Source organism: Methylobacterium sp. A49B, from assembly GCF_053346215.1.
In genome coordinates this window covers 1-44,203 of the sequence record NZ_JBKFBO010000116.1, presented here as the reverse complement: position 1 = coordinate 44,203, position 44,203 = coordinate 1, and the positions used below count along the sequence as shown (strand labels likewise).

The window sequence follows — 44,203 nt, the reverse complement described above, 5'->3', positions numbered from 1 at the left end:
AGCGAGACCAGATCCTTGAGGCGGCCCGTCTGGGTCTTGCGGCGCAGGTTGAGCCGGTGGGTCTCGACGGTGCGCACGCTCAGCGCCAGCCGCCGGGCGACCTCCTTGTTGCTGAAGCCGGAGCTGAGGAAGCGCAGCACCTCGGCCTCGCGGGGCGTGAGGCCCAGGCTGTCGGCCGCCTCGCTCGCCGCCGCATCGGGCTGCTCCGGCGGTGTCAGGCAGTCCGAGCCCTCCGCGAGCGCCAGCAGCGCGGCGCCGAGTTCCCGGGGCGACTTCGAGCGCGCCACGAACGCGTCGACGCCCGCAGCCAGCAGCGCGCGCAGGTCATCCGCCGCGAGCGCGCCGAAGGCCACCAGCGTGCGCAGGTTGGGCTGACGCTCCTTCAGGCCGACGATGCGGGCGATCCCGTCGGCAAGCCGGATCTCGTCGAGGAAGATCAGCGCGACGGTCGTGTCGGTGTTCGCCCGATCCAGATCCGCCTCGCCGATCGTGTGGAGCTCGGGCATGTGCTCCAGTGTCGCGCGAACAGTCGCGCTCAGGTCCTGCGGTTCATCAAGGATCAGGACGCCAACGGCCGTACTCATGACCTCGCACCTCTCTCTCCCGGCTTGATACAAATGGCCGGGCTCGGGTACGTAGTTTCAATTCTTATTCCAGATTTTTCGCGCCGATATTGATCAAAAATGTACCTTTCAGCGCAAGGTAAATACCTGTGGCGCACAAGATTGTCTCAATCTGGAACGCCCAGTTTCGAGGGGCGCGCTGAATCAACTTTCCCAGCGAATGACTGTCTGCCCAAGCTGCCACGTACCCAGGTGAAACGCATCGTCAGGTGCGCGGTCGCGACAGCGGCGCTCCGAAGTCGCCCTTCTCGCGTCCTCCCGACCGCGCTTGATGCGGCGATCCGATCGGCGATGCGGAGGCGGGCCGCCAGTTCGCGCGCAGGGCGCAGGCTCCGCGCCCTCTCGATCCCGAACCCGGCGAGCAGGCCGCGGATCATGGTCACCAGCTGCGTGCGTTGCTTGGCCAGCCGGTCGCGCGTCCGGGACGCGTACCGTATGACATCATGGCACCGTCTTTAACGCAAAGCTCATTCTGGAAGATGGACGGCAATCTCTGTTGTCGTGCTGACGGAGCTCTGCGCTTTCTTTGGACGCCGATGTGATCCTGAGCCCGCGCAGCAGGGATCCGCGCATTTGCCCCCCATCCGGCAACAGCACCTGAGAGAAAATCTCTCGGCAGCATTGCACCTTGCAAATCAAGGCACAGCAATATCGGAGACTCTGTCAGAGATCGGCCGGGGCTGCCAGATATGGCTCAGCTCTGACGACTGGCATTGAGGTCGCCAGCGGGCCGTCTGCCTGAGCCGGGTTTGCACCGGTCCGCCTCTGCGCTGAAACGCACGGAAGCGGACCTCGCTGTGTCGGTCAGATGTTTACAGTCATAAAAGATGATATCGAACACGATAGAGTCTGGTGGAGTGCAAATTTCCAGATATGCGCCCGTTTTATCTTCACAGGATATTTACTGTGAAGGCAATGACGTCTATATTAAAATATCAAATTTGATATCGAACTTTGGACTATTCATGTATTTGATTCGGCAGCTCATTTGATTTGACAGCCAATTTTTGTACATTTGCGATGCACATGTGGATAGCGGAAAGCAAGCCGACCCCGAAGAGGCTTGCTGTAGAATCATCCGTTTCGATCGTTTCGACAGCAGCGCGGAGTTTTTCCGCTAATACCATCAAGTCTTGGGCTCCCGCGTGAATGTGTGGCAGCCGCGATCCAAGATCGATTCCACCGTCATGCGCTTGGCTCAGGCCCAACGCGAGGCGGCACATATGTGCTCCGTCGCGGCGCGCCGTAGGGAAGATGCTCACGTTCGACATCAGTCTTTGCCCCTCGATCAAGCGGCCATGCTGTGGGAGGCATCCCGTACTTGTTGGGATGCACTCGCGATCTCTCGTGTGGCGATCGCGATGACGCTCACACCTTGGCTGATCTCTGTCACGGCGGCCGTCATCGCGTGCATGCTGGCCGACATCTCCTGCGCGACCGCGGCTTGCTGCTCGACCGAGGCCGAGATCGCGCTCGAGATCGCATTGACCTCGCCGATCGTCTCGCCAATGCCCGAGATCGCAGCGGCGGCCTCGGTCGCGGCGGCCTGGGTCTGTCGGATCTGAGCGCTGATGTTGTCGGTCGCTTTCGCGGTCTGGGCTGCCAACTCCTTGACCTCGGCAGCCACGACCGCAAACCCTTTGCCGGCTTCCCCAGCCCGCGCCGCCTCGATGGTCGCGTTCAAGGCGAGCAGGTTCGTTTGGCTGGCGATGCCGTTGATCATATCCACCACCTCGCCGATGCGCTGGGCCGCGGCCGCGAGGCCGCCGACGACGATCGAGGTCGCTTCCGACTGATCGACGGCGCGCCGCGTTACGGCGAGGGCGCGCCCCACCTGCTGGCTGATTTCACGAACCGACGCCGCCAGTTCCTCGGCACCGGCCGCGACATTCTGCGCGTTGCCGGCCGCCTGCTCGGAAGCGCTGGCCGCGCCAACCGCCTGCTCTGACGCCTTTGAGACAGATGCGGCGATCCCGTCGAGGTCGGTGTCGACCGCCTTCTGAAGGCGATCCCGCTCAAGGCGCTTGTGGGCTGCCGCTGTGATGTCGGTGGCAAACTTCACGACCTTAACCAGCTTGCCTGACGCATCAGCGACAGGGTTGTAAGTCGCTTGGATGTAGACGACGCGTCCGCCCCTCCCGACTCGTTTGTACTCGGCCTGTTGGAACTCTCCTTGACGCAGGCTGCTCCAGAACCGATCGTATTCCGGGCCAAGCTCAGCCGGATCTACGAACACACGATGCTGTCTTCCTCTGATTTCGTCGAGAGTGTAGCCGACCAGAGCTAGAAAATTTGGGTTGGCGGTGATGACGGTGCCGTCGAGATTGAACTCGATGATGCCCTGCGATCGGTCAAGCGCACGCAATTTGCCTTCACAATCGGCATTCCACAGCTTCTGCTTGGTGATATCGTGCGCGAATTTGATGACGCCGTAAGGTTTGCCGTTGCGGCCGATCAGCGGTGAGTAGCTCGCTTGGATCCACACTTGGCGGCCGTCCTTGCCGATCCGCTTGTACTCCGCTGTCTGAAACTCTCCCCGCCGCAGTGTGGCCCAGAACTGTTCATAGGCTGATCCCTGTTCTGCGGGATCTACGAATGTTCGATGGTGTTTACCTTTAATCTCATCGAGCTTGTAACCCAGCGCATTCAAGAAATTGTCATTTGCCCATCTCACCGTGCCATCGAGCGCAAATTCAATCACAGCCTGCGAAGCGTAGGCTGCATTCAACTTCGCATCGTTTTTGCGATAGGCGAACATCAGATTTTCCTCGATCCTATAAGTGCTCAAAAGGCCGGTTTTAGTTGTACTCGATCGTATTTTGCTAGATTCTTGATTGCGCGACCGGTGCGCATTCACGGCGCCGAGAATTTGTGACGGGATTTGTATCAAACCGCACACATGGAGGTCCGGCTTGAGAGATGTGGAAGAAAACCTGCCATGCCGTGAGGCATGTGCCGCCGCCTATGCCGGCCCACCGATCAGGCCGGAGCTTTGCCAAGACCGACGTGGTGAGCGCATCAGGAGCTTCAGCCCGTGGGATTTCCGCCGGCATGCCGACTGATGCACGACGACACCGGGTCGAGGGTTCGCCGGATGGCCGGACAGTAACTGCTTTTGGAACACGCCGATGGCTGTCCTGCGGACGACCCGGTTCGGTTGCGGCAAGCTGCTCAGGCTGGAAACTGGTCGATCCGCCCTCATGCGGCGATACAAGAGCGTGGACGCCGCCATCTCGTCCGATCGAAATTTGTCGCAGTCCGTCGGAGAGTGGTCCTGCGGGAAGTCTGATGGCTTGGAACAACGGCGCTGATCTATCCTACAAGTCGCGCTGAATGATCAGTCCGTACCACCTTGGCCAAGCTACGTCTCATACCTTGAGGATCGATGATAAGCTTGAACCAAACCGGAGTTCGTGGACGTACCACGCCACTCTGACGCCCGGCTGGATCCATTGCTACCACCTCGGTGAGAACACTTTCTCGATCGGAGGCCGCTCGCACGCGCAGCTGTGCATCCACGCGCCGAACCCTGGTGCGGGCTGGACTTGCACCGCAAAAGTGAAGCGCTCTCTTCCTGGAGGAGGGTCCCGATGGCAGACCGGAGGCGGATATGGCCGCTGAGCTCGAGCGCCTGCGACGCGAGCACGCGGTGCTGCGCCAGGAGCGGGAGATCCTGAAGCGGGCGACGGCCTTTTTCGGCCCGAGGAGGGACGTCGATGAGGTTCCGCCTCGTCGAGGCGGACAAGAACGACTTCCCGGTCGCGCGCCTGTGCAAGGTTCTCGACGTCAATCCGAGCGGCGCCTTCGCCTCGAAGAAGCGTCCGGCCTCGATGCGGCAGCGCGAGGATCTCGTCCTGCTCGCCCATGTCCGGCGCGCTGGCCGGTTACATCGATGGCTTTCACAATCCCCGACGCCGTCACGCGGCGCTCGGCTTCACCAGCCCCACCCAGTTCGAAAGGGGCATCGCTCCCCAAACTGCTCTCACTCAACCGAAGCTAGTCCAAGCTGAAGCTAGTCCAAGCACGACCTGCTCCTCGTCTTCGGTCTGGGCTGATCCTCTCAAACAGCCTGGCCCAAAGCTAGCCGGCCAAGCGCCAGCTATTCGCCGCACGATCAGGAACCGGGCGGCGTGCCGCGGAGGCTGATCGTCGCGGCTTGCGGGCGATCGGCCTTCCGCCCGCCATCCGGTGCACGACGCTGGGCGTGCAGCCCCGGCTTCTCGTTGTCATGCGCTGTCCGACGTCATGCATTGTTCGACGCCGGACCGGCATCGGCTTCCGCGGAGAGCGTTCTCGCCTAGCCCGTCTGGTCCCGCCGGGTCAGCTGTTTGACCAAGGCGGCCAGCTTCTCCTCGGCCGCCTTCAGCGCGACCCGCGAACTGTGTCCGGGCGGCGTACCGTCAGCGGCCGCGCGCAGTCTCGCGATGATGCCCTGGGTTTCCTCGACCTCGGCATCGAGCGCCGCGCGCTCACCAGATCGGTCTCCAGCCATGTCGGTCCTCCTGGACTTGCACGCCCTCGCGCAAGCCAGGGCAGCGGCCCACTGAGTTAGGCCATCCGCCCCGCGAGACGAGCCTCACGCGGCGTATCCCCGGCCGCTTCAATCGCGCCGCGCTTCGGCACTGGCGCGTGCGAGCACGGCCCGGAGCGCCGCGCGGCCCTCCACCGCGAACCAGGCGCGCAGCATGCCGCTGGTCTCGGGTCGGTCGCTCGGCCGCTCGCGGAACAGGTCCGCGTAGCGGGCCAACTCGCGCTCGACGAACATGTCGAGGTAAGCGGAGCCCTTCGCCTTCGCGAGGTCGACGAGGGCGTCCTCAAGGACACGCTCCATCATCTCCCCGACCATGGCCGAGACGTAGACCGCTTCCGCGCTGCCCTGCTCCAGATCCTGCAATCGACCCTCGATGACCGCGACGGCTGCCCCTCGGCTGCGTCACCGTCCTATGCGCCACCGCAGGTCCGACGCAAGGCGCGCCGCAACGCCCGCGGACGCCGCAGCAGCCGGCAGGGTGCCGCCGGACGCGCAGGCGGGACAGGAAGACCCGCCCGGTCCACGTCAAGGAGGTCCACGTCCAGGACGGCCGTTCGCCGCTGCGGGGCGCCGTGATGCCTCAGGAGGCCCGGTTCAGGCGGGCTGGCGTCTGCGCCTGCGCCGCAGAACGACGACCGTGAAGCCCGCCAGGAGCAGGCCGAGGCCGGCATTCAGCTCAGGCGTCGGCGCGCCACCGGACCCGCTCCCCCAACTTGGCTCCGCCGCGCTCATGGATCCGAAGCCGAGAAGGGTGTCGCCGGACCGACCGCCCGAGCCGGCGAAGGCCGAGCTCTTGCCCTGGCCGCCGCCGCCGGCCGCGGAAGCTTCAGATGTGCGGACCCCACTCGTCGAGACGGCGGCGAGGCTCACGTGCAGATCGCCCACGGACGGACGGCCGGCCTGATCGTTCGTGACAGCATTGCCGCTTCCACCCGCGACCGGGCCGCATAAACAGCGACCGATCTCAGTAAAAAAGCATATTCCTACGTAGTTCATGGCCGATGCTCAAATTATTGGTCATGTATCGACTCATTACAGAAAACGTTCCCATCGCAACATCGGGTTGCGGTGGACGACCGTGAATCACAGTAAAAACTGCGTTTAAGCTTAGCGCGATCGCGCATCCCGCGATTGCGACCGTGTCCGGCGCGGGATTCCGATGACGTCTGGGCACGGCTCCAGGCCTCTGTAGACGCGCGCCCTTGCGCCGAACCGGCGTCCACGTCGATGGAGAGTGCTCTAATGCGCCGGTCCACGCGCGGACGGGCGCCAGCTCATCCCGTAATCCGGGCGGGCGTCGGCCTGCGAGATGGCCGAGCCGTCCGCATCGAGCCGCGTGAGTCCGCCGATTAGCGCCAGCATCCCGAGCCCGATCGCCACCGAGGCCAGGAGCACCGTGGCTTGGTCCGCGCGCCGGCCAGTCCGGGCGATCGCGAAGGCGCCCAGCGTGAACACGAGTGCGGTGGCAGAAGCCAGCTTGAGAGCGTCGAGCATCGGCGCGCCTCCCGGGGAAGCCATGCGCGGATGACGGGTCCTGCGCAAGGCAGCTCTCACGCCTGACTGGTCGACCCGGTCAAGCGCGCCGTGCTCGGGGGCCGCATGCTCCACGGCCATGGCTGCGGCAGAGCCTTCGGTCGAATGTCCCGGTAAGCCGTCCTCCCGCCCGCGGCCGGTTCTCGGCGCGATGACGGGTTCCGATCCAGCGCGTCAGGACATCCGGACACCGACCATGAGACAGCTCCTCGCGTTCACGTCGGCCATGATCGTGTGTGCCGGTGCCGCTCTGGCTCAGACCGATCCGCCGGACCGGGATTGCAGCCACGATCCCGAGACGACGGGCTCGCTCTCCCTCGACCCGCGCAGCCTGCACCTCCCGGCCGCGAGGCCCGGAAGGGTCGAGGTGACCCCTCCCGAGGACAGCTGGCAGGAGGAGGCCCGTGAGAATGCCGAGCAGCGCAGGCGCGATCTTCTCGCCTGCGGTGTGGATTGAGGGAGGCTCGCCGCTGCACTCGCCGCTGCGGCCTGCCGGCCGGCCGCGGGGTTGGACCTCGATCCCGCGCGGCTCAGCCGATCGCCCAGAGCAGCGGCAAGGCTCCGATCAGGAACAGGGCGGACGAGAGGAGGACGGCGGCACTCTCGCGGTGCCGGAGGAGAAGAGCGTGGGGGAACGCGAGCATGACGCAAGCCGGATCGACGGTGGGCGCCGGAAGGAACGCTCCCGAATCGTGACCGAACGGGGGCGTCCGGCGGCCTCCGCGGGCGATCCGCGGAGGCTGTCGCTTCCCGGTGACAGGTGGCGTCCCGGGCCGGGAGACGGATCGCGGCGGGAGGGCCGGCCCCGCGGGCCGGCCCTGCGACCGGTCCGCGACCTCAGGCGAACATGTCGGGCTGGGTCTCGGCGATGTGGCTGTACAGCGTCTGGAAGTGCAGCCAGCCGATATAGTCGCTGCCCACGTGCTCGCGGCTGTAGCGGGCGGTCTTCTCCGAGAGGAGCTGCGGCTTGATGCCGGTCGACTCGACCAGGAGTTGCTGCTGGCAGGCCCGCTCCAGGGCGATGAACCAGAAGGCCGCGTCGTCGATGCTGTGCTGCGAGCAGGTCAGCAGGCCGTGGTTCTGGTGCAGCACGCCGCGGTTGCGGCCGATCTGCTGGGCGACCGAGAGGCCGCTCTCCTTCTCCACCGCCACGGCGCCCGCCGAGGCGCCGATCACCGCGTGGCTGTTGTAGAAGGCCGCCGCGTCCTGGCTGATCATCTCGAGCGGCCGGCCGGTGGCGCACCACGCGGTGCCGTAGGTGGTGTGGGCGTGGCACATGGCCATCACCTCCGGGTACTCCTCGTGCACGGCGGCGTGCAGCACGAAGCCCGCGCGGTTGATGGCGTGGCGCCCCTCGACCACCCGGCCCTTGTGGTCGGCCAGGATCAGGTTCGACATCCGCACCTGCGAGAAGTGCACGCACATCGGGTTGGTCCAGTACAGCTCCGGACGCTCCGGGTCGCGGATCGTCAGGTGCCCGGCGAAGCCGTAGTCGAAGCCGTGCATCGCGAAGGCGCGGCAGGCGGCCACGAGGTGCTTCTTGCGGTAGTCGCGCTCCTCGGCGTGGTTGGCGAATTCGGGGATCTCCGGGAAGATCAGGCCGGCCTGCTCGGGCTGGTAGATCGAGGTCCGCTTGCGGCCGGCATCGTCGTTCGGCAGGTCGAGGGCGGCGGTCTCGTCGTGGGAATGATCGTCGAGCATGGCGTGTCCTTTCGTCGGGTGAGAGGGGATGGGTGAGGGGGCGTCAGCGGTTGACGAGGCGCTTGGGCACCGTCAGCGCCAAGAGGCTGCCCAGGGCGAGGCACGCGGCGAGGGTGTAGACGCCGAGGCTCGTGGACTTGGTGGTGTCGATGATCCAGCCGATCAGGTAGGGGCTCACGAAGCCCGCGAGGTTGCCGACCGAGTTGATCACCGCGATGCCGGTGGCGGCGGCCGCCCCCGCCAGGATGGCGGTCGGCAGGCACCAGAACTGAGCGAGCGTCACCAGCACGCCGATGGTCGCCACGGTGAGCGCCGCCTCGGCGACGATCAGGTCCGTGCTGAACCGGATGCTGACCAGCCAGCCCACCACCCCGACGAGGCCCGGCACCGTGATGTGCCAGCGCCGCTCCCGGGCCGCGTCGGACAGGCGCCCGACCGTGACCATCGCCACCGCGGCGGCGCCGTAGGGCAGCATCGTCAGGAGGCCGATCTGCAGCGGGTCGGAGACGCCCGCGCCCTTGATCAGGGTCGGCAGCCAGAAGCCGACGCCGTAGAGACCCATGATGAAGAAGAAGTAGATCCCGCAGAGCAGCCAGACCCAGCCGCTGGTGAAGCCGTCGCGGAAGCGGTGGGCGGTGACGGTGGCGCCGTCGGCCGCGATGTTGCGGGCGAGCAGCGCCTTCTCGTCGGCGCTCAGCCACTTGGCCTTCTGGATGCCGTCGTCGAGGTAGGCCAGCACGCAGAAGCCCAGCACGAAGGACGGCAGCGCCTCGATCAGGAACAGCCACTGCCAGCCGGCGAGCCCGCCCATGCCGGCGAAGGCGTTCATGATCCAGCCGGAGACCGGGCCGCCGACGAGGCCGGCGACCGGGATGCCGGTCATGAACAGCGCGATGATGCCGCCCCTGCGCTCGGACGGATACCAGTAGGTCAGGTACAGGATGACGCCCGGGAACAGCCCGGCCTCGGCGAGGCCCAGCAGGAAGCGCAGGACGTAGAACCACGTCGGCGAGGTCACGAACATCATGGCCGCCGAGATCACGGCCCAGCTGACCATCACCCGGGCGATCCAGATCCGGGCGCCGACCTTGTGGAGGATCATGTTGCTCGGCACCTCGAACAGGAAGTAGCCGATGAAGAAGATCCCGGCGCCCAGCCCGTAGATCGTCTCGCTGAACTTGAGATCGCTCAGCATCTGCAGCTTGGCGAAGCCGACATTGACGCGGTCGAGATAGGCCGCGACGTAGCAGGCGAACAGGAACGGCACGAGGCGCCATGTGACCTTGCGGTAGACCCGCGTCGTCTCGTCGATACTGGGCTCGACGAGGGTCATGACCCCCTGTGCCATCCGGATGTCTCCCTAGACTTATCGTTCCGCAACCGTCTGCGCGGCGCGGGCGGCACTATCGTGCGCCGTCGATTCGTTGACAAACGACGATTTTTCACGCTTTTCGTGAATTCAATTCATGGATTGTCGCATGCGGCGGATCCCGAGCTTCCCCGCCCTGCGGGCCTTCGAATCCGCGGCCCGGCTCGGCAGCTTCGCCCGGGCAAGCGCGGAGCTGCACCTCACGCCCTCGGCGGTGAGCCACCAGATCCGGGCGCTGGAGCGCTGGTTCGAACGGCCCCTGTTCCGGCGGGCGAACCGGCAGGCGACGCTCACCGCGGACGGTGCGCGTTTGCTCGCGGGACTGACGGGCGCCTTCGACGCGATCGAGGCGCTCTGCGCGGAGCTCAGCCCGCCGCCGCCCGCGGCCCTGGCCTCCGCGCTCGCCGTCCATTGCACGCCGAGCTTCGCGGCAAAGTGGCTCGGTCCGCGGCTGCCCGCCTTCGTGGAGGCCCATCCCGGCATCGCCATCCGCCTGTCCACCAGCGCCGACCCGGTGGATCTCGGGCGACACGGGGAGATCGACATCCTGATCGCCTACGGCCGGCCGCCCCGCGGTCCCGGCCTGACCGTCGAGTCCCTCGGGCCGGAGGAGATCGCGGCCCTGTGCACGCCGGAGGTCGCCCGGGCGGCGGGGCCGGTCGGGCCGGGGCTCGCCGAGCGCTTCACCCGGCTCGACTCGTCCTTCAGCCCGGTGCGCTGGCCGGACTGGTTCGCCCAGAACGGCCTGACCGTCCCGGCCGGGACCGCGGGCGCTGCCTTCGACCGGGGCTCGCTGGTGATCTCGGCGGCCGTCCAGGGGCTCGGGGTCGCCCTGGAGACGCTGCGGTTCGCGCGCGACGAGCTCGGCGCCGGACAGCTGGTGCGCCTCGGCGGCGACCGGGCCGCGAGCCTCACTCGCGACCTCCACTTCATCTGCTACCGCGAGCGCGACGAGACGCTGGCGAAGATCCGAGCCTTCCGCCGCTGGCTGCTCGACGTGGAGGCGGAGAGCCGGGCGGGGCAGGGGACATCCGCCTGACGCGCGCACCGTCGCGGGGCGAGATCGCTTCGGCGACAGGCCCCGGGTCTCACGCCGTCGTTCCGGGGCGCCGCAGGCGAGCCCGGACCCGAAGGGGCACGCCGGAGGCGGGCAACCCCGATCCGCTGTCGGCGCAGGGTTTTGGCACGTCGGCGGGTCTGGATCCCGGGCTCCGCCGCGCGGCCCCGGGACGACGAAGGGGCCATCGCGCCACGCTTTGGTCTCCGCCGTCGCGGTCCTTTGCGTGGGCGTCTGCGCCTTCCAGTGCTAGGTCCGTCTTCAAGCACAAGGCCAACGCGGCGGAGCCCGGCCCCGACCGTGCGCCGATCAGGGAGAACGCCCCATGTCCCTCTTCGCAAAGCTGCAGCGGCGCGCCGGCGAGGGCCGGCCCGTCCGGGTCGGCCTGATCGGGGCCGGCAAGTTCGGCTCCATGTACCTGTCCCAGGCGCCCCGCACCCCCGGCATCCACCTGACCGCGCTGGCCGACCTGTCGCCGGAGCGGGCGCGCGCGTCGCTGCGCCGGGTGGGCTGGGACGACGCCCGCTTCGCCGCGCGCGGGCTGGAGGAGGCCGCGCGGGACGGCACCACCTTCGTCACCGCGGATGCCGACGCGATGATCGCGAGCCCCTTCGTGGACATCGTCATCGACGCCACCGGCAGCCCCGCCGCCGGCATCCGCCACGCGCTCAAGGCCTTCGCGCACGGAAAGCACGTCGTGATGGTCAACGTCGAGGCCGACGTGCTCGCCGGGCCGCTGCTGGCGCGCAGGGCCGCCGAGGCCGGGGTGATCTACTCCATGGCCTCGGGCGACCAGCCGGCGCTGATCGCCGAATTGGTCGACTGGGCGCGCACCATCGGGCTGGAGGTGGTCTGCGCCGGCAAGGGCACCAAGTACCTGCCGGCCTACCACGCCTCCACGCCCGACACGGTCTGGGACCATTACGGGTTCAGCGAGAGCCAGGTCGCGGGCGGCGACTTCAACCCGCAGATGTTCAACTCCTTCCTGGACGGCACCAAGTCGGCGCTGGAGATGGCCGCGGTGGCCAATGCCTGCGGGCTGACGCCCCCGCGCGACGGCCTCGCCTTCCCGCCCTGCGGCGTCGACGACCTGCCGAGCGTCCTGCGGCCCGCGGCGGATGGCGGAATCCTGGCGGAGCGCGGCACGGTCGAGGTGGTCTCGTCCCTGGAGCGGGACGGACGGCCAGTGTTCCGGGACCTGCGCTGGGGCGTCTACGCGGTGTTCGCGGCACCGAGTCCTTACGTGCGCGACTGCTTCGCCCAGTACGGCCTGAAGACCGACGACAGCGGGCTCTACGCCGCCACCTACAAGCCCTACCACCTGATCGGCCTGGAACTCGGGATCTCGGTGGCCTCCATCGCGGTCCGCGGCGAGGCCACGGGGGCGACGGGCGACTGGCGCGGCGACGTGGCGGCCACCGCCAAGCGGGCCCTGCGGGCGGGGGAGACGCTCGACGGGGAGGGCGGCTTCACCGTCTACGGCAAGCTGATCCCGGCGGCCGACGCCCTGGCGCAGGACGCCCTGCCGATCGGTCTCGCCCACAACATGGTCCTGAAGACCGACGTTCCCGCGGGGCGGATCGTGCGCTGGAGCGACGTGGCGTTCGACGCGGGGCAGGAGGCGATCCGCGTCCGGCGCGACATGGAGGACCTGTTCCGGACGGAGTGGGGTGGCGCGGCCGGTTGATCCGGGTCCGGATGACATCAGAAACATCGCCGCTTCTCTCCCTCCCCCTTCTGCGGGGGAGGGCGGGAGAGGGGAGCGACGGTGCAGACCGAAGCGCCGGCCTTCACGACGGCTCTATTGAATCCTGAAGCCGGGCTCCCCTCTTGCGGGACTACATCCCGGCCCGACCGCCTTCGGGGGCCACCCTCCCCCGCACAGGGGTGGAGGGAAATCCGCGGAGCCGTTCAGCCCCTCTCCGATGGAGACGTGTGAACATGCAAGTCCGCAGACTATCCGCACTGCGCCGCGCCTTCCTCCTCGCGGCCCTCGCCTGCGCGGGGCCGGCGCGGGCCGGCTGGACGGGGCCGGAGGGCCAGCCGCTCTTCGTCAACGAGGCGAACCCGAAGGGCTACAACTACGCCCCGAGCCTGATCACCGAGAACGGGACCACCGACATCTGGTGGTGCGGGCAGGGCAAGACCGACGTCATCTATCACCGCGCGTACGACCCGCAGACCGGCTTCTCGCCGGCCCGGATCGTGTTCCAGCCGACGCCCGGGTCCTGGAACCGCCAGTACGTCTGCGATCCGAGCGTGATCAAGGGCAGCTTCACCAACCCGGTCGACGGCCAGCGCTACGCCTACGCGATGTACTATTCCGGTGCCGACAACCTGCCGGGGCACAACAACCAGACGGGGCTCGCCTTCTCCAACGACAAGGTCACCTGGGTGGATTATCCGAACCCGGTGATCGCGCCCCTCAACCCGGCCGTCGCCCAGGGCAATTACGGCGCGGGGCAGCCGGCGACCGTCAGCCTCGACGGCCGGTCGAGCCTCATGGTCTTCACCACCGACCTGACGGGGCCGCAGGGCGTGGCCGGCTTCGGCGACCTCTACGTGCGGCGCACGGCCGACGGGGTGCATTTCGATCCGCCGGTGCGGGTCCCGAACGGGACCGCCGACGGCACGACGATCAACCCGAACTCCGATTTCGGCTACGACCCGGCCTCCGGCGAGATCTACGTGATCACCGGCCTCGCGGGCCGCAACTGCCAGCAGGTCGCCTGCAAGGATCCGGCTCGCAACCCCGATCGCGAGACCTACCAGATGGGTCTCTACCGGATGCCGCTCAAAACCCTGCTCAGCGGCACGCCCGCGCGCTGGACGCCGGCCGGCACCCTGAACTCCGACGTCACGGGCTTCTATCTCAATCACAGCCCCGGCTTTCAGCGCGATGCCCGCGGAACCCTCACGCCGTTCCTGCCTGCCGTCACGGTGTTCTTCTCGGGCGGCGATCCCTATCCCGGCACGTGGCGCATCGCGACCGCGACGCTCGACCCGGCCTCCGACCGCGTGCCCCTGAAGCGGGCGGTCGGGCCGGCCGGGCACTGGGTCACCACGGGCTACACGGCGCCGGACTACACGATCGAATCCACCCTCGGATCCGTGTTCACGCTGCCCCGGCCCGGCACCGCGAAGCTGATGAGCTGCGTGGCCGGCGCCGACCACTTCCTCAGCCGCGACCCGAACTGCGAGGGGCACACGCCGCTGGGGCAGACCGGCTACGTCTACGAGGCCCCGCACCGGGGCAGCCACCCGCTCTACCGCTGCAACGCCGGCGGCCACGACCACTTCGTGTCGCTGGACAAGGGCTGCGAGGGGCAGACCGCCGAGGGCCTTCTGGGCTACGCGCTGGACTGAGCCGCCGTCGTTGCGAGCGTAAGCGAAGCCATCCAGGGCAGCGCCACGTTTTCCGAACCTCGCGCGACCCTGGGTCGCTCCGCTTCGCTCGCGATGACGGTGGGAAACACCCTCACCCCGCCGCCAGCGCCTCCGCCTTCGCGCGCCCGCCGAGATAGGCCGACCGGATCTCGTCATTCGCCCAGAGCGATTCCGGATCGCCCGAGAGGACCAGCCGCCCGGTCTCCAGCACGTAGCCGCGGTCGGCCACCGAGAGGCCCATTCGGGCGTTCTGCTCGACCAGCAGCACCGTGGTGCCGCGGCGGCGCACCTCGGCGATGATCGCGAACACCGCCTGGACGATCACCGGGGCGAGGCCGAGCGAGGGCTCGTCGAGGAGCAGGATGCGGGGCTTGGCCATCAGGCCGCGGGCGAGCGCCACCATCTGGAGCTGGCCGCCCGACAGCGTCCAGCCCAGCGCGTCGCCGAACCGGCGGATATCCGGGAACAGGTCGAACATCGCCTCGACCTCGTCGCGCAGCGCCCGCTTGGACAGGCCCGACCGGTTCGAGGCGCCCAGCATGATGTTCTCGCGCACCGTCAGCCCCGGGAAGACCCGGCGGCCCTCCGGCACGTGGGCGACGCCGAGGCGCACGATCGCCTCGGGCTTCAGGCCCTCCAGGGGCTTGCCCTCCAGCAGGATCGTGCCGGCGGCGGGCCGCACCAGTCCCGAGATCGCCTTCAGGGTGGTGGACTTGCCGGCGCCGTTGGAGCCCAAGAGCGTCACCACCTCCCCGGCGCCGACCGAGAAGGACAGGCCGCGCACGGCCTCGATCTCGCCGTAGCGGACCACGAGGTCGCGGATCTCCAGGAGGGGCGTCGTCATCGCGGCACTCACACCGGTGCGAGGTCGGTCTTGAGGCTCGCCGCCGGGCCGGCGGCGGCGTCCTCGCCGAGATAGGCCTGGATCACCGCCGGCTCGCGCAGCACGGTCGCGGTGACGCCGTCGGCGATGCGGCGGCCGAAATTCAGCACGGTGACGTGGCTCGCCACGTCGCTCACCAGCGTCATGTCGTGGTCGATGATCAGGATGGTCAGGCCCTTGGCGGCCATCCGGCGCAGGAGCACCGTCAGGGCGTTCTTCTCGCTGGAATTGAGCCCGGCGGCCGGCTCGTCGAGGAGGAGCAGCACGGGGTTGCCGGCCAGCGCCCGGGCGATCTCGATCAGCCGCTGGTGGCCGTACGAGAAGCCCGAGATCGGCTCCTCCGCCCGCCCCTCCAGGCCGACGAAGGCCAAGGCCGCTCGGGCGCGGGCCTCCAGGCTCGCCCGGTCGCTCGCGCCCAGCGGGTTGTTGGGCCGCTCGGCGCCGATGACGACGTTCTCCAGGGCGCTCATCGAGCGGAACAGGCGGATGTTCTGGAAGGTGCGCCCGATCCCGGCGGCCGCCCGCCGGTGCGGCGGCAGGCGCGTGACGTCCTGCCCGGCGAGCCGCACGGTGCCGCCCGTGGGGCTGTAGAGGCCCGAGAGGACGTTGAGCGTCGTGGTCTTGCCCGAGCCGTTCGGGCCGATCAGCGCGTGGATGCCGCCCCGCGCCACCGTGAAGCTCACCGCGTCCACGGCCTTGAGGCCGCCGAAATGCTTGGCGAGCTCCGACACCTCCAGCATCGGCGCCCCGGAGGCCTCGCCCTGGCTCAGGGTCAGCTCGGCGGCGGGGGCCGGGGCCGGGCGGGCCCGGCGCAGGCGCCGGACCTGATCGCCCAGAAAACCCCAGATCCCGTCCGGCATGAACACCACGATCAGGATCACCGCGAGCCCGTAGATCGCGAGGTAGAGCCCCGGGATCTCCTTGAGGAAGCGGAGCCATTCCGGGATCAGGATCAGCAGGGCGGTGCCGATCACGGCGCCGACCGGCGAGCCGACGCCGCCGAGCAGCGCCATCGTCAGGAAGACGATCGACTCGGCGAAGGAGAACTGGTCCGGGCTGATATAGGTGAAGCTGCCGGCAAACAGCCCGCCGCCGAGCCCCGCCAGCAGCGCCCCCAGGGCGAAGGCCGCGACCTTGGTGCGGTAGATGTCGATGCCGGAGACGCCCGCCGCGAGCTCGTTGTCGCGCACCGCCCGCATGGCGCGGCCGAGCCGGGTCCGCGGCATATGCCAGACGAGCCAGCCGACGATCGCCAGCACCAGCACGCAGAGCGCGAGGTAGCTCTGCCCGTCGGCGAACAGGGCGGGGCGGCGGATGTTCGGCACCCCGTCGGGTCCGTGGGTGACGGGGATCCAGTTGGTCAGGACCAGGGTCAGGATCTGCTGGAACGAGATCGTCACCATGGCGAGGTAGTGGCCGCCGAGCCGGAGCGTCGAGGCGCCGAGCGCCGCCCCCAGCACCACCGCGAGCCCGAGGCCGACGACGAGGCAGATCCAGAAGTTCAGGCCGCCATCGACTGTCCCGAGGCCGACCGCGTAGGCGCCGATCCCGAAGAAGCCGGCCTGGGCGAGGTTGATCTGCCCGCACAGGCCGAGCACCACGGTGAGCCCGATCACCGCGATGGCGTAGGTCGCCGCCTGCATCAGGATGTTGAGGGCGTAGCCGTTGAGCGGCGTCGTGGCGGCGAGCGCCACGAGGCCGGCGGCCAGGACCGCGTAGGCGAGGCTGCCGAGGGGGAACCGGCGCGGGGCGGTCGTCGGCGCCGCGGCGGCGATGGGGGAGGGGGTGCCGCTCATGCCGTCCTCACGCCTTCTCCGCCACGCGCTCGCCGAACAGGCCCTGCGGGCGCACGACCAGGAAGACAATCAGGACCAGGAACGCGAAGGCGTCCTTGTAGGGCACCGAGACGTAGGCCGCCCCGAAGGTCTCGATGATGCCGAGCGCCAGCCCGCCGATGATCGCCCCGGTGACGTCGCCGAAGCCGCCGATGATCGTCGCCGCGAAGGCCTTCAGCGCGATCGTCGCGCCCATCTGGATCGACACGAACAGCACCGGCGCCACCAGGATGCCGGCGATGCCGCCGAGCACGGCGCTGTACACGAAGGTCAGCATGATCATCCCGGCCACCGGGATGCCCAGCAGGGCGGCCATCTCCTTGTCCTGCGAGGTCGCCTGCAGCTTCTTGCCGACGAGCGTGTGCTCGAAGAACCAGTACTGGAACGCCACCAGCGCCGCCGTCACCGCGATGATCAGCAGGTACTGGCTGTCGAGGAAGACCGGGCCGAGCAGGAACCCCTGCGTCTCGAAGACCGGCGGCAGCACCTGCGGCTGCGGCCCGTAGAGGGCGAGCGTGGTGTTGGCCAGGAAGATCGATGCGCCGATGGTGGAGATGATCACCGGCAGGTAGCTGCGGTGGCGCAGGGGATAGTAGACGCCGAGGTTGAACAGGGCGCCGAGCAGCGCCATCCCGCCCAAGGTGAGGAGCAGCGACAGCCAGTAGGGCCACTGGAGGTCGACGGCGAAGACCACCATCAGGAAAGCCGCCACCATCGAGAACTCGCCTTGGGCGAAGTTCACCACGTTGGTGGCGCGGAAGATCAGCACGAAGCCGAGCGCCACCAGGGCGTAGACGGAGCCGATGCCGATCCCGGTGAAGAGAAGCTGCAGGATCAGGTCCATGCGGTCCGCACTCTCATGTGTCCTTCGGCGATGGGTCCGATGGTCTTGGAGCCGTGCCCGATCGCGGTGCGAGAGGGGCCGCGACGGTGGCGCGCAGGCCGCCCTGGCAGACGCGGCGGGCGACCTCTCGACTGCGGGCTTTGCTGTTCACACCCCGTCTCCGAAAGATGATGAACGGCTCCGCGGATCTCCCTCCCCCCTCTGCGGGGGAGGGTGGCCCCCGAAGGTGGTCGGGAGAGGGGAGCAACGGTGCAGAACGAAGCTCTGCGCCTTGTGAAGGCCGCGCCTCTTTCGGGAGCCGGGCTCCCCTCTCCCGACCCCTGCTGACGCAGGGGCCACCCTCCCCCGCAGAGGGGGGAGGGAGAGATGCGGAACCGCTCGTTCTTGATCGGCCACGGCATATGCCTTTGATGGAACGCGCGCTCGCCTCGAACCGGTCTCCACTTCGGCACAGAGCGCATCGGCATCTCAACCCTTGTAGAAGTCGATCCGTCGGTCGAAGACGATGTTGCCCTTGTCGTTGCGCACGACGTTGTAGCCGTGCAGGCCGTCGCCGTTCTTGTCGAAGTTGTAGGTGCCCTCGGCGCCCTCGTGGCCGCGCACCGCCAGGATCGCCTCGCGGATCGCCTGCGGGTCGGTTTTGCCCGCCGCGTTGATGGCCTTGGCCAGCACCGTCACGGCGTCGAAGGTCCAGGAGGACTGGTTGTCGGGGGCGATCTTCATCGCCGCCCGGTAGGCCTTGCCGTAGGCGCGGGCGGCGTCGCTCGATTCCTCGGCGTAGTCGGCCACGCCGTAGGTGCCGTACAGCGACGGCCCGGCGAGCTTCAGGGCGGTCACGTTGGTGATCGACGGCGAGCCGACCCAGGGCGCGGTGACGCCGAGCTGGCGCAGCTGCCGGGCGAAGATGCCGATGTCGTTCTCGAAGGTGAAGTACGAGCCGATCACGTCGGCGCCCGACTGGCGGATCGCCAGCACCACCGGGGTGAAGTCCTGGCTCTGGTTGGTGTAGCCCTGGTCGAGGGCGACCGTGGCGCCGCCCTTGCCGAGGCTCTCGGTCAGCGCCTTGGCGCCGCTGGTGCCGAAGGCGTCGGTGGAGTGGATGATCGCCCATTTCTTCTTGCCGAGCCCGTTGACGCCGTGCTCGGCGATCACCTGGGCCGAGAAGCTGTCGTTGGGCCGGAAGCGGAACAGCCAGGGGTTGCCGAGCTGGGTCAGCACCGGGTCGGTGCCGCCGAAGCAGACCGGCTTGCCCGTCTTCAGGATGTCGGGCGCCATGGCGTGGTTCTGGGTCGATCGGATCGAGCCCAGGAAGCCCACGAGGTCGCTCTGCGAGGCGAGCTTGGAGAAGGCGAAGACCGCGCCGGGATTGGTGGTCTGATCGTCCTCGGTGACGATCTCGAGCGGCTTGCCCAGCACGCCGCCGGCCTTGTTGACCGCCTCCAGGGCAATCTTGGCGCCGGCCAGCGCGTAGCGCCCGGCATCGGCGCCGGGACCCGTCACCGGCAGCACCATGCCGATCCGCACCGTGGAGCCGGGGCCTTGGCCGGCGCCCTGCGCGCAGGCCGAGCGGATCACCCCCGGCGCGAGGCCGCCCGCGAGCGCGGATGCGGCACCCGTCAAGAAAACGCGACGCGTCGTGGTCATTGGCGTATCCGTCCCGTCGCCGATGCTGAGGCCCGGCGTTGGCGCGGATGCTCCATGCCGGATGCCACCCTGTCCATCCCGCCAAGTGCCCGAGCTTCACGGAAATGAGAGGATGGCCCGGGATCGTCACTCGGGATCACGCCCGGTGGCCGGTACGGCGCAGGGCCATGAAGGCGAGTCGCGGGATGGGCTGTCGTCGAGCAGGGGCGTCGTACGACACCCGCGCCCTCATTCCGGGCTCGCCTGCGCAGTTCCGGAATGACAGGTTAACAGTCCTGGCGCAGAGGGCAGTCATGGGAGCCCAGGCCCCTGATCTTGGGAGCAGCGGACGCCCGCAATCGCTCCGTGAGGCTTGGCAGTTCGTGAGGCTTGGCAGTTCGTGAGGCTTGGCAGTCGGACGGGATGTGGTCTTTTTTGAATGTTGTATTCTTATCGAGTCGTCTGAAGGAAAACATCCGGATGACAGTGTCATCGCGGCATTCGGGCGCCGGGTATTCCGGTGGACAGGCGCCGGAGCACACGCTTTAATCGTTCAAAATCGAGATGGCCCCGCCGAAGGGGCAGGCGGGTACCATCCGCCGGGAGGAACGATGAGGCTCGTAGACAGGCGCACGCCGGTCGACCGGCGGACTTTCCTCAAGGGTGCGGCCGGCGCCGCACCGGCGGCCGCGCTGGCCTCCAGGGTCACCTCCGAGGCCTGGGCCGAGGGCGCGCAGGCGCTCACCCCCCACAGCCTCAAGACCCTGGTGCTGATGGCGCGGGACATCTACCCGCACGACCAGCTCTCGGACCAATACTACCGCACCGCGATCCTGCCCTGGGACGCCAAGGCGGCCGCGGATGCCGGGACCCGCAGCCTCCTGGAGGAGGGCGTCGCCGGCCTCGACGCCGCCGCGAAGGCCCAGCACGGCAAACCCTATCTCGACGTCGGCTGGGAGGACGACCGGGTGCCCCTGCTGCGGGGCATCGAGACGGGCGAGTTCTTCAAGAAGATCCGCGCCGATCTGGTCGTCTCGCTCTACAACCAGAAGCCGCTGTGGCGGAAGCTCGGCTACGAGGGCTCCTCGGCGGAGCACGGCGGCTACCTGGAGCGCGGGTTCAACGACATCGACTGGGTCGACAAGGTCTGAGGGGGCACCGATGGCACGCTTCGACCTCACCGACGACTCGGTCGTCGTCATCGTCGGCTCCGGCGCGGGCGGCGGGACGCTGGGCAACGAACTGGCCCAGCGGGGCATCAAGACCGTGATCCTGGAGGCCGGCGACCGCTACGAGATCGCCGATTTCGTCAACGACGAGTGGGAGAGTTTCGCCCAGCTCGCCTGGAAGGACGCGCGCACCACCTCGGGCGACTGGCGGGTGGCGCGCGACTTCCCCAACCTGCCGGCCTGGATCGTCAAGGCGGTGGGTGGGACGACGACCCACTGGGCGGGCGCCTCGCTGCGCTTCGAGGACCACGAGTTCCGCACCCGCGACCATTACGGCGACATCGCCGGGGCGAACCTCCTCGACTGGCCGGTGACGCTCGCCGAGCTGGAGCCCTGGTACGCCCGCGCCGAAGACAAGATGGGCGTGACCCGCACCAACGGCCTGCCGGGCCTGCCGGGGAACAACAATTTCAAGGTGCTGCAGGCCGGCGCCACCAAGATCGGCTACCGGGAGGTCCATACCGGGCGCATGGCGATCAACAGCGTGCCCCGGGACGACCGCTCCTCGTGCATGCAGATCGGCTTCTGCTTCCAGGGCTGCAAGTCGGGGGCGAAGTGGTCGACCCTCTACACCGAGATCCCCAAGGGCGAGGAGACGGGCTATCTGGAGGTCCGCCCGAAATCCATGGTGGTCAAGATCGAGCACGACGCGGCCGGCAAGGTCACCGGCGTGGTCTATGCCGACGCCACCGGCGCGATGCAGCGCCAGAAGGCCCGGATCGTCGCGGTGGCGGGCAACTCGATCGAGAGCCCGCGGCTCCTGCTCAACTCGGCCTCGGCGCGGTTCCCTGACGGCCTCGCCAACTCCTCCGGCCAGGTCGGGCGCAACTACATGCGGCACACCACCGGCACGGTCTACGGGATGTTCGAGCGGCCGGTGCACATGTACCGGGGCACCACCATGGCGGGGATCGTGCGCGACGAAGCCCGCCACGACCCGTCCCGGGGCTTCGCGGGCGGCTACGAGCTGGAGACGCTCTCGCTGGGCGTGCCGTTCATGGCGGCGTTCCTCAATCCCGGCGCCTGGGGCCGCGGCTTCACCTCGGTGCTCGACAACTACGCCAACCTCGCGGGGATGTGGATCGTCGGCGAGGACCTGCCCCAGGCCCAGAACCGCATCACCCTCGACCCGGCGGTCAAGGACGCGCAGGGCATGCCGGTGGCGAGCGTCCACTACGACGACCACTCCAACGACACGGCGATGCGCGCCCACGCGTTCCGCCAGGGGGCGGCGATCTACGAGGCGGTGGGCGCCACGAAAACCTTCCCGACCCCGCCCTATCCGAGCACGCACAACCTCGGCACCAACCGGATGAGCGCCAAGCCGCAGGACGGCGTGGTCAACGCCTTCGGGCAGACTCACGACGTGAAGAACCTGTTCGTCTCCGACGGCAGCCAGTTCACCACGAGCGCGGCCTGCAACCCGACCCTGACCATCGTGGCCCTCGCCATCCGGCAGGCCGACACGATGGCCGGGATGATGAGCCGGGGCGAGATCTGATGATGCGCCCGCGCCGCATCCGGACCTGGTCCCTCGCCCTCCTCGTCGCGGCGCTCTCGGGCGCCGCCCAGGCCCAACCCCGCCCCGGCGACGCGCTGCCGCCGGACGCGGCGGCGACGCCCGGTACGAACAACAGCACGGTCGGCAGCACCGGCCAGACCCCGAACGTGGCTTACCCGCAGGCCCCCGCCGCCACGCCCGCCGCCGAGGGGGCCGACCGGGCCCGCCCGCCGACCGAGCGGGAGAAGGAGGAGCAGAAGCTGCGCTGAGATCCGCCGCGTCCTTGCGAGCGGCGCGAAGCAACCCAGGGCAGCGCGACCTCGGCAAACGTGGCGCAGCTGGATTGCTTCGCTCCGCTCGCAAAGACGGCTGGCCCCGCATCGACAGGAGGAATCCATGTGGACTGACGCGCATCCCGTCTCCGTGGCGCCCCCCGTCCGCGCAGCCGGTCGGATCGGGCCGGCGCGCCTCGCCCTCGTCCTGCTGACGGCCGCCGCCCTGCTCGGCACCGCCGCCGTGGCCGTACGGTCGCCGGCCGTTCCCGTCGAGCCCGACCTCGCGCGGGTGATCCGCTTCATGGCGGTGCTCAAGGGCGGGTTCGCGCTGGCCGCGCTCGCGGCCGGTTTCTGGCGCCTCGCCCGGCCGGCGGCGCCCTGGCGGACGGCGATCTACGTGGCCGGCCCGCCGGCCATGGCGGCCGGGGCGCTGGCGCTGGGGACGCTCCACAGCCCCGCCCTCGCGGCGGCGGCACTGCATCTCGGCCTGCTCGCGGTAGTGGTGGCCGCTCTGACCGATGCCGACTTCCTGCCCGACCGGCCGCTCCTCGGAAGGCACTGGGGAAGGCGCTGACACCGCTTCCGCGCCGCGTCGGCAGGCGCGAGAGCGCTCCTACCAGAAAGGAGTTCACCGGCTGCGGCGCAGTCCCAGACCATACCTCCGGCGCGCGAAAGCAGCCCGCGGGCCGGTCTCGCTCATGAACTTGAACAGGTTCTCGGCTTTGGCGCGCTCAGCGCAGGGCGAGCATCTGCACCGCCTGCGTGGCGACGTGCTGTACCGTCGGCAGGTCGTAGGCGTAGACGCGGCCGGCCAGGATCGCCAGGGCCAGCGTCCAGAAAACCGCGCTGCCGACGCGCCGGGCGGTGCGATCGCCGGCCGTGTCCGCACAGGTGCGCGCGACGCCGTCCGCGACGGGCTCGCCGAACGGATCGAAGGTCGTCGCCTGGGTTTCGGAGAGGCTGCGCATGTCGGGAAATGTCGCGTCCGGGACGTCTCCGCGCAATGGAGGCGTCTTTCGTATTTCGCGGGTGCGAGAGACACTTGTTCTCTACCCGCGCCGGGTTGCGAACATCTTCTTCTCTCGGTCCCGATCGGGACCCGGCAAGGCCGATTCATGCCCCCGGCCGGAGCCGTCCGGGGTCGTTCCCGCCGGGGTGTGATAGGGCATGGGTTCCCGGCGGCCCCGCAGGGGCTCGCGGCTGACCTCGCGCCACGCCCCCGGGGGCTCTCCGGCGGCCCGGCGCGCCGCCTCGGAGGCCAGGATCGGAACGCCGTGCTGCTTGGTCGCCTGCTCCAGGCGGGCCGCGACGTTGACGGCGTCGCCCAGCACCGTGAACTCGTAGCGCGCCTCCTCGCCGATGATCCCGCAGAACACCTCGCCATAGTGGACGCCGACCCCGATGCGCACGGGCTCCGCCCGCGCGGCCCTGGCGGTCCAGCGGGCGATCACCGCGACGAGGTCCCGGGCGAAGGCGAGGGCGCGGGTGGCGTCGTCGGGCCGGGGCTCGGGCAGCCCGAACACCACCAGGGCGCCGTCGCCGATGAACTTGTCGACCACGCCGCCCCGCAGCCGGGCCAGCCGCGTGACCCGCCGCCGGAAGGCGGACAGGAACTCGGAGAGGGCGTGCGGGTCCAGGCTCTCGGCCAGGGCGGTCGAGCCGCGCATGTCGACGAACACGATCGCGGCGTCCTGGCGGCGTCCGGCCCTGAGACTTCCGTCGTCGTCGGCGAGCCGCAGGACCAGCTCCCGCGGCAGGAAGCGCGACAGCCGGTTGCGCCGGTTCGCCTCCCGGAGGCCCGAGATGGCGAACAGCACGAACAGCACGGTGAGGATGCCGACCAGGATCCAGATCGCCAGGGCGATCCGTGAGACCTCCGCCTGGCGCCGCTCCATCCTGTCCGCCTCGTGCGCCTCCATGCGGCGCACGAGGTCGCGGATCGCGTCCATCACGGGCTTGCCCCGGCCCTTGGCCACGGCGGCGCGGGCCGCCGCGGCGTCGCCCCCGCGGCTGAGGGCGACGCTAGCGTCGAGTTCGTCGAGCTTCTCGCGGATCAGCCCGGTCAGGACGTCGCACTCGGCCCGCTGGTCGGGATCGTCCTGGACGAGGTCGCGCAGCAGATCGAGCTGGCGGTCGACGTTCACGCGGCCTTCCGTGAAGGGCAGCAGGAAGGCCTCGTCGCCGGTGAGCAGGTAGCCCCGCTGGCCGGTCTCGGCGTCCTGCACCGCCGACAGCACCCGGGCGAGGCGCCCGTCGACCGCCACGGTGTGGCGCACGGCGTCGATGCCGCGCTGCTGGTAGAGGAAGGCGCCGAGCGCGATGGCGGTCATCACCAGGATCGTGGCGAATCCCACCGTCATCCACGTCACCGTGCGCGAGCGCAGGGTCCGCCTCACCCGTCCGGCGACCCGCGCCCGCATCGGAACATCGGTCGGCGCCGGAACGGTCCGATCGGCGGCTGGAAGACGCCCGCTGGTGGTCGAGACAGCCATGTCAGGCGCCGGCCGCCCCGTGCAGCCGGACGGGGCGGCCTGTCCGCGCCTCGGCGGCGTCCGCCCGTGTCCGGCAATCCGCGATGGTCGCCCGGGCCGTGTCGATCGCGACCGCGGCGGCCGACATCGTCTTCGTGTCGGGCTCCCGCTCCCGGGCGTAGCGCACCACGTCCATGGCGAGCGCGTCGACCTCGACAGTGAGCGCCTCGATCGCCGCTGGGTCGCGCAGCGCCCGGGCCTGCCCGGCGATCTCCAGGAGCCGGTCCATGATCTCGTCGATCCGCTCGCGGCGCAGGCCGGCGAGGCGCTGCCGGATCCAGGCGAGCACCGACACAAGGCCGCCGGCCAGCGCGCCCAGGAGGTAGAGCGTGTCGCCGTAGCGCTCGATGAAGCCGTGCTGGTCGCGCTCGTAATAGTCGATCGCGCCGGGATGGATCGGGATGCGGGCGCTGGTCGCCGCCACGGTCGTGTCGTAGGCCGGGGCCTGGACGTACTCGGCGGCGTCGGTTCCTTGCGCGGCGGCGGTGCGCTTCTCGAAGAGCTGCTGGGTCACGTCGGCGGCCACCACGCGGCTCAGGGAGGCGCGCGCCATCAGCCGGTAGGAGGCGCCCACCGTCTTCACGTCGTCCGCCGGCAGCTTGGGACGGCCGCCGAACAGGCCCCCCGGGATCGTCACCGCCTGGAGCCGGGGAAAGCGCTCGATCACGGCGCCGTCGTCCTCCACGGCGACGAAGTCCACCCTGCCGCCGCGGGCGACCCCCTGCACCGCCGCCACCAGGGCCAGCGCCTTGGGTGCCGAGGGGGCGATGATGCTGACGAAGGCGTCGATCCGCTTCTCGCGGAAGGCGCCCGCCACCGCCTCCTGGTCGACCGGGACCAGCCGGACCGTGGAATCCCGCGCCGGGCCCTCCGCCTCCTCCAGGGTGAGGCCGTAATAGCCGAGGATGTTCCGCAGGAGCCAGAGGTCTGCGTCGCGGTGGGCCGCGATGCCGAGCCGCTTGCCGGCGAGCTTCGGGAAGCTCTTGATCCCGGCCTGTTCCGGGGAGGCGATCACCATCGCCTGATCGCGCAGGATCGCCAGGGTCAGCCCGTTCGTCGGCAGCAGGACGTCGGGGCGGACCACCGCGAGGTCGGCCCGGCCGTCCTGCAGGGCGGCGGCGCTCTCGCGCACGTCATCGAAGGACAGGATCTTCAGCCGGACGTTCTCGCGGCCGGCGTCGAGGGCGTCCGCGTAGGCCTTGATCAGGCCGGGCTCGGTGCCGTCGCGGGGGGCGACCGCGATGGTCAGGACCGTCGCCTGGAGCAGGACCCACGCCGCGACCCCGCCCGCGCCGAGGAGCGTGGCGCCCGCCAGCAGCAGGATCTCGCGGCGCAGGAGCCAGGCGGGGAGGGTCCACATCGCGCCGGGACCTCAGAACAGCGAGATCAGCACGATGCCGGCGACCATCACGGCGGCGCCGATCAGGCGCGGCGGCCCCGCCTTGACCTGCTTCATGCCGAACCAGCCGAAATGGTCCAGCGCCACCGAGGTCAGGAGGTTGGCGGTGATGAGCAGGCCGTTGAAGGCGCCGGCCCCGACCTTGTCGACGAAGAGCAGCCCGGCGAACACCGCCACCGCGCCGGTGATCCCGGCGAGCGGCATCCACCAGCGGACCCCCGCGATGTCCTCGCGGGTCGGCAGCGGCGAGGGCCGCAGCAGGAAGACCAGCGCGAACACGAACACCACGGGCACGAACGACACCGTGGCGGCGAGCCAGGGGTTCTCCAGGGCGCCCCGGAGCTGCGCGTTCCAGACGACGCCGATCGCCATGAGGGCGCCCGCCACGAGGATGAACGGGTAGAGCAGCTTGCCGCCGACGCCGGACTCGCCGCCGTCCTTCTTGCCGCCCGAGCGCGCGATGAAGGTGACGCCCACCGCCATCAGCAGGCCGCCGAGCCAGGGCATCGGCTTGAAACCCGCGGCCTGCAGGCCGAACAGCCCGAGCGCGTCCATCGCGAGCGAGGTGAGGATGTTGGCGGTGAGCGTCAGGCCGTTGAACGGCCCGGCGCCGACCTTGTCGATGAAGGCGAGGCCGCCGAACACCGCCACCGCGCCGGCGAGCCCCCCGAGCGGCGCGTACCAGGGCATCTTGCCGAGGGATTCGAGGCTCGGCAGCGGCGTCGGCATGGTGAGGAACAGGGTCGTGAACACGAAGACGATGGGCAGGAACGACACCGTCGCGGCGAGCCACGGGTTGACGAGCCTGCCGCGCAGCTGCGCGTTCATGGCGTTGCCGATCGCCTGCAGCGCGCCCGCCACCAGGATGAAGGGATAGAGGAGGGCAGCCGTCACGCGCGCGGACCTTGGGTTCGGGGGTCAGAGGAGGAGCAGGCCGGCCAGCGCCAGCACGAGGGCCGGGGGCATCACCAGCAGGCCGAGCTTGAGGAAGGTCCAGGCGCCGACATCCTGGCCCTCGCGGCGGATGGCGGTGAGCCACAGGATGGTCGCCAGCGAGCCCGTCACCGAGAGGTTGGGCCCCAGATCGACGCCGATCAGGATCGCGCCCGCCACCTTCTCGGGGACGTGGGAGGCCTGCACGGCGGCCCCCGCGATCAGGCCGGCCGGCAGGTTGTTGACGAGGTTGCACAGCACCGCGATCAGGCCGCCCGCGCCCCAGGCGGTGGCCTCCGGGGCGGCCTGTGCGTAGCCCTTGAGGAGATCGGCCAGCATGGCGAGCACGCCGGTCTTCTCCAGGGCCTCCACGAGCACGAACAGGCCGGCCACCAGCGGCAGCACGCTCCACGACACGTCCTTGGCCACCTCGACGAGGCCGCCGCGCTTGAGGAGCAGCACCACGATCGTGGTGGCGAGGCCGGCCACGAAGGTCGGCAGGCCGAGATCGAGGCCGAGCGCCGAGGCGCCGATCAGCACGCCGCCGGTCGCCACGATGCCGATCCCCGCCACGAGGCCGGTGCGGGTGAGCGCTACGGCCTCGACGTCGGTGGCGACCGTCTGGCCGCGCAGGGTCTTCGCCTGCGTCAGCCGCAGCACCGCGTAGGTCGTCACGATGGCGAGCAGGGAGGGCAGGGCGAACAGGCCGAGCCAGCGCACCAGCGGCGGCATGTGCTCGGCGAAGACCACGAGGTTGGCGGGGTTCGAGATCGGCAGCACGAAGCTCGCCGCGTTGGCGATGAAGGCGCAGATGAACAGGTAGGGAAGGGGGTTCTCCACCTTGGCGGCCTTGGTGGCCGCGTAGACGGCCGGGGTGAGCACCACCGCGCAGGCGTCGTTCGACAGGAACACCGTCACGACGGTGCCGACGAGGTAGACGAGAGTGAACAGCCGCGTCGCCGAGCCCTTGGCGGCGCGCACCGCGATTCCGGCGAGCCAGTCGAACAGGCCCTCCTTCCGGGCGACCTCCGACATCAGCATCATGCCGACGAGGAACAGGTAGACGTCGGTCCCCTTCAGCACGCCTTCCCAGGCGGTGGCGGGGGCGAGCAGGCCGAGGGCGACGAGGGCGCCGGCGCCGAGCACCGCCCAGATCGCCTCCGGCCAGGAGAACGGCCGCAGGATGACGCCGAGGGTCGCGAGGGCCGCGATCGCCCAGGTCGTGATGTTGGGGGTCAGCGTCAGCGCGCCCATCGGGTCCGGTCGTCCTCTATCGGGGTTTCGAATCGTGCGGTGCGGTGTGGAGCGCTTCGGGGCTGGGGACTACCAGTCCCGGCCGTGGCGGTTCGGGCCGAGCTGGTCGCCCCGGAGACCCTTCTCGGGCCAGGCGGAGAGCCGGTGGGCGTCGCTGCCGGGGCGGTCATGCGCGGGGGGCGGCACGAAGCTCGGGCCCACGGGCTCGATCACCTCGGTGTCGTCCGTGCCGGAGCCGTCCGCGACCGTGACGGCGAGGCGGCGCATGCCCTCCCGCCACGGGATCCGGGCATGGACCGTGCGGGGGCCATCGGGCCGCATCGGGTGGGGCGGACCGCCATCGACGCGCAGGTGGCAGCGCCAGTCGGCCTGCGGCCGGCCCGACAGCACGAGGGCCCGCACCGAGATCGTGCCGTCGGGCACGTCGAGGGGCGCGGTGGCGAGGCGCCGGTCGGCGGGGCTCGCGACCATGACGAAGGGCAGCGCCCGGTCGAGGGGCTTGAACCGCCAGCTCGTCACGGGCCCGTCGATCGCCGCGACCGCGTAGCCCACCGAGCCGTCCTCGTTCTGTCCGACCGAGCGGGCCGCCGCGTAGAGCGTGCGCCCGTCCGGGGCGAGCTCGTTGTAGTGGGTGTGGCCCATCTCGACGAGGCGCACGCCGTGGTGGCGGATCAGGCCGGAGAGTTCCTCCCGCTCGTCGGGCACGCGGAGGTCGTCCGGGTAGGTGTGGGTGAAGATCGCGCAGGGCAGGCCTCGTTCGTCCGCCTGGGCCAGCTCGTCGGCGAGCCACGCGAGCTGGCGCGGACCGAGGCGGAAATCGAGGCCGAACCCCTTCTCGCCGTAGCCGGCGCTGATCATGTCGAGGAACAGGCAGCGCACCCCCGCGACGGTCTCGGCGTAGTAGGTCTGCGTGACGGGCGCCGGGTCGCGCGGGCGGGGCAGGTCGTGCCGGAGCGCCGCGTGCCCGCCGCCGCGGGGGCTGCCGGCGACCGCGGCGAACAGGGCGCCGAAGTCCGTCATCGTGCCGTACTGGCGGTCGTGGTCCCCGGCGATCAGGCGCACCGGCAGGTCCGGGTGCCGGTCGAGCGCGTCGCGCAGGAGGGCGTACTGCTCCGCCCGGCCATCCTCGGCGAGGTCACCCGGCAGGTAGGCGAAGTCGAGGAGGCCGTTCCCGTGCAGGCCCGCCACCTCGGCGAGGATCGCCCGCAGGTCGTCGGCGTTGCGGTCGCCCGCCCGCTCCAGATGAAGGTCGCCGATATGCGCGAAGGCGAACACGCGGTGATGCCCGCTCATCGCGCGCCCGAGGTGCCGGATGCGACGGCATCCGACCTGCGCGATCCGTGAACCCCCTGAGCCATCGTACCCCCCGGACAGGCCCGACACCCCCGGCCGGAGATCGGCCGCGGCTGTTGCGACCGGCCTGACGTTTCGGACACGGCCGGGTTCCGGTGCTCGGAGGTGGCGTGCGGGAGCGGGCACCTACTTTTTCGTGATCGATGCTCCGAAGACGGGTCAGAGGCGGGAAGTGTCGGGAAAGCAGACACCTCGTGTCTTCTTCCCCGACATGCCTCGCGCCTTCGGGGACGACAGTTGCGCGGTCCGGGCAGAGCTCGCCGGGCGCGGGCAGAGACTTCCGCAGGCGGCTCAGTGCACGCGGCAGAACAGGTCCGGCAGGTAGCGCTCCAGCGTGTCGTGCCCCTCGAACTTCACGTCCACGGTGGGTGCGGCGCCGCCCGGCCGATGCACGCCCACCACCCGGCCGCGGGCATGGCGCCAGATCCCCAGGATCTCGGCGAGGTCGAGCCGCTCGAACACGACCTCGTCGCCCTGCGACATGGCCGGAGCGGGCCAGGCCGCCCGGTGAGGTCGGCGGGGTGCCGCATCCTCTCGGGAAGGCTCTTCCCCCGCCTCCCGGGACGCGGAGGAGGTTTCGTTCGCGGAGTGCTCGCGGAAGAGCATGATCTTCACTAAGCCGTTGCGATATCGTGATAATTGCAGCTGAAGCCGGATCCGGCAAGGCTTGTTCCGGCCCCGAGGGAGCGCTACCAATCCGGACGCGGCCGCGCCTGCGGCCAGGCGAATCGCGACCCGGGACCGTCCATGGGCACCTACCTCCCCGCGTTGGCCGGCGGCCTGCTGATCGGCGCATCGGCCGCGCTGCTGCTCCTCCTGAACGGCCGGATCGCCGGCATCAGCGGCCTCGTCGCGAGCCTCGGCCGCCCGGGCGGCCACCGCCTCGCCGATGCCGCCTTCCTGCTCGGCCTGGTCCTCGGGCCGCCGGCCTTCGCGCTGCTGGCCGGGCACTGGCCGGACATGCGGATCCAGGCCGGGTTGCCGGTCCTGGCGCTGGCCGGGCTGCTGGTCGGCTTCGGCACCCGCCTCGGCTCCGGCTGCACCTCCGGGCACGGCGTCTGCGGCCTTGCCCGGCTGTCGCCGCGGTCGATCGTGGCGGTGCTGGTGTTCCTCGCCACCGGCATGCTGACGGTCGCCGCCGTGCGGGGGCTGGCGTGAGCGCGGCCCTGCGCGTCGCCGTGGCCCTCGCGTCGGGGCTCATCTTCGGGCTCGGCCTCGCCCTGTCGGGGATGCTCGACCCGGCCCGCGTGCGCGGCTTCCTCGACGTCGCGGGCGCCTGGGATCCGACCCTCGTCTTCGTCCTCGGCGGCGCCGTCACGGTCTCGGGGCTGGGCTATTTCCTGAGCCGCCGCCGGTCCGGACCGGTGCTGGGGACCCGGTTCGATGGGCCCAGCAAGCGCCGGATCGACGCGCCGCTCGTCGGCGGGGCGGCCCTGTTCGGGATCGGCTGGGGGCTCTCGGGTTTCTGCCCCGGCCCGGCCGTCGCGGCGCTCTCCACGGGCGCGACCCCGGTCCTCGTCTTCGTCGCCGCCATGCTCGCCGGGATGGCGCTCCACGATCTCGGGCGCGGCGCTGCGGAGCGCCGGGGCACGGCCGCGCCGCCCCTGGATCCGCGCGGTGGAGGCACCCCGGCCTGAACCCAGTGGGTCGCAGCATTCCGATTTAAGAAATCGCGCGAGCGGAGATCGTTCGTATCGGCAGATCTCGATCTTTAGAATGTTCGGCCCGGTGTACTTGATCTAGACAGTGCTCAACAAGATCAGCCGGAGGCACTTGCGCCGTTCATCCTGCGGGATGGCCGGCCGTGCGCCGGTGCGCGCAGGAAGGCCGCCTCCGCGCACGATCCCGCCCTCCACACCCTACCCTGGCTCGATCGAGCCGCCGCGAGCCAGAGTTCCGCCCGATGACGTTCCTGCGTTTCCTCGCCGCCCTGGGACTCGCCCTCTGCGCAGTCTCGGCCCGGGCCGAGAGCCTCAAGATCGGCACCGTCCCGGGCGCCTACAGCGACGCCGCCCACGTGGCGGCCCGGGAGGCCAAGGCCCAGGGCCTCGACGTCCAGGTCATCGAGTTCAGCGACTGGACGACGCCGAACGTCGCGCTGGATGCCGGCGACGTCGACGTGAACTTCTTCCAACACCGGCCCTTCATGGAGAACGCCGCGAAGCAGAAGGGCTACCAGTTCGCGATCGTGGGCCTCGGGATCCTGCAGAATATCGGCCTGTATTCCCTGAAGCATAAGAGCTTCGCCGAGATCCCGACGGGCGGCACGGTGGCGATCGCCAACGATCCCGTGAACCAGGGTCGCGCCCTGCTGCTGCTCCAGAAGGCCGGGCTGATCACGCTGAAAGACGGGGTCGGCTTCCTCGGCACCCTCGACGACATCACCGCGAACCCCAAGACACTGCGATTCACCGAGGTCGAGGGGCCGCAACTCGTCCGGATCACCCGCGACGTCGATCTCGCACAGGGCTACCCGCACTTCATCGTGGCGTCCGGCAGCTTCGACCCGACCAGCGGCCTGATCTACTCCGGCATCGAGGACAAGCTCTTCGCCGTGAGCTTCGTCACCAAGGCGTCCCGCAAGGACGACCCGGCCATCGCCAAGTTCGTCAAGCTGTTCCAGAACTCGGACGCCGTGAAGCAGCAGATCCGCAAGTCCTTCGCCGACAGCGACAAGCTGTACCTGCTGGCGTGGCAGAACTGATGGTCGGCCTCGTCTTCGACAGGCTGGGCGATCCGGGCGACCGGATCGCCGCCGGACCGCGGCGCCGGACCGCCGCACAGGCGACCGTGACGACCTCGCCCGGCCGGGCCGCCGGCACGGTGCGGTTCGAGGCGGTCTCCAAGACCTACCGGACCGCCGCCGGGCCGGTCCAGGCCCTCGACGGCGTCGATCTCGCCATCCCGGCCGGGGCGATCTTCGGCATCATCGGCCGCTCGGGAGCGGGCAAGTCGAGCCTGCTGCGCACCGTCAACCGGCTGGAGTCACCGAGTTCCGGCCGGGTGCTCGTCGACGGCGCGCCCATCGACGCCCTCGACACGGACGGCCTCGTGGCCCTGCGCCGCCGCATCGGCATGATCTTCCAGCACTTCAACCTGCTGGCGGCCAAGACCGTCCGGCAGAACGTGGCGCTGCCGCTGTCGGTGGCGGGAATCCCCAGGGCCGAGATCGGCCCCCGGGTCGCGGAGGCGCTGCGCCTCGTCGGGCTGGAGGACAAGGCCGACACCTACCCGTCCCGGCTCTCGGGCGGGCAGAAGCAGCGGGTCGGCATCGCCCGGGCGCTCGTGAGCAGCCCCGAGATCCTGCTCTGCGACGAGGCGACCTCCGCCCTCGACCCGGAGACGACGCTGGCAATCCTCGACCTGTTGCGGGACATCAACCGCCGGCTCGGGATCACCGTCATCCTGATCACCCACGAGATGAGCGTGATCCGCGAGATCTGCAGCGACGTGGTGGTGCTGGAGGGAGGTCGCGTGGTCGAGACCGGGCCGGTCTGGCGCGTGTTCGGGGCGCCCGAGCACCCGACGACGCGGGCGCTCCTCGAGCCGCTCACCCGCGGCCTGCCGGCGGATCTGGCGGCCCGGCTGCAGCCCCACCCCGTGCCCGGCGGGTCCGCGATCCTGCGGATCACCTGTGCCGGGCAGGGCGCGCCCGACCTCACGGGCCTCGCGGCGGCCGCGGGGGCGCCGGTGCGATTGCTTCAGGCCGGCATCGAGCGGATCCAGGGCCACGCGGTCGGCCGGATGCTGGTCGCCGTGCCGGGGACGGATCCGGACGTGGCGGAGCGGCTGCGGGCGCTCGGCGGGGAGGTCGAGCGGCTTGGCTATGTCGGCCCGGACTTCGAGGCGGCGTGAGGCCGCCGGTGAGCCGCTGTAACCGACCCCAACCCGGAGCCCCGCCATGACCCCGCAGATGATCGACCGCCTCTGGCAGGCCTCCCTGGACACGCTGTTCATGGTCGGCATCTCGGCCGGGATCGCGGTGCTGGCCGGCATCCCGCTGGCGCTGTTCCTCGTCACCTCCGGGCCCGGCGGCATCTTCCCGGCACCGCGGGCCAACCGGGTGGTCGGCACCCTGGTCAACGGCTTCCGCGCCGTGCCCTTCATCGTGCTGCTGGTGGCGCTGATCCCGTTCACCCGGCTGGTCGCCGGCACCACCATCGGCGTCTGGGCGGCGATCGTGCCCCTCTCGGTGAGCGCCACCCCGTTCTTCGCCCGGATCGCCGAGGTCTCGCTCCGGGAGGTGGATGCCGGCCTGATCGAGGCGGCGCAATCCATCGGCTGCCGGCGCCGGCACATCCTCGCCCACGTGCTCCTGCCCGAGGCGCTGCCCGGCATCGTCGGCGGCTTCACCATCACGGTGGTGTCGATGATCGGCGCCTCCGCGATGGCGGGCGCGGTGGGCGCGGGCGGGCTCGGCGACGTTGCCATCCGGTACGGCTATCAGCGCTTCGACACCACCGTGATGATGGTGGTGATCGCGATCCTGATCGCCCTGGTCTGCCTCGTGCAGCTCGTGGGCGACACCGCGGTGCGGCGGCTGCGCGCCCGCTGACGGATCCGCATCCCCAGGCGATCCGCCCTGATCCTGCGACCGGGAGGCCGCCACCATGACCCTGCACCTGGACGATTCGGCCTCCGAAACCACCGGAGCGACGCCGGCTGGAAGGAAGCAGATCCTGTTGAACGCCTTCAACATGACCTGCGTGGGCCACATCAACCACGGCCTCTGGACCCATCCGCGCGACCGCTCGTCGGACTACAACACGCTGTCCTACTGGACCGGGCAGGCGAAGCTCCTGGAGCGCGGGCTGTTCGACGGCCTGTTCATCGCCGACATCATCGGCGTCTACGACATCTACGGCGGCGGCATCGACGTCACCGCCCGGGAGGCCGTGCAGCTGCCCGTCAACGACCCGACGCTGATGATCTCCGCCATGGCGGCGGTGACCGAGCATCTCGGCTTCGGCGTGACCATCAACGTCCACCAGGAGGCACCCTACACCTTCGCCCGCCGCCTCTCGACCCTCGACCATCTGACCGGCGGTCGGATCGGCTGGAACGTCGTCACCGGCTATCTCGACAGCGCCCATCGCGGCCAGAGCGGCGGCGCTTTGCCGGCGCACGACCGACGCTACGACTACGCGGACGAGTATCTGGAGGTGCTCTACCGGCTCTGGGAGGGAAGCTGGGACGACGCGGCCGTGCGCCGCGACCGGGAGGCCCGGGTGTTCAGCGATCCGGCCCATATCCGGCCGGTGGTGCATCGGGGCGAGTTCTTCTCGGTCGCGGGCTATCACCTGTCGGAGCCGTCGCCGCAGCGGACGCCGGTCCTCTACCAGGCGGGCGCCTCGGGCCGCGGCCGCGCCTTCGCGGGCCGCCACGCGGAATGCGTGTTCATCTCCGCCCGCGATCCGGCCACCGCCCGCGACGCGGTTCGCGCCATCCGGTCCGAGGCGGTCGCGGCCGGCCGGAAGCCCGACGACGTGAAGGTCTTCGTCGGCCTCGCGGTCATTCCCGGACGGACGCGCGCCGAGGCCGAGGCGAAGCGGGACGAGTACCTGCGCTACGCCAGCCCGGAGGCGGGCCTCGCGCATTTCTCCTCCTCCACGGGGATCGACTTCGCCCGCTACGGGCTCGACGAGCCGATCCCCTACGCGCCGGGCAACGCGATCCAGTCGGCCACCGCGGCGGCGGCCAAGCGCGGGCTGACGAAGCGCGACCTCCTCGCCGAACTGCAGCTCGGCGGCCGCTACGCGGTGCTCACCGGCGACGCGGTCTCGATCGCCGACGAACTGCAGGCCTGGATCACGGATGGCGAGGTCGACGGGTTCAACCTCAGCCGGATCGTCGTGCCGGAGAGCTTTTCCGATTTCATCGACATCGTGATCCCGGAGCTTCAGGACCGCGGCCTCTACAAGACCGCCTATGCCGAGGGCTCCCTGCGGGCCAAACTCTTCCGCCGGGGCGACCGGCTGCCCGGGCGCCACCCGGCCGACACCTTCCGGCACCCGGCCGCCGCGCGGTGAGCCGCCGCCTCACAGACTCTCGATCCAGTTGCGCAGGAGCGCCCCCGGACCGTGGCCCGGACCGGCCTCCAGCCGGTGAGGCGCGTCGCTGGGGATGAAGCCGAAGCGGCGTTTGAACGCGCGCCGGAAGGTCCGCTCGTCCGAGAAGCCGACCGCGTAGGCGACCTGCGAGATCCGCAGCGGCCGCGCCGGCTCGTGCCGGGCGAGCATCCGCATCGCCGCCATGAGGCGCCGGTCGCGGATATAGGTGACGATGCCGTTCGGCGCGAACAGGCGATACAGCGTCGAGCGCGACAGTCCCAGCCGCGCGGCGATCACCGCCGGCGTCAGCTTCGGGTTGCCGAGTTCCGCCTCGACGAGGCGCCGGACCCGGATCCGGACGTCCTGATGCGGGAACGGGCGCTCGTCCGCCTGCCCGCGCAACCAGCTGGCGCAGAGCTGGGTGATCGCCGCCGAGGCCGACAGGGCCTCGCGCCGGTCCAGCAGGTCGCCGCAGGCGACCACGTTCGCCACGAAGGTGTGGACCAGACGCCCGAACGGGTCGCCGTCATGATCGAGGGGGCGGCCGTGCAGGGCGTCCGGGTGGCAGCCCTGCTGCTCAAGCAGGGAGCGGGGGATCAGGACGTTCGTGGCGTCCACCGGACCGGCCACGATGCGCACCGGCTGCGCGAGGTCGAAGACGATGCACTGCACCTCGGTGACGGGATGGACGCACCGCTCCGTCTCCACGCGGCTCTGCCCGCTGCGGTAGAACTGCAGCAGGATGTGGTCGAGGCCCTGCTGGGTGACCATCTCCCGCGACCGCACCAGCGTGTGGGCCGGCGCGATCACGTCGCCGACGATGAGATCGCCGAGATGGTAGCTGCGCATCGCGATCGGGCGCGTCAGATCGGTCTCGGGCCGGAAGCCGACCGCGAAGACCGGTGCCAGATGCTCCCGCCATGCCTGACCGAGCGCGTTCGGATCATCGGGTGGCTCGAAGCGCAGGCAGGCGATCCCGGCTCCCTGCGTCTCCTCGATCTCCGTTGAGGCCGGGGCGGAGCCGGACTTGTCAGAGGACATCTGCGAGGCCGTCACATGAGAACACGCGGCCGGCATCCGGCCGAAACGCCGATCGCGCGTTCCGGCCATCCCACGGGTGCCTGACGGTAAACTGGGAAGACGCAGGGATCATCCGGCATCGGAAATCGAGGGCCTGCAGATGGAGCGGAGACGAGCGGACATGGCAATCCGACTTTCGTCTTGACCCATACCTGCAAAGACGGTCCGATAGCCACGATCGCGTGGCATGAAAACCGTCCGCTGTTTTGATGCATCGCCCGGGAATCTTGCGTCTCAAGGACGTCGCCGGCCGTGCCAGATTCGCCCACGAATCCAGCCCGAGACGGCGGGGGCGAGATGCAGGGCTCAAGGCCCGAACGAGGCGCGAGACATCGCATCGCGGCCGGAAAAGCTGATCGTAGCCTGACTTCGGCCTTCAACGCGCGGGCTGCGAACCGTCGGCCTCGACGCTGCGCATGGGGCGGCGCCGGTCAATGCCACACGGAATTGGGGCCTCGCCGCATGGTTAATGTTTCACGTGAAACGTGGCCTTATCCGTCGGTCACGACGAGACACGGCCCGGTGCCGTGATCGAGCCGCTGTGTGATCCCCGGGCCTCTCAGGATGACGGGGTGGGTCGGAGGGTCGATCCGAGACTTCCGGATTTTATATCGTGTGTTGTCCCCTCGGTACGCAGCGGATCTGGAGCGCTGGCCATGGCAGCTCGATCTGCGCACGAATGGGTCTGCCACGTCACACCGCATCGTCACGCCGCATCATTGTTATCGATGCGCCCGGCTCATGCATGTGATTGACAGGTCGATGCCGGCCGAAGTCCTGACGATCGAAGTCCCTGGAGACTCTGTGTGGCCCTGAATTCCGCTCGGGACGCCCTGCACCTCGTCGTCGTTGGAGGTGGGTTCACCGGCGCGGCGCTCGCCATCCACGCGGTGCGGGCGGCGAACCGGCCGCTCGACATCACCGTGCTGGAGCCCCGGGCCGAACTCGGGCGCGGCATCGCCTACAGCACGCGGGATCCGAACCACCGCATCAACGTGCCGAGCGACCGCATGGACATCGCCGCTGCGGCATCGGGGGCGGCATCCGCATGGTTCCGGGCGCGCGGCCTCCTGAACGGCGCGGGGGAGGACGACAGCTATGTTCCCCGGGCGACCTACGGCGCCTATCTGGCTGACCTGGTCCGGCGAACCTGCGAGGCGGCCGGGGATCGGGTGCGCCTGCGCCATCGGCGGACGATCGCCACCGCGGTGATACCGCAGGACCGGGGCTGGCGGGTGGAGACCGGGACCGGCGCGGCGGTCGCGGCCGATCGCGTCGCGCTCTGCTTCGGCCACGGGCTTCCGGCCCCGCCGTGCCCCCTCGGCCCCGGCGTCGCCGCGAGCCGCGGCTTCATTCCGAACCCCTGGGCGGACGATGCCCTGGCGGCACTCGGTCCCGACGCCTCGGTCCTGATCGTCGGCACCGGCCTGACCATGGCCGACGCGGTGACGAGCCTGCGCGCCAACGGCCATCGCGGCCCGATCACCGCGCTGTCGCGGCGGGGCCTCCTGCCCCAGGCGCACGGCGTCTTCCTGACCACCCTCGACGTGCTGGGCGTCCGCCGTCCGGAGACGGCCCTGGAACTGCTGCGCCACCTCCGGCGACAGGCCGCGGCGGTCGATCCGGCCCTTGGCTGGCAGCCCGTCGTCGATTCCTTCCGCAAGGTCCTGCCGGATGTCTGGGCAACCCTGCCGCCCGGCGAGAAGCGCCGCCTCGTCCGGCATCTCCTGCCGTACTGGGAGGTGCACCGGTTCCGCATCGCGCCGCAGATCGCGGCCGGCCTCGCCCGGGCGCGGGCGGAGGGACATCTCATCGTCGCGCGGGCCGCGGTGACGGGGCTGCGGCTCTCCGGGGACGGGCGCCTCGCGGCCGAGCTGCGCCGGGGCGGCAGGCCGGAGCAGCGCCTGTTCGACGCGGTGGTGCTCTGCACCGGGCCGCAGCGCGACAGCGCGCGCAATCCGCTGGTGGCCGGCCTGTTCGCGGCCGGCACCGCACGGCGCGACGCGGCCGACCTAGGCCTCGCCGTCGATCGATGCAGCCGCGTGCTGGATGCGGCGGGAGCACGCCAACCCGGCCTCTACGCCTTCGGCCCGATGACCCGGGGCAGCTTCGGCGAGATGACCGGCGCCGCCGACATCGCCCACCACATCGAAGCCGTGGTCGGCGGGCTGCTCGCCCCGGTCCGGTAGCGGCGCCTCAGCCGAACAGGGCGCGCGCCACCGCCTGCGGATCGATCGGCTTCTGACAGAGGGCCACGGCCCCGTGGGGCGGTGGCACGGTGCCGGGATCGTAGCCGGTGGCGAACAGGAACGGCACGCCGCGCGCCTGCAGGGCGTCGGCGACGGGGTAGACGAGTTCATCCTGCAGGTTGATGTCGAGCACCGCCCCGTCGATCGTGTCCGTGCGGGCGATCAGCGTCAGCGCCTCGTCCACGCTGGGGACGGGGCCGATAACCTGGGCACCGCCCTCCTCGAACCAGCTCTTGAGATCGACGGCGATGAAGTAATCGTCCTCGACCAGCAGGACCCGCCTGCCGGTGAGGGAGTGGGCAGAAGCGGTCACGCGGTTCTCCCTGTGGCTTCTCCGTCGGGGAGGGGGAGGTTGATGGTGCAGTGGAGCGCAGTGTCGCTCAGCGCGTAGCGGGTCTTCGCCTTGAGCGCGTAGGGCAGGGCCCGCTCGATCAGTTCGCGCCCGTACCCGCCCTGCGTGACCGGGCTCTGGCCGTCCCGCGCGCGGACGAGGCCCTCTTCCACCCATTCCATGTGGAGCCGGCCGCCATCCTCCGCCCTGCAGGTCCGCCACGTCACGCTCAGGCGTCCGTGCGGCGTGGTCAGGGCGCCGTATTTGAGCGCGTTGGTCGCCAGCTCGTGCAGGGCGAGCGCGAAGGTCTGCACCGTCGCCTTGCGCAGGCGCACCACCGGCCCGTCGAGCCGGATCCGCGCCTCCAGGGCCGGGGCATCGAGGGCGGCGAGTTCGGTCTCGATCAGGGCCCGCAGCGTGATCGGCTCTTGATCCGAGCGCGACAGCAGACCCTGGACGCGCGAGAGCGCGGACAGCCGGTCGTTGAACTGCTCCTTGAAGCGCTCGCCCGGCCCGGTCACCGCCATCGTCTGCTTGGCGATGGCGCGGACGACGCCGAGGAGGTTGCGGGTGCGGTGCTGCAGCTCGGCGACCATGACCTGCTGCTGCTCCTGGAACTGGCGCAGGTCGTCGATGTCGGTGGACGTGCCGAGCCACTCGACGATCCGGCCCTGGCCGTCGCGCACCGCCGTGGCACGGGTCTGGAACCAGCGGTAGCGCTTCGCGCCGACGTTGCAGAGCCGGTGCTCGTACGAGAGGTGGCCGCTGACGGCCGCGTCCCGCCACGCCGCCTGGGCGGTCGCGACGTCATCGGGATGGACCGCCTCGAGCCAGCCCCAGCCGAGGCTCCCGCTGTCGCTCTGGCCGGTATAGGCGAGCCATTGCGGGCTCGACCAGATGCAGGTGCCGTCGATCGCGGCGCGCCAGACCAGTTGCGGGATGCCCTGGGTCAGTGTGCGGAACAGCGCCTCGCTCTCGCGCAGGCGCCGCTCGGCCAGCACCCGCTCGGTGCTCTCGACCACGATCGCGATGACGCCGGCGGGGCGCCCGGCCTCGTCGAAGACCGGCGAGTAATCGAGGTTCATCCAGACCGGCTCGGGCCGGCCGTAGCGATGGAGGGTGAGTTCCTGGTCGCGATAGGAGAGCGTTCCGCCGGCCAGCCCGACGCGCATCACGTGGTCGTTGAACGCGGCGACTTCCGGCCAGCCCTCGCGCACCTTGGAGCCGAGGAGTTGCGGATGTCGGCCGCCCGCGAAGCCCGAATAGGCATCGTTATAGATCATGATCCCGTCCGGCCCCCACAGCAGCACGATCGGCACCGGCGACAGCAGCAGCGTCCGCACCGCGAAGATCAGGCTCTGGGGCCAAGTGTGGATCGGGCCCAGGGGGGTCCGGCTCCAGTCGTAGGTGCGGACGAGATCGGACAGCTCGCCGCAGCCGCCGGGGAGGATCCAGGCCTCCCGCCCATGGAGGCCGGCGGTCTGATCGGCTGACGGGTCGAGCGCAGGACGGGCAGAGATGGCGGCGATCCCGCGGCAGGCATGAAGGCGCCGTGGGGGCACCGGCCGGACCGGCCGAGCCGCCGATCCGGCCGCGACGCTACTATACGGCGATTTCCCTGTGTAGGGTCCAGCGGCTCCGCGACGCCTGGATCAGGCCGCGGCCCTCTCGACGGCCTCGGCGAGGCGGCTCGCGGCCTCGTCGCCCTTGTAGATCTCGTCCACCGCCTGCTTGAGCCTGGACGCGTCCTCCGTGCGGCCGAGGGCCTTGGCGTAGGCGGCCGCCGAACCGAATCCGGCCAGGCCGTAATGCGACATGCGCTGGTACTGCGCGATGATCGCCACGTCGCGCAGCTTGCCGTCGCCTGGGGCTTCCTTGACGCCGTGCTTCAAGGCCTCGGCCACGAGGCCCTCCATGCCCTTGCAATGCTCGGGCTTGGTCTCGCCGCCATTGGCCTGGATCAGGCTCTTCAGCACGTCGGTGTGCTTCTGGATCCCGCCCACCGCGTGATCCAGCATCTGCTTCAGCTTGGCGTCGCTGACCTGACCGCCGAGCTGTTGCACGGCCCTCACCATCTGATCGTTGGCCGACCAGAGATCCTGCATCTCGTCGAGGTAGATCTCTTTCAGGCTGCCGGGTGCCGACATCGATGCCTCCTGATGGGTTGCCGATGCCCGGTGAACCCCGGTCGGGAAGCGGTGTTCCGGGACGCGTCCGGGGGCGCCGTCAGGCGCCGCGATAGCCCCAGGCGCCATTGCCGGACGGGCTCTCGTGCCGGGGCTGCGCGCCGGTCGTGGTGTCGAAGGCGCCCATGTCGCCGGGTTCGGACTGGCCCGGCGAGCGGGCTCCCTGCGCCCGCTTCGCCACCGGCTCCGGCGGATAGGGGCGGCCACCCGGGGGATCCTCGGCAAGGGTCTCGCGGGCGGGACCCGGGTCGGATTCGGGCATCGCGGCCTCTTGGTCGTGGGACGGTCGTTCTGGGGAAGGCTCCGCGGCCGACCCGGTTCCGGCTCCCGGCACGATGCCCCGGCCCGCCGTTCCCGCATCGTCCATTCCCGAGCGCCGGCGCCCTTCCTTGCGGCCTGAAACTCTAGCCGTTCTCCGGGAAGCGCCGGGCGAACCAGTCCCGCAGGATCTGGCGCTCGTAATAGAGGCCGCCGGTGGAGAAGCGCGGGTTGGACGTCAGCAGGAAGTTGATGTCGGTGACCGTATCCTCGCCCTGCGCGACGATACGGCCGCCACGGCGCAGGGTGTAGGCGAGGCGGATCCGCGGCGGCGTCGCGTCGGTCACCACCCTGAGGCCCGTCGGCGTCGAGAAACCCGGGCGGTCGAAACCCGCGAGGTCGACGTCGAGGACGGTGATGTCGAGCCGCTCCCCGGGCCGGAGGCGGGCGTTGCCGAGATCCTGGAAGATCCGGGTCAGCTCCGCCAGGGTGACCCGGAGCGGCAGCCCGGATCCGAACCGGTTCTCGGCATCGGTGAAGCGCTCCGGTGCGGCATAGCGCACTTGCACGTCCGCCAGCGCCGGCCCGGCGCTCAGCAACGCCGCGAGGGTGAGACCGGCCCAGGCACCGGAAGCGCGCGTCTTCATCCCGAACCTCGTCCCGCCTGTGCCGATCGCGGCGGCCGGGCCGGGCACCGCTCGTCGGTGAGAACCGCCTGATGCCTCCGCCGTTTCCGCATTCCGGTCAGCCGCGGCCTGCGACGCGATGGCCGCGGGGGCGTTCATAGTCTCGCCGTGTTCCGGGCGCCACGTGGCGACTTCAGCCCGGAAGGGCCCCCAGTTCTGGGAGAACGACGGCATGATGAACTCTGTCCTGGCCCTGCTCACGGTCGTCGTGGTCCTGGCGGTCACCGCGCTGATCAAGCTGCCGCTCCTGCCGTTCCGGCTCATCGGCCGCCTCGTGCGGAGCCGTCCGGCCGCCGCCTGACCGGACGGGTCACGGCGCCGCGTCGATGGTGAAGGCCATCCCGCGGCCCGGACCGTGGTCGGAATAATCGACGAGCGCCAAGCCGCGCTCGGCCAGCGTCGCCGCGACGGTCTCCCGCTCCTTGCGCACCATCTGGCCAACCGCGAGGGGCGTCAGCCGCGGGCTCGCCCGGCGCAGCTGATCGACCGCGATGCTGGCTGGCACGCCCTCGCCCTCGGCGATCCGCGCGAGGGCGAGGCCCAGATCCCGGGCCTTCGTCTCGGCAGCCGTCTTCGGCTTGAAACCCATCCTGCTTCTCCTTCTCTCCGGTCCGAGTCTCTCCGGTCCAGGTCTCTCAGACCCAAGAGCCGGTCCCGCTCACGCGGCCCGGGCGTCGACGTTCACGTCCGGAAAGGCCTTGATCCAGACCCGCCGTCCGCGCGCGTCGTAGACCTCGACCTGCCAGCCGGACCAATCGAACCGCTCCACGACCCGCTCCATCAGGGCGAGCGCCACCCGCTCGGCGTGGACCCGCATCTGCGCCGCGTTCGGCAGCCGACTGCCCCTCAGGTCGGTCACCAGCTCGTGGCCGTCCGTGCAGTGGAAGCGGTAAAGCCGCATCGGCATTGACGTTTCCTCGATCAATCCACAGCGCTCCACCGCGATCCGAAAACGCGTCGCTCCGCCGGTTGAACTACCCGGGCCAATGCGCTTTGTTCATGAAATGTTCTAATCGGATTCGAGCCGCGATGCACGCAGATCCCGATGATGCGCCTGTGGAGATTCGTCTCAGGGAGGCCGAGCTGATCGCCGGCGCTTACCATCGGGCGGCGCGGGGCAATGTCTGGGGGGCCCTGGTGGCGGCCATCGCGGACGCACTCGCCGACCTCGACGAGGCGGAGCGCTGCATCGCGCGGCAGGGCGCGTTGGTCTCGCGCGGCTATGCCCGCGGGCGAACGGGCGCGCGCGGGTCTGTCCTAACCCCGCACCTGGATCGGCGGTGACGGCGGTTCGGGCGCGTCGGAGGCTCTCGTTCCGCTGCGGCGCGCATCCGCCGTCCGTCATCCCGGCGCGGCCCCGGGGGGCCGGCCGGGACAGGAAGACCGTTCAGGCGGCCCGGCCCTTGCGCTCGCGCTCGGCCATGGCGCCGGGCTGTCCGAGGCCGATGGCCTTGGCGAGGGCGGAGCGCTGCTCGGCGTAGCTGGGGGCGACCATCGGGTAG

General features: G+C 70.1%; 46 protein-coding genes and 2 pseudogenes. 18 read left to right on the top strand and 30 right to left on the bottom strand.

Features of this window, described 5'->3' with window-relative positions:
- The 4 genes and pseudogenes from ACLBX9_RS21280 to ACLBX9_RS21265 all read right to left on the bottom strand — a co-directional run.
- The coding region (locus ACLBX9_RS21280; RefSeq protein WP_447720303.1) for a LuxR C-terminal-related transcriptional regulator at positions 1-584 on the bottom strand (584 nt) is incomplete at its 3' end.
- Positions 585-912: 328 nt separating this feature from the next.
- Positions 913-1,045, bottom strand: a pseudogene (locus ACLBX9_RS21275) (IS110 family transposase); the annotation flags it as partial.
- A gap of 537 nt (positions 1,046-1,582) precedes the next feature.
- Positions 1,583-1,885: a hypothetical protein gene (locus ACLBX9_RS21270; RefSeq protein WP_158169033.1), complete on the bottom strand. Its 303-nt coding sequence runs from the start codon at positions 1,883-1,885 to the stop codon at positions 1,583-1,585.
- Between the two features lie 26 nt (positions 1,886-1,911).
- Positions 1,912-3,381, bottom strand: a complete 1,470-nt coding sequence (locus ACLBX9_RS21265; RefSeq protein WP_447720332.1) for a methyl-accepting chemotaxis protein — start codon at positions 3,379-3,381, stop codon at positions 1,912-1,914.
- An 846-nt stretch (positions 3,382-4,227) separates the two neighbouring features.
- Here ACLBX9_RS21265 and ACLBX9_RS21260 point away from each other — a divergent pair.
- Positions 4,228-4,534: pseudogene (locus ACLBX9_RS21260) on the top strand (IS3 family transposase); the annotation flags it as partial.
- A 386-nt stretch (positions 4,535-4,920) separates the two neighbouring features.
- On the opposite strand, the gene ACLBX9_RS21255 reads toward ACLBX9_RS21260, so the two are convergent.
- From ACLBX9_RS21255 to ACLBX9_RS21240, 4 genes are all read right to left on the bottom strand, one after another.
- Positions 4,921-5,115 (bottom strand): hypothetical protein, encoded by a 195-nt coding sequence (locus tag ACLBX9_RS21255; protein WP_010687615.1) that lies wholly within the window; start codon positions 5,113-5,115, stop codon positions 4,921-4,923.
- A 108-nt stretch (positions 5,116-5,223) separates the two neighbouring features.
- Positions 5,224-5,517, bottom strand: coding sequence for a hypothetical protein (locus ACLBX9_RS21250; protein WP_447720331.1), 294 nt, complete (start codon positions 5,515-5,517; stop codon positions 5,224-5,226).
- Between the two features lie 231 nt (positions 5,518-5,748).
- The gene (locus ACLBX9_RS21245) at positions 5,749-6,024 is read right to left on the bottom strand and encodes a hypothetical protein (RefSeq protein WP_158169031.1); all 276 of its coding nucleotides are present in this window, start codon (positions 6,022-6,024) and stop codon (positions 5,749-5,751) included.
- A gap of 369 nt (positions 6,025-6,393) precedes the next feature.
- Positions 6,394-6,648, bottom strand: a complete 255-nt coding sequence (locus ACLBX9_RS21240) for a hypothetical protein (RefSeq protein ID WP_447720330.1) — start codon at positions 6,646-6,648, stop codon at positions 6,394-6,396.
- A 235-nt stretch (positions 6,649-6,883) separates the two neighbouring features.
- On the opposite strand from ACLBX9_RS21240, the gene ACLBX9_RS21235 reads away from it, so the two are divergent.
- Positions 6,884-7,144, top strand: a complete 261-nt coding sequence (locus ACLBX9_RS21235) for a hypothetical protein (protein ID WP_010687611.1) — start codon at positions 6,884-6,886, stop codon at positions 7,142-7,144.
- Between the two features lie 380 nt (positions 7,145-7,524).
- Here the strand turns inward: ACLBX9_RS21235 and ACLBX9_RS21230 are convergent, their stop codons facing one another.
- The gene (locus ACLBX9_RS21230; protein ID WP_010687610.1) at positions 7,525-8,388 is read right to left on the bottom strand and encodes a class II aldolase/adducin family protein; all 864 of its coding nucleotides are present in this window, start codon (positions 8,386-8,388) and stop codon (positions 7,525-7,527) included.
- A 43-nt stretch (positions 8,389-8,431) separates the two neighbouring features.
- Positions 8,432-9,736, bottom strand: a complete 1,305-nt coding sequence (locus ACLBX9_RS21225) for an MFS transporter (RefSeq protein WP_447720329.1) — start codon at positions 9,734-9,736, stop codon at positions 8,432-8,434.
- Positions 9,737-9,866: 130 nt separating this feature from the next.
- Between ACLBX9_RS21225 and ACLBX9_RS21220 the strand changes: the two genes are divergently transcribed.
- From ACLBX9_RS21220 to ACLBX9_RS21210, 3 genes are all read left to right on the top strand, one after another.
- On the top strand, positions 9,867-10,796 hold the full coding sequence (locus tag ACLBX9_RS21220; RefSeq protein WP_447720328.1) for a LysR substrate-binding domain-containing protein: 930 nt from the start codon (positions 9,867-9,869) through the stop codon (positions 10,794-10,796).
- Between the two features lie 343 nt (positions 10,797-11,139).
- Positions 11,140-12,501 (top strand): NAD(P)H-dependent oxidoreductase, encoded by a 1,362-nt coding sequence (locus ACLBX9_RS21215; RefSeq protein ID WP_447720327.1) that lies wholly within the window; start codon positions 11,140-11,142, stop codon positions 12,499-12,501.
- Positions 12,502-12,755: 254 nt separating this feature from the next.
- Positions 12,756-14,180: a hypothetical protein gene (locus ACLBX9_RS21210; protein ID WP_010687606.1), complete on the top strand. Its 1,425-nt coding sequence runs from the start codon at positions 12,756-12,758 to the stop codon at positions 14,178-14,180.
- Positions 14,181-14,292: 112 nt separating this feature from the next.
- Here the strand turns inward: ACLBX9_RS21210 and ACLBX9_RS21205 are convergent, their stop codons facing one another.
- The 4 genes from ACLBX9_RS21205 to ACLBX9_RS21190 all read right to left on the bottom strand — a co-directional run bounded on the left by ACLBX9_RS21205 (position 14,293) and on the right by ACLBX9_RS21190 (position 19,407).
- Positions 14,293-15,045 carry an ABC transporter ATP-binding protein gene (locus tag ACLBX9_RS21205; RefSeq protein WP_010687605.1) on the bottom strand — a complete coding sequence of 251 codons (753 nt, stop codon included), beginning with the start codon at positions 15,043-15,045 and terminating at the stop codon, positions 14,293-14,295.
- Between the two features lie 8 nt (positions 15,046-15,053).
- Entirely contained in the window at positions 15,054-16,880 is a 1,827-nt protein-coding gene (locus tag ACLBX9_RS21200; RefSeq protein ID WP_447720326.1) for a branched-chain amino acid ABC transporter ATP-binding protein/permease, read from the bottom strand.
- A 7-nt stretch (positions 16,881-16,887) separates the two neighbouring features.
- A complete protein-coding gene (locus tag ACLBX9_RS21195) occupies positions 16,888-17,763 on the bottom strand; it encodes a branched-chain amino acid ABC transporter permease (RefSeq protein WP_010687603.1) in 876 nt (291 codons plus the stop codon).
- A gap of 468 nt (positions 17,764-18,231) precedes the next feature.
- The gene (locus ACLBX9_RS21190) at positions 18,232-19,407 is read right to left on the bottom strand and encodes an ABC transporter substrate-binding protein (RefSeq protein ID WP_447720325.1); all 1,176 of its coding nucleotides are present in this window, start codon (positions 19,405-19,407) and stop codon (positions 18,232-18,234) included.
- Between the two features lie 590 nt (positions 19,408-19,997).
- On the opposite strand from ACLBX9_RS21190, the gene ACLBX9_RS21185 reads away from it, so the two are divergent.
- The 4 genes from ACLBX9_RS21185 to ACLBX9_RS21170 all read left to right on the top strand — a co-directional run bounded on the left by ACLBX9_RS21185 (position 19,998) and on the right by ACLBX9_RS21170 (position 22,965).
- A complete protein-coding gene (locus ACLBX9_RS21185; protein WP_447720324.1) occupies positions 19,998-20,537 on the top strand; it encodes a twin-arginine translocation signal domain-containing protein in 540 nt (179 codons plus the stop codon).
- A 10-nt stretch (positions 20,538-20,547) separates the two neighbouring features.
- Positions 20,548-22,116, top strand: a complete 1,569-nt coding sequence (locus tag ACLBX9_RS21180) for a GMC family oxidoreductase (RefSeq protein WP_447720323.1) — start codon at positions 20,548-20,550, stop codon at positions 22,114-22,116.
- Entirely contained in the window at positions 22,116-22,385 is a 270-nt protein-coding gene (locus ACLBX9_RS21175; RefSeq protein WP_447720322.1) for a hypothetical protein, read from the top strand. The genes ACLBX9_RS21180 and ACLBX9_RS21175 overlap by 1 nt, the downstream gene beginning before the upstream one ends.
- Positions 22,386-22,512: 127 nt before the next feature.
- Positions 22,513-22,965: a hypothetical protein gene (locus ACLBX9_RS21170; protein ID WP_447720321.1), complete on the top strand. Its 453-nt coding sequence runs from the start codon at positions 22,513-22,515 to the stop codon at positions 22,963-22,965.
- Between the two features lie 157 nt (positions 22,966-23,122).
- On the opposite strand, the gene ACLBX9_RS21165 is transcribed toward ACLBX9_RS21170, so the two are convergent.
- The 7 genes from ACLBX9_RS21165 to ACLBX9_RS21135 all read right to left on the bottom strand — a co-directional run bounded on the left by ACLBX9_RS21165 (position 23,123) and on the right by ACLBX9_RS21135 (position 30,344).
- Positions 23,123-23,359, bottom strand: a complete 237-nt coding sequence (locus ACLBX9_RS21165; protein WP_010687597.1) for a hypothetical protein — start codon at positions 23,357-23,359, stop codon at positions 23,123-23,125.
- An 81-nt stretch (positions 23,360-23,440) separates the two neighbouring features.
- Positions 23,441-24,811, bottom strand: a complete 1,371-nt coding sequence (locus tag ACLBX9_RS21160) for an adenylate/guanylate cyclase domain-containing protein (protein WP_447720320.1) — start codon at positions 24,809-24,811, stop codon at positions 23,441-23,443.
- A 73-nt stretch (positions 24,812-24,884) separates the two neighbouring features.
- Positions 24,885-26,282 (bottom strand): TAXI family TRAP transporter solute-binding subunit, encoded by a 1,398-nt coding sequence (locus ACLBX9_RS21155; RefSeq protein WP_447720319.1) that lies wholly within the window; start codon positions 26,280-26,282, stop codon positions 24,885-24,887.
- 12 nt (positions 26,283-26,294) lie between these two features.
- Positions 26,295-27,215, bottom strand: a complete 921-nt coding sequence (locus ACLBX9_RS21150) for a DMT family transporter (protein ID WP_010687594.1) — start codon at positions 27,213-27,215, stop codon at positions 26,295-26,297.
- Positions 27,216-27,239: 24 nt separating this feature from the next.
- Entirely contained in the window at positions 27,240-28,508 is a 1,269-nt protein-coding gene (locus tag ACLBX9_RS21145) for an arsenic transporter (protein ID WP_010687593.1), read from the bottom strand.
- A gap of 69 nt (positions 28,509-28,577) precedes the next feature.
- Positions 28,578-29,801 (bottom strand): metallophosphoesterase family protein, encoded by a 1,224-nt coding sequence (locus ACLBX9_RS21140; protein ID WP_447720318.1) that lies wholly within the window; start codon positions 29,799-29,801, stop codon positions 28,578-28,580.
- A gap of 351 nt (positions 29,802-30,152) precedes the next feature.
- Positions 30,153-30,344: a hypothetical protein gene (locus ACLBX9_RS21135; protein WP_447720317.1), complete on the bottom strand. Its 192-nt coding sequence runs from the start codon at positions 30,342-30,344 to the stop codon at positions 30,153-30,155.
- Between the two features lie 264 nt (positions 30,345-30,608).
- Here ACLBX9_RS21135 and ACLBX9_RS21130 point away from each other — a divergent pair, with 264 nt between their 5' ends.
- From ACLBX9_RS21130 to ACLBX9_RS21105, 6 genes are all read left to right on the top strand, one after another.
- On the top strand, positions 30,609-31,019 hold the full coding sequence (locus tag ACLBX9_RS21130) for a YeeE/YedE family protein (protein WP_010687590.1): 411 nt from the start codon (positions 30,609-30,611) through the stop codon (positions 31,017-31,019).
- On the top strand, positions 31,016-31,498 hold the full coding sequence (locus ACLBX9_RS21125) for a DUF6691 family protein (RefSeq protein ID WP_447720316.1): 483 nt from the start codon (positions 31,016-31,018) through the stop codon (positions 31,496-31,498). Before ACLBX9_RS21130 ends, ACLBX9_RS21125 begins: the two co-directional genes overlap by 4 nt.
- A gap of 266 nt (positions 31,499-31,764) precedes the next feature.
- Positions 31,765-32,565, top strand: coding sequence for a MetQ/NlpA family ABC transporter substrate-binding protein (locus tag ACLBX9_RS21120; protein ID WP_010687588.1), 801 nt, complete (start codon positions 31,765-31,767; stop codon positions 32,563-32,565).
- A complete protein-coding gene (locus ACLBX9_RS21115; RefSeq protein ID WP_447720334.1) occupies positions 32,565-33,716 on the top strand; it encodes a methionine ABC transporter ATP-binding protein in 1,152 nt (383 codons plus the stop codon). Before ACLBX9_RS21120 ends, ACLBX9_RS21115 begins: the two co-directional genes overlap by 1 nt.
- Positions 33,717-33,762: 46 nt before the next feature.
- Entirely contained in the window at positions 33,763-34,416 is a 654-nt protein-coding gene (locus ACLBX9_RS21110) for a methionine ABC transporter permease (RefSeq protein WP_010687586.1), read from the top strand.
- A gap of 55 nt (positions 34,417-34,471) precedes the next feature.
- Entirely contained in the window at positions 34,472-35,890 is a 1,419-nt protein-coding gene (locus ACLBX9_RS21105; RefSeq protein ID WP_447720315.1) for an LLM class flavin-dependent oxidoreductase, read from the top strand.
- A 9-nt stretch (positions 35,891-35,899) separates the two neighbouring features.
- Here the strand turns inward: ACLBX9_RS21105 and ACLBX9_RS21100 are convergent, their stop codons facing one another.
- Positions 35,900-36,952: a helix-turn-helix domain-containing protein gene (locus ACLBX9_RS21100; protein WP_447720314.1), complete on the bottom strand. Its 1,053-nt coding sequence runs from the start codon at positions 36,950-36,952 to the stop codon at positions 35,900-35,902.
- 845 nt (positions 36,953-37,797) lie between these two features.
- Between ACLBX9_RS21100 and ACLBX9_RS21095 the strand changes: the two genes are divergently transcribed.
- Positions 37,798-39,180 carry an FAD/NAD(P)-binding protein gene (locus tag ACLBX9_RS21095; RefSeq protein WP_447720313.1) on the top strand — a complete coding sequence of 461 codons (1,383 nt, stop codon included), beginning with the start codon at positions 37,798-37,800 and terminating at the stop codon, positions 39,178-39,180.
- A gap of 7 nt (positions 39,181-39,187) precedes the next feature.
- Here ACLBX9_RS21095 and ACLBX9_RS21090 read toward each other — a convergent pair whose 3' ends face one another.
- The 5 genes from ACLBX9_RS21090 to ACLBX9_RS21070 all read right to left on the bottom strand — a co-directional run bounded on the left by ACLBX9_RS21090 (position 39,188) and on the right by ACLBX9_RS21070 (position 42,662).
- The gene (locus ACLBX9_RS21090; RefSeq protein ID WP_010687582.1) at positions 39,188-39,553 is read right to left on the bottom strand and encodes a response regulator; all 366 of its coding nucleotides are present in this window, start codon (positions 39,551-39,553) and stop codon (positions 39,188-39,190) included.
- Positions 39,550-41,022, bottom strand: coding sequence for a sensor histidine kinase (locus ACLBX9_RS21085; RefSeq protein WP_085988074.1), 1,473 nt, complete (start codon positions 41,020-41,022; stop codon positions 39,550-39,552). The genes ACLBX9_RS21090 and ACLBX9_RS21085 overlap by 4 nt, the downstream gene beginning before the upstream one ends.
- A gap of 201 nt (positions 41,023-41,223) precedes the next feature.
- The gene (locus ACLBX9_RS21080; RefSeq protein ID WP_010687580.1) at positions 41,224-41,718 is read right to left on the bottom strand and encodes a YciE/YciF ferroxidase family protein; all 495 of its coding nucleotides are present in this window, start codon (positions 41,716-41,718) and stop codon (positions 41,224-41,226) included.
- Between the two features lie 79 nt (positions 41,719-41,797).
- Entirely contained in the window at positions 41,798-42,019 is a 222-nt protein-coding gene (locus ACLBX9_RS21075; protein ID WP_447720312.1) for a hypothetical protein, read from the bottom strand.
- Between the two features lie 142 nt (positions 42,020-42,161).
- Entirely contained in the window at positions 42,162-42,662 is a 501-nt protein-coding gene (locus ACLBX9_RS21070) for a DUF3016 domain-containing protein (protein ID WP_447720311.1), read from the bottom strand.
- Between the two features lie 211 nt (positions 42,663-42,873).
- Between ACLBX9_RS21070 and ACLBX9_RS21065 the strand changes: the two genes are divergently transcribed.
- Positions 42,874-43,002, top strand: a complete 129-nt coding sequence (locus tag ACLBX9_RS21065) for a hypothetical protein (RefSeq protein WP_010687577.1) — start codon at positions 42,874-42,876, stop codon at positions 43,000-43,002.
- Between the two features lie 9 nt (positions 43,003-43,011).
- Here ACLBX9_RS21065 and ACLBX9_RS21060 read toward each other — a convergent pair whose 3' ends face one another.
- Together ACLBX9_RS21060 and ACLBX9_RS21055 are read right to left on the bottom strand one after the other, a co-directional pair.
- Positions 43,012-43,290, bottom strand: coding sequence for a hypothetical protein (locus tag ACLBX9_RS21060; RefSeq protein WP_010687576.1), 279 nt, complete (start codon positions 43,288-43,290; stop codon positions 43,012-43,014).
- A 69-nt stretch (positions 43,291-43,359) separates the two neighbouring features.
- A complete protein-coding gene (locus tag ACLBX9_RS21055) occupies positions 43,360-43,608 on the bottom strand; it encodes a DUF6894 family protein (RefSeq protein WP_447720310.1) in 249 nt (82 codons plus the stop codon).
- Positions 43,609-43,730: 122 nt separating this feature from the next.
- Here ACLBX9_RS21055 and ACLBX9_RS21050 point away from each other — a divergent pair, with 122 nt between their 5' ends.
- Positions 43,731-43,985 (top strand): hypothetical protein, encoded by a 255-nt coding sequence (locus ACLBX9_RS21050; RefSeq protein ID WP_447720309.1) that lies wholly within the window; start codon positions 43,731-43,733, stop codon positions 43,983-43,985.
- Positions 43,986-44,088: 103 nt separating this feature from the next.
- Here ACLBX9_RS21050 and ACLBX9_RS21045 read toward each other — a convergent pair.
- Positions 44,089-44,203, bottom strand: a 115-nt coding sequence (locus ACLBX9_RS21045) for a MucR family transcriptional regulator (protein ID WP_447720333.1), incomplete at its 5' end; no start/stop codon positions are given.

What these genes read in the sequence shown, in the direction of transcription:
- ACLBX9_RS21105 (WP_447720315.1), top strand. Translation starts at nt 34,472, where the DNA reads ATGACCCTGCACCTGGACGATTCGGCCTCCGAAACCACCGGAGCGACG.
- ACLBX9_RS21115 (WP_447720334.1), top strand. Translation starts at nt 32,565, where the DNA reads ATGGTCGGCCTCGTCTTCGACAGGCTGGGCGATCCGGGCGACCGGATC.
- ACLBX9_RS21155 (WP_447720319.1), bottom strand. Translation starts at nt 26,282, where the DNA reads ATGTGGACCCTCCCCGCCTGGCTCCTGCGCCGCGAGATCCTGCTGCTG.
- ACLBX9_RS21225 (WP_447720329.1), bottom strand. Translation starts at nt 9,736, where the DNA reads ATGGCACAGGGGGTCATGACCCTCGTCGAGCCCAGTATCGACGAGACG.
- ACLBX9_RS21240 (WP_447720330.1), bottom strand. Translation starts at nt 6,648, where the DNA reads ATGCTCGACGCTCTCAAGCTGGCTTCTGCCACCGCACTCGTGTTCACG.
- ACLBX9_RS21230 (WP_010687610.1), bottom strand. Translation starts at nt 8,388, where the DNA reads ATGCTCGACGATCATTCCCACGACGAGACCGCCGCCCTCGACCTGCCG.
- ACLBX9_RS21175 (WP_447720322.1), top strand. Translation starts at nt 22,116, where the DNA reads ATGATGCGCCCGCGCCGCATCCGGACCTGGTCCCTCGCCCTCCTCGTC.
- ACLBX9_RS21065 (WP_010687577.1), top strand. Translation starts at nt 42,874, where the DNA reads ATGATGAACTCTGTCCTGGCCCTGCTCACGGTCGTCGTGGTCCTGGCG.
- ACLBX9_RS21195 (WP_010687603.1), bottom strand. Translation starts at nt 17,763, where the DNA reads ATGGACCTGATCCTGCAGCTTCTCTTCACCGGGATCGGCATCGGCTCC.
- ACLBX9_RS21180 (WP_447720323.1), top strand. Translation starts at nt 20,548, where the DNA reads ATGGCACGCTTCGACCTCACCGACGACTCGGTCGTCGTCATCGTCGGC.
- ACLBX9_RS21050 (WP_447720309.1), top strand. Translation starts at nt 43,731, where the DNA reads ATGCACGCAGATCCCGATGATGCGCCTGTGGAGATTCGTCTCAGGGAG.
- ACLBX9_RS21130 (WP_010687590.1), top strand. Translation starts at nt 30,609, where the DNA reads ATGGGCACCTACCTCCCCGCGTTGGCCGGCGGCCTGCTGATCGGCGCA.
- ACLBX9_RS21080 (WP_010687580.1), bottom strand. Translation starts at nt 41,718, where the DNA reads ATGTCGGCACCCGGCAGCCTGAAAGAGATCTACCTCGACGAGATGCAG.
- ACLBX9_RS21205 (WP_010687605.1), bottom strand. Translation starts at nt 15,045, where the DNA reads ATGACGACGCCCCTCCTGGAGATCCGCGACCTCGTGGTCCGCTACGGC.
- ACLBX9_RS21235 (WP_010687611.1), top strand. Translation starts at nt 6,884, where the DNA reads ATGAGACAGCTCCTCGCGTTCACGTCGGCCATGATCGTGTGTGCCGGT.
- ACLBX9_RS21140 (WP_447720318.1), bottom strand. Translation starts at nt 29,801, where the DNA reads ATGAGCGGGCATCACCGCGTGTTCGCCTTCGCGCATATCGGCGACCTT.
- ACLBX9_RS21200 (WP_447720326.1), bottom strand. Translation starts at nt 16,880, where the DNA reads ATGAGCGGCACCCCCTCCCCCATCGCCGCCGCGGCGCCGACGACCGCC.
- ACLBX9_RS21210 (WP_010687606.1), top strand. Translation starts at nt 12,756, where the DNA reads ATGCAAGTCCGCAGACTATCCGCACTGCGCCGCGCCTTCCTCCTCGCG.
- ACLBX9_RS21185 (WP_447720324.1), top strand. Translation starts at nt 19,998, where the DNA reads ATGAGGCTCGTAGACAGGCGCACGCCGGTCGACCGGCGGACTTTCCTC.
- ACLBX9_RS21165 (WP_010687597.1), bottom strand. Translation starts at nt 23,359, where the DNA reads ATGCGCAGCCTCTCCGAAACCCAGGCGACGACCTTCGATCCGTTCGGC.
- ACLBX9_RS21220 (WP_447720328.1), top strand. Translation starts at nt 9,867, where the DNA reads ATGCGGCGGATCCCGAGCTTCCCCGCCCTGCGGGCCTTCGAATCCGCG.
- ACLBX9_RS21120 (WP_010687588.1), top strand. Translation starts at nt 31,765, where the DNA reads ATGACGTTCCTGCGTTTCCTCGCCGCCCTGGGACTCGCCCTCTGCGCA.
- ACLBX9_RS21255 (WP_010687615.1), bottom strand. Translation starts at nt 5,115, where the DNA reads ATGGCTGGAGACCGATCTGGTGAGCGCGCGGCGCTCGATGCCGAGGTC.
- ACLBX9_RS21190 (WP_447720325.1), bottom strand. Translation starts at nt 19,407, where the DNA reads ATGACCACGACGCGTCGCGTTTTCTTGACGGGTGCCGCATCCGCGCTC.
- ACLBX9_RS21215 (WP_447720327.1), top strand. Translation starts at nt 11,140, where the DNA reads ATGTCCCTCTTCGCAAAGCTGCAGCGGCGCGCCGGCGAGGGCCGGCCC.
- ACLBX9_RS21060 (WP_010687576.1), bottom strand. Translation starts at nt 43,290, where the DNA reads ATGGGTTTCAAGCCGAAGACGGCTGCCGAGACGAAGGCCCGGGATCTG.
- ACLBX9_RS21075 (WP_447720312.1), bottom strand. Translation starts at nt 42,019, where the DNA reads ATGCCCGAATCCGACCCGGGTCCCGCCCGCGAGACCCTTGCCGAGGAT.
- ACLBX9_RS21110 (WP_010687586.1), top strand. Translation starts at nt 33,763, where the DNA reads ATGACCCCGCAGATGATCGACCGCCTCTGGCAGGCCTCCCTGGACACG.
- ACLBX9_RS21160 (WP_447720320.1), bottom strand. Translation starts at nt 24,811, where the DNA reads ATGCGGGCGCGGGTCGCCGGACGGGTGAGGCGGACCCTGCGCTCGCGC.
- ACLBX9_RS21055 (WP_447720310.1), bottom strand. Translation starts at nt 43,608, where the DNA reads ATGCCGATGCGGCTTTACCGCTTCCACTGCACGGACGGCCACGAGCTG.
- ACLBX9_RS21135 (WP_447720317.1), bottom strand. Translation starts at nt 30,344, where the DNA reads ATGTCGCAGGGCGACGAGGTCGTGTTCGAGCGGCTCGACCTCGCCGAG.
- ACLBX9_RS21265 (WP_447720332.1), bottom strand. Translation starts at nt 3,381, where the DNA reads ATGTTCGCCTATCGCAAAAACGATGCGAAGTTGAATGCAGCCTACGCT.
- ACLBX9_RS21100 (WP_447720314.1), bottom strand. Translation starts at nt 36,952, where the DNA reads ATGTCCTCTGACAAGTCCGGCTCCGCCCCGGCCTCAACGGAGATCGAG.
- ACLBX9_RS21070 (WP_447720311.1), bottom strand. Translation starts at nt 42,662, where the DNA reads ATGAAGACGCGCGCTTCCGGTGCCTGGGCCGGTCTCACCCTCGCGGCG.
- ACLBX9_RS21145 (WP_010687593.1), bottom strand. Translation starts at nt 28,508, where the DNA reads ATGGGCGCGCTGACGCTGACCCCCAACATCACGACCTGGGCGATCGCG.
- ACLBX9_RS21170 (WP_447720321.1), top strand. Translation starts at nt 22,513, where the DNA reads ATGTGGACTGACGCGCATCCCGTCTCCGTGGCGCCCCCCGTCCGCGCA.